57 protein-coding genes, 1 other RNA gene and 1 pseudogene (2 of these 59 only partly in view) are annotated in these 54,970 nt (G+C 64.7%); 37 read left to right on the top strand and 22 right to left on the bottom strand.

Annotated features, from left to right (window positions below; all coding sequences use genetic code 11):
- Both dnaK and grpE read right to left on the bottom strand, forming a co-directional pair.
- Positions 1-265, bottom strand: the beginning of a protein-coding gene (dnaK, locus tag BLR71_RS11770) for a molecular chaperone DnaK (protein WP_092526460.1). It extends 1,661 nt beyond the left edge of the window; only the first 265 of its 1,926 coding nucleotides appear in the window; it begins with the start codon at positions 263-265; its stop codon lies beyond the left edge, outside the window.
- A 200-nt stretch (positions 266-465) separates the two neighbouring features.
- Positions 466-1,056, bottom strand: coding sequence for a nucleotide exchange factor GrpE (gene grpE / locus BLR71_RS11775; RefSeq protein WP_092526464.1), 591 nt, complete (start codon positions 1,054-1,056; stop codon positions 466-468).
- 225 nt (positions 1,057-1,281) lie between these two features.
- Between grpE and recN the strand changes: the two genes are divergently transcribed.
- Entirely contained in the window at positions 1,282-2,955 is a 1,674-nt protein-coding gene (recN, locus tag BLR71_RS11780; RefSeq protein ID WP_092526467.1) for a DNA repair protein RecN, read from the top strand.
- A 192-nt stretch (positions 2,956-3,147) separates the two neighbouring features.
- Here recN and fur read toward each other — a convergent pair whose 3' ends face one another.
- Complete coding sequence (fur, locus tag BLR71_RS11785) at positions 3,148-3,606, bottom strand: ferric iron uptake transcriptional regulator (RefSeq protein ID WP_092526470.1); 459 nt, start codon at positions 3,604-3,606, stop codon at positions 3,148-3,150.
- A gap of 72 nt (positions 3,607-3,678) precedes the next feature.
- On the opposite strand from fur, the gene BLR71_RS11790 reads away from it, so the two are divergent.
- Positions 3,679-4,116: an outer membrane protein assembly factor BamE gene (locus BLR71_RS11790; protein WP_092526649.1), complete on the top strand. Its 438-nt coding sequence runs from the start codon at positions 3,679-3,681 to the stop codon at positions 4,114-4,116.
- Between the two features lie 54 nt (positions 4,117-4,170).
- Here BLR71_RS11790 and BLR71_RS11795 read toward each other — a convergent pair whose 3' ends face one another.
- Together BLR71_RS11795 and BLR71_RS11800 are read right to left on the bottom strand one after the other, a co-directional pair.
- Positions 4,171-4,491, bottom strand: a complete 321-nt coding sequence (locus BLR71_RS11795; protein WP_092526652.1) for an RnfH family protein — start codon at positions 4,489-4,491, stop codon at positions 4,171-4,173.
- Positions 4,478-4,924, bottom strand: coding sequence for a type II toxin-antitoxin system RatA family toxin (locus BLR71_RS11800; protein WP_092526473.1), 447 nt, complete (start codon positions 4,922-4,924; stop codon positions 4,478-4,480). The genes BLR71_RS11795 and BLR71_RS11800 overlap by 14 nt, the downstream gene beginning before the upstream one ends.
- Positions 4,925-5,064: 140 nt before the next feature.
- Here BLR71_RS11800 and smpB point away from each other — a divergent pair, with 140 nt between their 5' ends.
- The 3 genes from smpB to rloA3 all read left to right on the top strand — a co-directional run bounded on the left by smpB (position 5,065) and on the right by rloA3 (position 6,760).
- Entirely contained in the window at positions 5,065-5,550 is a 486-nt protein-coding gene (gene smpB / locus BLR71_RS11805) for an SsrA-binding protein SmpB (protein ID WP_092526476.1), read from the top strand.
- Between the two features lie 76 nt (positions 5,551-5,626).
- Positions 5,627-6,007: a transfer-messenger RNA gene (gene ssrA, locus BLR71_RS11810) on the top strand.
- A gap of 201 nt (positions 6,008-6,208) precedes the next feature.
- Positions 6,209-6,760 carry a retropepsin-like aspartic peptidase RloA3 gene (gene rloA3, locus BLR71_RS11815; RefSeq protein WP_092526479.1) on the top strand — a complete coding sequence of 184 codons (552 nt, stop codon included), beginning with the start codon at positions 6,209-6,211 and terminating at the stop codon, positions 6,758-6,760.
- Positions 6,761-6,950: 190 nt separating this feature from the next.
- Here rloA3 and BLR71_RS17480 read toward each other — a convergent pair whose 3' ends face one another.
- Positions 6,951-7,151 carry a hypothetical protein gene (locus BLR71_RS17480; protein ID WP_139172622.1) on the bottom strand — a complete coding sequence of 67 codons (201 nt, stop codon included), beginning with the start codon at positions 7,149-7,151 and terminating at the stop codon, positions 6,951-6,953.
- Positions 7,152-7,437: 286 nt separating this feature from the next.
- On the opposite strand from BLR71_RS17480, the gene ybiO reads away from it, so the two are divergent.
- Complete coding sequence (gene ybiO / locus BLR71_RS11825) at positions 7,438-9,804, top strand: mechanosensitive channel protein (RefSeq protein ID WP_092526485.1); 2,367 nt, start codon at positions 7,438-7,440, stop codon at positions 9,802-9,804.
- Between the two features lie 340 nt (positions 9,805-10,144).
- On the opposite strand, the gene BLR71_RS11830 is transcribed toward ybiO, so the two are convergent.
- Genes BLR71_RS11830 through hemC form a run of 4 tightly spaced genes read right to left on the bottom strand, consistent with a single transcriptional unit; the run spans position 10,145 to position 14,744 of the window.
- Positions 10,145-11,368: a heme biosynthesis HemY N-terminal domain-containing protein gene (locus BLR71_RS11830; protein WP_092526488.1), complete on the bottom strand. Its 1,224-nt coding sequence runs from the start codon at positions 11,366-11,368 to the stop codon at positions 10,145-10,147.
- Positions 11,365-12,897, bottom strand: coding sequence for a uroporphyrinogen-III C-methyltransferase (locus tag BLR71_RS11835; RefSeq protein WP_092526491.1), 1,533 nt, complete (start codon positions 12,895-12,897; stop codon positions 11,365-11,367). Before BLR71_RS11835 ends, BLR71_RS11830 begins: the two co-directional genes overlap by 4 nt.
- A gap of 6 nt (positions 12,898-12,903) precedes the next feature.
- The gene (locus BLR71_RS11840) at positions 12,904-13,722 is read right to left on the bottom strand and encodes a uroporphyrinogen-III synthase (RefSeq protein ID WP_092526494.1); all 819 of its coding nucleotides are present in this window, start codon (positions 13,720-13,722) and stop codon (positions 12,904-12,906) included.
- Between the two features lie 2 nt (positions 13,723-13,724).
- Positions 13,725-14,744, bottom strand: a complete 1,020-nt coding sequence (gene hemC, locus BLR71_RS11845; RefSeq protein ID WP_092526496.1) for a hydroxymethylbilane synthase — start codon at positions 14,742-14,744, stop codon at positions 13,725-13,727.
- 147 nt (positions 14,745-14,891) lie between these two features.
- Between hemC and argH the strand changes: the two genes are divergently transcribed.
- From argH to BLR71_RS11885, 8 genes and pseudogenes are all read left to right on the top strand, one after another.
- On the top strand, positions 14,892-16,295 hold the full coding sequence (argH, locus tag BLR71_RS11850; protein WP_092526655.1) for an argininosuccinate lyase: 1,404 nt from the start codon (positions 14,892-14,894) through the stop codon (positions 16,293-16,295).
- Positions 16,296-16,308: 13 nt separating this feature from the next.
- Positions 16,309-16,416: pseudogene (gene lptM, locus BLR71_RS18080) on the top strand (LPS translocon maturation chaperone LptM); the annotation flags it as partial.
- 122 nt (positions 16,417-16,538) lie between these two features.
- On the top strand, positions 16,539-17,813 hold the full coding sequence (lysA, locus tag BLR71_RS11860; protein ID WP_092526502.1) for a diaminopimelate decarboxylase: 1,275 nt from the start codon (positions 16,539-16,541) through the stop codon (positions 17,811-17,813).
- Complete coding sequence (dapF, locus tag BLR71_RS11865; protein WP_092526505.1) at positions 17,813-18,646, top strand: diaminopimelate epimerase; 834 nt, start codon at positions 17,813-17,815, stop codon at positions 18,644-18,646. The genes lysA and dapF overlap by 1 nt, the downstream gene beginning before the upstream one ends.
- Before the next feature lie 55 nt (positions 18,647-18,701).
- Positions 18,702-19,439, top strand: a complete 738-nt coding sequence (locus BLR71_RS11870; RefSeq protein ID WP_092526508.1) for a DUF484 family protein — start codon at positions 18,702-18,704, stop codon at positions 19,437-19,439.
- Positions 19,432-20,349 carry a tyrosine recombinase XerC gene (locus tag BLR71_RS11875; protein WP_092526511.1) on the top strand — a complete coding sequence of 306 codons (918 nt, stop codon included), beginning with the start codon at positions 19,432-19,434 and terminating at the stop codon, positions 20,347-20,349. The genes BLR71_RS11870 and BLR71_RS11875 overlap by 8 nt, the downstream gene beginning before the upstream one ends.
- Entirely contained in the window at positions 20,346-21,101 is a 756-nt protein-coding gene (locus tag BLR71_RS11880) for an HAD family hydrolase (protein WP_092526514.1), read from the top strand. The genes BLR71_RS11875 and BLR71_RS11880 overlap by 4 nt, the downstream gene beginning before the upstream one ends.
- A gap of 244 nt (positions 21,102-21,345) precedes the next feature.
- Positions 21,346-21,768 (top strand): hypothetical protein, encoded by a 423-nt coding sequence (locus BLR71_RS11885; RefSeq protein WP_092526517.1) that lies wholly within the window; start codon positions 21,346-21,348, stop codon positions 21,766-21,768.
- A 53-nt stretch (positions 21,769-21,821) separates the two neighbouring features.
- Here BLR71_RS11885 and yihA read toward each other — a convergent pair whose 3' ends face one another.
- Positions 21,822-22,445, bottom strand: a complete 624-nt coding sequence (gene yihA / locus BLR71_RS11890) for a ribosome biogenesis GTP-binding protein YihA/YsxC (protein WP_092526520.1) — start codon at positions 22,443-22,445, stop codon at positions 21,822-21,824.
- 236 nt (positions 22,446-22,681) lie between these two features.
- Between yihA and BLR71_RS11895 the strand changes: the two genes are divergently transcribed.
- From BLR71_RS11895 to BLR71_RS11920, 6 genes are all read left to right on the top strand, one after another.
- Positions 22,682-23,302, top strand: a complete 621-nt coding sequence (locus tag BLR71_RS11895) for a c-type cytochrome (protein WP_092526523.1) — start codon at positions 22,682-22,684, stop codon at positions 23,300-23,302.
- Positions 23,303-23,605: 303 nt separating this feature from the next.
- Entirely contained in the window at positions 23,606-24,244 is a 639-nt protein-coding gene (locus BLR71_RS11900; protein WP_092526526.1) for a thiol:disulfide interchange protein DsbA/DsbL, read from the top strand.
- A gap of 37 nt (positions 24,245-24,281) precedes the next feature.
- Positions 24,282-25,097, top strand: coding sequence for an endonuclease/exonuclease/phosphatase family protein (locus BLR71_RS11905; RefSeq protein WP_092526529.1), 816 nt, complete (start codon positions 24,282-24,284; stop codon positions 25,095-25,097).
- Between the two features lie 159 nt (positions 25,098-25,256).
- On the top strand, positions 25,257-25,811 hold the full coding sequence (locus BLR71_RS11910) for a TRAP transporter small permease subunit (protein ID WP_092526531.1): 555 nt from the start codon (positions 25,257-25,259) through the stop codon (positions 25,809-25,811).
- Positions 25,811-27,214: a TRAP transporter large permease gene (locus BLR71_RS11915; protein ID WP_092526534.1), complete on the top strand. Its 1,404-nt coding sequence runs from the start codon at positions 25,811-25,813 to the stop codon at positions 27,212-27,214. Before BLR71_RS11910 ends, BLR71_RS11915 begins: the two co-directional genes overlap by 1 nt.
- 166 nt (positions 27,215-27,380) lie before the next feature.
- A complete protein-coding gene (locus BLR71_RS11920; protein ID WP_092526537.1) occupies positions 27,381-28,487 on the top strand; it encodes a TRAP transporter substrate-binding protein in 1,107 nt (368 codons plus the stop codon).
- Positions 28,488-28,576: 89 nt separating this feature from the next.
- Here the strand turns inward: BLR71_RS11920 and BLR71_RS11925 are convergent, their stop codons facing one another.
- A complete protein-coding gene (locus BLR71_RS11925) occupies positions 28,577-29,011 on the bottom strand; it encodes a YqaA family protein (RefSeq protein ID WP_092526658.1) in 435 nt (144 codons plus the stop codon).
- 63 nt (positions 29,012-29,074) lie between these two features.
- On the opposite strand from BLR71_RS11925, the gene thiD reads away from it, so the two are divergent.
- The 4 genes from thiD to dtd all read left to right on the top strand — a co-directional run bounded on the left by thiD (position 29,075) and on the right by dtd (position 32,085).
- Positions 29,075-29,905 carry a bifunctional hydroxymethylpyrimidine kinase/phosphomethylpyrimidine kinase gene (gene thiD / locus BLR71_RS11930; protein ID WP_092526661.1) on the top strand — a complete coding sequence of 277 codons (831 nt, stop codon included), beginning with the start codon at positions 29,075-29,077 and terminating at the stop codon, positions 29,903-29,905.
- Positions 29,906-30,085: 180 nt separating this feature from the next.
- Positions 30,086-30,931 carry a universal stress protein gene (locus tag BLR71_RS11935; protein WP_092526540.1) on the top strand — a complete coding sequence of 282 codons (846 nt, stop codon included), beginning with the start codon at positions 30,086-30,088 and terminating at the stop codon, positions 30,929-30,931.
- Positions 30,932-31,021: 90 nt separating this feature from the next.
- A complete protein-coding gene (locus tag BLR71_RS11940; RefSeq protein ID WP_245696425.1) occupies positions 31,022-31,597 on the top strand; it encodes a chalcone isomerase family protein in 576 nt (191 codons plus the stop codon).
- A gap of 50 nt (positions 31,598-31,647) precedes the next feature.
- Positions 31,648-32,085: a D-aminoacyl-tRNA deacylase gene (dtd, locus tag BLR71_RS11945; protein WP_092526543.1), complete on the top strand. Its 438-nt coding sequence runs from the start codon at positions 31,648-31,650 to the stop codon at positions 32,083-32,085.
- Positions 32,086-32,117: 32 nt separating this feature from the next.
- On the opposite strand, the gene BLR71_RS11950 is transcribed toward dtd, so the two are convergent.
- On the bottom strand, positions 32,118-34,076 hold the full coding sequence (locus BLR71_RS11950; RefSeq protein ID WP_092526547.1) for an ABC-F family ATP-binding cassette domain-containing protein: 1,959 nt from the start codon (positions 34,074-34,076) through the stop codon (positions 32,118-32,120).
- A 69-nt stretch (positions 34,077-34,145) separates the two neighbouring features.
- Here BLR71_RS11950 and BLR71_RS11955 point away from each other — a divergent pair, with 69 nt between their 5' ends.
- From BLR71_RS11955 to BLR71_RS11985, 7 genes are all read left to right on the top strand, one after another.
- Positions 34,146-34,718 carry a TIGR02444 family protein gene (locus BLR71_RS11955; protein ID WP_092526550.1) on the top strand — a complete coding sequence of 191 codons (573 nt, stop codon included), beginning with the start codon at positions 34,146-34,148 and terminating at the stop codon, positions 34,716-34,718.
- A 106-nt stretch (positions 34,719-34,824) separates the two neighbouring features.
- Positions 34,825-35,841 carry a TRAP transporter substrate-binding protein gene (locus BLR71_RS11960; protein ID WP_092526553.1) on the top strand — a complete coding sequence of 339 codons (1,017 nt, stop codon included), beginning with the start codon at positions 34,825-34,827 and terminating at the stop codon, positions 35,839-35,841.
- A gap of 171 nt (positions 35,842-36,012) precedes the next feature.
- Positions 36,013-36,588: a TRAP transporter small permease gene (locus tag BLR71_RS11965; protein ID WP_092526556.1), complete on the top strand. Its 576-nt coding sequence runs from the start codon at positions 36,013-36,015 to the stop codon at positions 36,586-36,588.
- 28 nt (positions 36,589-36,616) lie between these two features.
- Positions 36,617-37,903, top strand: coding sequence for a TRAP transporter large permease (locus BLR71_RS11970; RefSeq protein WP_092526559.1), 1,287 nt, complete (start codon positions 36,617-36,619; stop codon positions 37,901-37,903).
- Positions 37,904-37,925: 22 nt separating this feature from the next.
- Entirely contained in the window at positions 37,926-38,366 is a 441-nt protein-coding gene (locus BLR71_RS11975; RefSeq protein ID WP_092526563.1) for a universal stress protein, read from the top strand.
- A 136-nt stretch (positions 38,367-38,502) separates the two neighbouring features.
- Complete coding sequence (locus BLR71_RS11980) at positions 38,503-39,213, top strand: BamJ family beta-barrel-assembly machinery protein (RefSeq protein WP_092526566.1); 711 nt, start codon at positions 38,503-38,505, stop codon at positions 39,211-39,213.
- A gap of 7 nt (positions 39,214-39,220) precedes the next feature.
- Entirely contained in the window at positions 39,221-40,324 is a 1,104-nt protein-coding gene (locus tag BLR71_RS11985) for an extracellular catalytic domain type 2 short-chain-length polyhydroxyalkanoate depolymerase (RefSeq protein WP_245696426.1), read from the top strand.
- Between the two features lie 90 nt (positions 40,325-40,414).
- On the opposite strand, the gene BLR71_RS11990 is transcribed toward BLR71_RS11985, so the two are convergent.
- Positions 40,415-40,924, bottom strand: a complete 510-nt coding sequence (locus BLR71_RS11990; RefSeq protein ID WP_092526572.1) for a hypothetical protein — start codon at positions 40,922-40,924, stop codon at positions 40,415-40,417.
- A gap of 113 nt (positions 40,925-41,037) precedes the next feature.
- Here BLR71_RS11990 and BLR71_RS11995 point away from each other — a divergent pair, with 113 nt between their 5' ends.
- The gene (locus BLR71_RS11995) at positions 41,038-41,955 is read left to right on the top strand and encodes an AEC family transporter (RefSeq protein ID WP_092526575.1); all 918 of its coding nucleotides are present in this window, start codon (positions 41,038-41,040) and stop codon (positions 41,953-41,955) included.
- Positions 41,956-42,173: 218 nt separating this feature from the next.
- Here BLR71_RS11995 and BLR71_RS12000 read toward each other — a convergent pair whose 3' ends face one another.
- Positions 42,174-43,175 (bottom strand): 2-hydroxyacid dehydrogenase, encoded by a 1,002-nt coding sequence (locus tag BLR71_RS12000; RefSeq protein ID WP_245696427.1) that lies wholly within the window; start codon positions 43,173-43,175, stop codon positions 42,174-42,176.
- A 405-nt stretch (positions 43,176-43,580) separates the two neighbouring features.
- Positions 43,581-44,489: a LysR family transcriptional regulator gene (locus tag BLR71_RS12005; RefSeq protein ID WP_092526581.1), complete on the bottom strand. Its 909-nt coding sequence runs from the start codon at positions 44,487-44,489 to the stop codon at positions 43,581-43,583.
- A 121-nt stretch (positions 44,490-44,610) separates the two neighbouring features.
- On the opposite strand from BLR71_RS12005, the gene BLR71_RS12010 reads away from it, so the two are divergent.
- Positions 44,611-45,807 (top strand): DMT family transporter, encoded by a 1,197-nt coding sequence (locus tag BLR71_RS12010; protein ID WP_092526585.1) that lies wholly within the window; start codon positions 44,611-44,613, stop codon positions 45,805-45,807.
- Here BLR71_RS12010 and trmB read toward each other — a convergent pair.
- The 3 genes from trmB to thiS are packed head-to-tail and all read right to left on the bottom strand — an operon-like array spanning position 45,705 to position 47,606.
- Positions 45,705-46,505 carry a tRNA (guanosine(46)-N7)-methyltransferase TrmB gene (gene trmB / locus BLR71_RS12015; RefSeq protein ID WP_092526588.1) on the bottom strand — a complete coding sequence of 267 codons (801 nt, stop codon included), beginning with the start codon at positions 46,503-46,505 and terminating at the stop codon, positions 45,705-45,707. The genes BLR71_RS12010 and trmB overlap by 103 nt on opposite strands.
- Before the next feature lie 60 nt (positions 46,506-46,565).
- Entirely contained in the window at positions 46,566-47,363 is a 798-nt protein-coding gene (locus tag BLR71_RS12020) for a thiazole synthase (RefSeq protein WP_092526591.1), read from the bottom strand.
- A 42-nt stretch (positions 47,364-47,405) separates the two neighbouring features.
- On the bottom strand, positions 47,406-47,606 hold the full coding sequence (gene thiS / locus BLR71_RS12025) for a sulfur carrier protein ThiS (RefSeq protein ID WP_092526594.1): 201 nt from the start codon (positions 47,604-47,606) through the stop codon (positions 47,406-47,408).
- 146 nt (positions 47,607-47,752) lie between these two features.
- Here thiS and BLR71_RS12030 point away from each other — a divergent pair, with 146 nt between their 5' ends.
- A complete protein-coding gene (locus BLR71_RS12030) occupies positions 47,753-48,124 on the top strand; it encodes a DUF423 domain-containing protein (protein WP_092526597.1) in 372 nt (123 codons plus the stop codon).
- 55 nt (positions 48,125-48,179) lie between these two features.
- On the opposite strand, the gene BLR71_RS12035 is transcribed toward BLR71_RS12030, so the two are convergent.
- A complete protein-coding gene (locus BLR71_RS12035) occupies positions 48,180-48,593 on the bottom strand; it encodes a PaaI family thioesterase (RefSeq protein ID WP_092526600.1) in 414 nt (137 codons plus the stop codon).
- 260 nt (positions 48,594-48,853) lie between these two features.
- Entirely contained in the window at positions 48,854-51,037 is a 2,184-nt protein-coding gene (locus BLR71_RS12040) for a malate synthase G (RefSeq protein WP_092526602.1), read from the bottom strand.
- 231 nt (positions 51,038-51,268) lie between these two features.
- On the opposite strand from BLR71_RS12040, the gene BLR71_RS12045 reads away from it, so the two are divergent.
- The 3 genes from BLR71_RS12045 to BLR71_RS12055 all read left to right on the top strand — a co-directional run bounded on the left by BLR71_RS12045 (position 51,269) and on the right by BLR71_RS12055 (position 54,008).
- Positions 51,269-52,255 carry an alpha/beta hydrolase gene (locus BLR71_RS12045; protein ID WP_092526605.1) on the top strand — a complete coding sequence of 329 codons (987 nt, stop codon included), beginning with the start codon at positions 51,269-51,271 and terminating at the stop codon, positions 52,253-52,255.
- Positions 52,252-52,788, top strand: coding sequence for a hypothetical protein (locus BLR71_RS12050; RefSeq protein ID WP_092526608.1), 537 nt, complete (start codon positions 52,252-52,254; stop codon positions 52,786-52,788). The genes BLR71_RS12045 and BLR71_RS12050 overlap by 4 nt, the downstream gene beginning before the upstream one ends.
- 122 nt (positions 52,789-52,910) lie before the next feature.
- Positions 52,911-54,008 carry an aminotransferase class I/II-fold pyridoxal phosphate-dependent enzyme gene (locus tag BLR71_RS12055; RefSeq protein ID WP_092526612.1) on the top strand — a complete coding sequence of 366 codons (1,098 nt, stop codon included), beginning with the start codon at positions 52,911-52,913 and terminating at the stop codon, positions 54,006-54,008.
- 60 nt (positions 54,009-54,068) lie between these two features.
- Here the strand turns inward: BLR71_RS12055 and BLR71_RS12060 are convergent, their stop codons facing one another.
- Positions 54,069-54,970, bottom strand: the 3' portion of a protein-coding gene (locus BLR71_RS12060; RefSeq protein WP_092526616.1) for a YifB family Mg chelatase-like AAA ATPase. 607 nt of this gene lie beyond the right edge of the window; the window shows 902 of its 1,509 coding nt (coding positions 608-1,509); the start codon falls outside the window, past its right edge; its stop codon occupies positions 54,069-54,071.

Below are 54,970 nucleotides of genomic sequence, written 5' to 3' on the forward strand. Positions count from 1 at the left end.
CCATCTTGATGTCCTTCTGGACGACATCGTCCTTGAAGCGACGGCCGATCAGACGCTTGATGGCGTACAGGGTGTTCTGCGGGTTGGTGACGGCTTGGCGCTTGGCCGCCTGTCCCACCAGCGTCTCGCCATCATCGGTGTAGGCGATGATGGACGGCGTGGTGCGACCACCTTCAGCGTTCTCGATGACTTTGGCGCTGTCGCCGTCGAGAACGGCGACACAGGAGTTGGTTGTCCCCAGGTCAATACCGATGATGCGTCCCATAGGAAATCCTCGAAAGTCGTTGCGAAAAGTCGTTGCTTTGGTTCGTTACTCGCGACAAATGCCGCGGGGTTGTCGTCTATGTGGGGGCCGCTGTGATCATTTCAAGCCCTTTTTTTGACGACGTTTCCTGATTTTCTGTCATGCACCACTGTGGCGCAGGCGGCGGGCGCACCGCGAAGGGGGCCGCCCGCCAACCTCGATCAGCTCGCGGCCTGGCTGACCACGACCATCGCCGGGCGGATTAGGCGACCGTTGAGCAGGTAGCCCTTTTGCATCACCTCGATGACCGAATTGGGCTCGACATCCGGCGACGGCACCATGGTCAAGGCCTCGTGAAACTGCGGGTCGAACGGCTCGCCCTGCGGGTCGACGACCTCGACCCCGAACTTGGCCAGCACGTCCTTCTTCATCTTGAGGGTCATCGCCACGCCTTCGCGATGCGTTTCGCTGGCGCCATCTTCCATGGCTTCCTGGGCCTTCTCGAGGCTGTCGATGACCGGCAGCAGTTCCTTGACGAACTTCTCCAGCGCGAACTTGCGCGCCTTCTCGACATCCTGCTCGGCACGGCGACGCACGTTCTGCGCCTCGGCCGCGGCGCGCAGCTGCTGGTCCTTGGCCTCTTTCAGGCTCTCTTCGAGCTCTTCGACCTTCGCGGCCAGCACGTCAGCCTCGGCGTTGTCGACGACTTCGCTCTCAGGCTCGATGGCCTCGACGGTTTCCTGGATTTCTTCCTCGAGCGTGCTGTGCTCGGTCTCTTCTTGCTGTGATGGCGTCTGAGGTTCTTTGGCCATGAAGCATCTCCTGACGTCGAAAGGCGGCCAAAAGCCGCCCTGGCAGCTGAATGGGTCAACTGATTCGGGTGAACTCCCGCCTATATGGGGATGGTCACGGCGAACTCAAGGCATGACGCGACAGCGTTTGCACTGGCAATTGAAGGAGGGTGTAGACTACTGTATAAACGCACAGACCACGACGCGAGACGGCGGGACATTACCCATCACGTGCGGGAGACAGCCATGCTGGTGCAGCTTGCCATTCAGGACTTTGCCATTGTCGAGCGACTCGACCTGGAACTTCAGGGCGGCATGACCGCCATCACCGGCGAAACCGGCGCCGGCAAATCGATTCTGCTTGGCGCCCTGGGGCTTTGCCTCGGCGAGCGCGCCGATGCCGGCAGCGTGCGTCATGGCGCCGAGCGCGCCGACCTGAGCGCCCGCTTCGATATCGCCGACCTGCCGTCTGCCCGCGCCTGGCTGGAGGCCCGCGAGCTGCCCGCCGACGACTGCCTGCTGCGCCGGGTCATCACCAAGGGTGGCCGTTCCAAGGCCTGGATCAACGGCCAGCCGGCGACGATTGCCGATCTCAAGTCGCTCGGCGAGCACCTGATCGAAATTCACGGCCAGCACGCACACCAGGCGCTTCTGAACGAAGATACGCACCTGCGGCTGCTCGACGACTTTGCCGGCCACCGACCCGCCGTGACCCAGCTGGCCGAGACCTTCCGGGCCTGGCAGGCGAGCCGCCGGCAGCTGAAGCGCCTTGCCGAGGACGGCGACGAGATCCAGGCCCGCCGCCAGCTGCTGCGCTATCAGGTCGAAGAGCTCGACCAGCTGGCACTGGCCGATGGCGAGCTCGCCGAGCTCGAGGAAGAGCAGGAGCGCCTCGCCCATGCCGAGGAACACCTGCGCGAGAGCCAGTTCGCCAGTGAGTGCTGCGAGAGTGACGAAGGCGGCGCCCTGACCCTGCTCAACCAGGCCATGAGCCATCTTTCCCCTCTGCCCGGCAGCGAAAAAGGCGCCCTGGCCGAGGCGCTGGGCATGCTCGACAGCGCGCGGATTCAGATCGAGGAAGCGGCCCGGGAGCTGGCCCGCTTTGCCGACGCCACCGAGCTCGACCCAGAGCGCCTGTCAGAGGTCGACCATCGCCTCGGCGAAGTCCATCGCATCGCTCGCAAGCATCACGTCATGCCCGAGGAAGTCACCGCCCTGCATCGGCGGCTGAGCGAAGAGCTCGAAGGCCTGGATGGCGGTGAGCACGATATCGAAGCGCTCAGCGCCGACGTGGAGGCCCTGCGCGAGCAGTGGCGCGCACAGGCCAAGGACGTCAGCGAGGCACGTCACAAGGCCGCCAAGCGATTCGGCAAGGAAGTGCAGGGCCAGCTGGCGTTTCTGGCCATGGGTAAGGCGCGCTTCGAGGTCGCCTTGGAGGAACGTACCGGCCCGACGCCGGATGGCCTCGATCGCGTGCAGTTCTTGATCAGCGCCAACCCGGGGCAGCCGGCACGGGCGCTGACCAAGGTGGCATCCGGTGGCGAGCTGTCGCGCATCAGCCTCGCCATCCAGGTAGTGGCCGCCAGCCACTCGACGATTCCCACCCTGGTGTTCGATGAGGTCGACGTGGGTATTTCCGGCGCCACCGCCGAAATCGTCGGCCAGCTACTCAAGCGACTCGGCGCCAGCGGCCAGGTGATGACCGTGACACACCTGCCCCAGGTCGCCGCCCAGGCGCACCAGCACCTGCATATCGAGAAACAGGCCAAGCGCGACAGCACCCAGACCCGCATGGCGCTACTGGACGAAGGAGGCCGCATCAGCGAACTGGCCCGCATGCTGGGCGGCGTCAACCTGTCCGAACGCACCCTGGCGCACGCCCGGGAAATGCTCGACGCCAGCCAGCGCCCGCACCACTGAGGCCAGGGCCGCCCACCGCCCTTTCTCACAGGTCTTTCTCGACCCTATACACGACGCTATACAAGAAGCCCAGACACAAAGACGCCGACCTTTCGAGGTCGGCGTCTTTGTGAGATAGATCGCTGTCAGGCGCAGGCACGGCGAGTGCGGCTCAACCATGCCTTGTCGATAGCGGCCTGCCAGGCGCTATTCTCAGGATTTAGACGACTTGGGATTCGGAATTTCCTGGCGCGTGGCCTTGGAACCCTTGGGGCGCACATAGAGCACCAGCGCGTGGTCGACGAGCTCGTAGCCATGCTCATCGACGATCTCCTGCTGGCGCCGCTCGATTTGTTCATCGTAGAACTCGACGATCTCGCCGCTCTCGAGGCACACCATATGGTCATGGTGTTCATCATGAGACAGCTCGAAAACGGCATGCCCGCCATCGAAATTATGGCGCACCACCAGGCCTGCAGACTCGAACTGAGTCAGCACGCGGTAGACGGTAGCGAGCCCGACATCTTCGCCTGCGTCCAGTAACGCCTTATAGACGTCTTCTGCGCTCAGGTGATGCTGGTCGGGGGCATTCTCGAGGATCTGCAGTATCTTGACGCGCGGCAGTGTGACCTTGAGGCCCGCCTTGCGCAGTTCATGGTTCTGGTCGGCCATGGTTGCTCTTCGCAGTAACGTGTAGGGTCGGGTATGATCGACCGAATCCACGATAGTGAAGAACAGGCGCAAATGCAAAAGTTGATGAAAATAGTCACCCTTTCGCTGACCCTGACGCTAGTCACCGGGTGCAGTTATCTGGGCGTTTACAAGCGCGATCTGGTTCAGGGCAACCTGGTGACCCAGGACGCTGTCAGCCAGCTGCAGCCCGGCATGAGCCGCAGCCAGGTCAAGGCGATCATGGGCAGTCCGCTGCTCGAGGCGCCCTTCAGTGACGACGAATGGGATTACCTGTTCCGCCTCGACAAGGCCTACGGTGGGGTCGATAAGCGACGCGTGACCCTGAGCTTCGAGAACAACCGCCTGGTCGACATGAGCATGAGCGGCGACTTCGATGAGGCGCTGGACTTCACCGCTCAGCCGGGCATGGGCCCCGACAACATGCCCGAGGACGATTCGGTGCCGCTGCGCCCGGGCAATGCGCCCACCGTGGGTACGCCGATCGAATAACGCTGGGGAGAGTGCGCGAAGGCTCGGCGTAGCGGCCGCTACGCCGAGCCAGCACTAGCGGGATGTCGCCGCCTTGGCCGCGCGAGCAGCACGCGCGGCCTTGGGGTCGATCTTGAGCGGCCGATAGACCTCGACCCGGTCTCCCTCGCGCAGGGCATGGCGCTCGGGGTCACGCAGGGCCTTACCGAAGATTCCCAGGTCCGCCTTCAGGAACGCCTCTGCCGGCACATCGGGAAAGTACCGCCCCAGCTCCGCCATCGATACCGCCTGGCGAGCCGTGGTGCCGGGCGGTACCTGCATGTCGACGATCTTCTGGCGTGTCGGCAGCGCGTAGGCCACCTCGACCCGGATCGGGCCTGCCTCAGTAGCGTCCATCGCCGCCATAGAGGTCATTGGCACGGCGCGAGAAGGAGTCGACCAGTTGACCGGCCACCTGCTGAAAGAGCTTGCCAAAGGCCATGCCCAGCAAGCGGTTGGCAAACTCGAATTCCATCTCCAGGCTCACCTTGCAGGCCTGCTCGCCCATCGGCGTGAATAGCCAGCGTCCGCGCAGGCGCCGAAACGGCCCCTGCACCAGCGACAGCTCGATGCGCTCGGGGCTGTAGAGGTCGTTGCGCGTTGTGAAGCTTTGCTCGACGCCAGCCTTGGCAAGCGTCAGCTCACCAATCAGGTGCTCCTCATCTGACTCGATCAGACGGGCCCGTCGACAGCCCGGCAGAAACTCCGGGTAGCGTTCGAAATCATTGACCAGGTCGAACATCGCCTGGGGGGAGTGCCGCACCAGGGCGGACCGATTGACCGTTGGCATCTACCTCTCCGCTGACTTTACAGGGGCTTGGGCGTATCATGAGCGGTTAATTCGTCAGGCCTTGAATGGTATCACGCTTCCCCCCACCTACCATCCAACGCAGTGAAGCGAACACCGAGGCATATCGAGACAGAGGTTCCATGGCCAATAAAAAAGGCAAGGGCAAGGGCCCGAGCAGCAACGTCATCGCCCAGAACAAGAAGGCGCGCTTCGAGTATCACATCGACGAGACCTTCGAGGCCGGCCTGGCTCTGTCCGGCTGGGAGGTGAAGAGTCTGCGCGCGGGCAAGGCCCAGCTCACCGACACTTACATCCTGATCAAGAACAGCGAAGCCTGGCTGCTGGGCAGTCATATCACGCCGCTCAACACCATCAGCACGCATGAGCTTGCCGATCCGACCCGGACCCGCAAGCTGCTGCTGCATCGCAAGGAGATCGCCAAGATCTTCTCGCGCACCCAGGACAAAGGGCACACCTGCGTGCCCCTCAAGCTCTACTGGAAGCAGAACCTGATCAAGTGCGAGCTGGCACTGGTGACGGGCAAGAAGCAGCACGACAAGCGAGCCACCGAGAAGGAGCGCGATTGGAATCGCCAGAAGGCACGCATCATGCGCGACGCCAAGTAAGGCGGTCATATTTTACGTCCGTACACCTTGAACTGGCGTAAAGATGGCCCCACCTGTTAAACTGAAGACGTTCCACGGGGGCGACATGGCTTCGACGCCGATGACAACCTCCTAGGTGCATGCCGAGAGCGTGATGTATCTCGTAAATCCAACATCACGACTAAATAGTCGCAAACGACGACAACTACGCTCAGGGCGCACTGGCAGCTTAAATAGCTGTTAGTTGTTAGCCTGGCCCAGAAGTTACGTGCCCATTCGTGACGGACGGGATAAGAGCCAAAGATAATGGGATCGCGGTTGGTAGCGTCTTCCTGCCAAACGTTAAACTTTAGAAGAATCGCGGTACTGGATCCTGCCCGTCGGAGCCAGTCCTGCTAAATCAAAAGACGGACCTAAGCATGTAGAGCCGAAGAGCGCGTGTCGGCGGACGCGGGTTCAATTCCCGCCGCCTCCACCAACACCAGAGAAAAGCCACCCAACCGGGTGGCTTTTTTCGTTTCCGCCTCCTCCATCAACAGCAGAAAACGCCCAAACCAACTTCCACTTTCACCCCAGCCACTGCCGCACTGGGCCCTCGGGGCTTGCTCTAAGTCACAGGCAGTGGAACCATCACGCTTGGATTGACTCTCACTGCGCTAAACTATGCCGAGGAGGTTCGATGTTTGCCTTGATGCGCCACCTGTCCCTGGCCACCCTGCTGGCCACTACCACCCTGACGCCGGCACTTGCGCAGGAAACCACCGAACAGCCGGTCTTCGGCTGGGTTGAAAAAGCCCTCGTCGAACCCTGGGGCGTTGAGGTAAAGGCCAAGCTCGACAGCGGCGCCCTGACCTCGTCGCTGGATGCCCGCGACATCGAGCGCTTCGAGAAAGATGACGAAGACTGGGTGCGCTTCCGGCTCGAGCTCGAAGATGAAGCAACAGGCGAGATGTTTGAAAAGACCCTCGAACGGCCGGTAAATCGCGACCTGGTACTGCGTGGCGCCGGCGGCACCTCGCATCGTCCAACCGTCATCATGACCATCTGCCTGGGCGATACCCGCTACGAGGAAGACTTCAGCCTGCGTAATCGCAGCAAGATGAACTATCCGCTGCTACTGGGTCGTCGCACCATTAGCCACCTGGGCGTGCTGGATGTCGACAAGACCTTCCTCAGCGACCCTGGCTGCGACGAGGACTCCAAGACGGTGCCCTACGCCGACGAGAAATAGCGCCCCTGGCAGGCATAAAAAAGACCACCCGCGAGCGGGTGGTCGAAGGTACTGCTCAAGGTACTGCTTGCTTGCCAAAAACGACGTCTCGAAAACCATTGTCTAAGGCCTCTTGTGGTCGGCATTGACCGAGAGGCCTAGCACCAAGACTTGGCATCGGGCGCCAAGCAGACGCCCGATGCGCGAATATTCAGCTGGCCAGCAGGGTCTCTTTGGATCTACGGCGCATTTCGCTGGCCTGCGCCATACGCCACTCCAGATCCTCTGCCCGACATTTGACGCTATGACAGCGGGCACAGGTCACCACTTGCCGGTCTTCATCGCAGGTGGGAATTCGGAAATGCTGGGCTCCGCACAGCGCACATTCCAGCTCCAAACGAACTTCCAACATACCGCTTCCCTCGTGGTGATGTGATGCGTCACGCGCTTCCTGCGCCGACGACTTCTGGTATTGTATAGTGCACGACAAATTGCTCAATGTACAATCTCTGTATAACTAGAGACTAATCATGAGACAATAGCTGGCACTGGCGCCAATCCGGCGACGTTTATAGCGTAACGACATGACCACGGCATGACAGGCAACGTCTTGTGACTGGCCTCCGCGCATGCTGTGATACCGAGCAACGCGCCGCAGAGCGCCCCACACCATTCACCCCCATTACATGGAGACATGTGTGCTGAAATCGCGACTGCTACCCTTGACGGTCTGGCTGCTGACGGCGCTGATGCTGTTCGGCTTGCCGGCACAGGCTCAAGAGAGCCCTCCCTCCGATGCCCCCGCCTACTCCACGCTGGCTGACCTGCTGGAAAATGAGGCAACCCGATCCCAGCTGATCGACCAACTGCGAGGCATGGCCGATAGCGCCCAGGAAGGCGCCAAGGAGAGCGCTCAGGCCGCAACCGACTCGAGCACCGCGGCCGCCGCCGATCAGGCCCCTAGCGGCCAGGAAGCCAATGCGGCCTCCCTGCCGCGCCAGCTGGCCGAAATGACCAGCACGATCGCCAGCGAGATCGGCAGCCAGCTCGAGGGGCTCGTGGCAGCGCTCAGCGGCATTTTCCAGGGGTCCGGCACGGGGCAGGCGTTCGACATGGACGCCTTCAGCTCGGCGGCACTGAACCTGGGGCTGGTGATCATCGCCACCTTTGTGGTGTTCGTCGCGCTCAGGCGCATTGCACGCCCGGCCTTCTCATCGGTCGGCCGTTGGTCCCAGCAGGGGGCCGGCATGACGCCAGTGCTTCGCCTGGTGCTGGCCGTGGCGATCGCCGCCTTCGTCGACGTGCTGGTGATTGCGCTGGCCTACGTGGGCGGCAACCTGCTGGCCACTTTCGCTATCGGCGAAAGCGGCGAGCTGTCGACCCGCGCCTCGCTGTTCCTCAATGCCTTCCTGGTCATCGAACTGCTCAAGGCGGGGGTACGCATGCTGTTCGCCTCTCGCTACGAGGGGCTGCGCCTGCTGCCCATCACAGCCAAAGAAGCGAGCTACTGGAACCGCTGGCTGGCTCGCCTGATCGGCCTGGTCGGCTACGGCCTGATGGTGGTGGTACCGCTGCTCAACTACTACCTGTCGCCGGCCCTTGGCGAAGGCGTAGGCGCCCTGATCATGATCGCCGCCTTCATTTATGCCGTAGGCGTGGTACTCAAGAACCGTCAGCGCCTGCGCGACGGCATCAATGCCCATGCCGCCAAGGCCACCATGAGTGCCACCCGGGTCTCGCTGAAGCTGTTTGCCCGCGTATGGCATCTGCTGGCGATCGCCTACTTCCTGATGGTGCTGGTGCTGACCTTCACCCGCCCGGAAGATGCGCTGCCCTTCGTGATGATCGCGACCTTACAGACCCTCGTCGTGGTTGGCGCCGGCATGCTGATCTCCAGCTTCCTGACCCAAACCATCGGCAAGCGCATTCGGCTGCCGGATGACCTCAAGCGCAAACTGCCGCTGCTCGAAACGCGCTTGAATGCCTACGTGCCCAACCTGCTGCGCGTGGTTCGGGTGCTGATCCTGATCACCGTGATCATGATCGCTGCCAGCGCCTGGGGCATCTTCGACCTGGCCGCCTGGTATGCCACCGACCTGGGCCACGGCCTGGTCGCCAAGGTCGTCAGCGTGCTGCTGATCGTGACCGTGGCCATGGCCATCTGGATCGGGCTTGCCAGCTTGATCGAGCACCGCCTCAACCCCGAAACCGGCAGCGGCGAGCCCACGGCGCGCGCCCAAACGCTGCTGAGCCTGTTCCGCAACGCCCTGGCCATCACCATCATCGCCATGACGCTGATGATTGCGCTGTCCGAGATCGGCATCAATATCGGCCCGCTGATCGCAGGTGCCGGGGTGCTGGGCCTGGCCATCGGTTTCGGTGCCCAGAAGCTAGTACAGGACATCATCACCGGGGTGTTCATCCAGGTGGAAAACGCCATGAACACCGGCGATGTGGTTACCGTGGGTGGCGTCACCGGCACCGCTGAGCGCTTGAGCATCCGCTCCGTGGGCATCCGCGACCTGTCCGGCACCTACCACATCGTGCCCTTCTCAAGCGTCGATACCGTATCCAACTACATGCGTGAGTTCGCCTATCACGTCGGGGAATACGGCATCGCCTATCGCGAGAGCATCGACGAGGCGATCGAGTGCCTGAAGGATGCCTTCGAGGAGCTATCCGCCAGCGACGACCACAAGCAGAATCTGCTTGCGCCGCTGGAAGTCGCCGGCGTCATCGCTCTGGCCGACAGCTCGGTGAACATCCGCGTGCGCCTGAAGACCACGCCGGGCACCCAGTGGGCCACCGGTCGTGCCTACAATCGCTTGGTCAAGATGCACTTCGACGCGGCAGGCATCGAGATTCCCTTCCCGCATACCACGCTCTATTTCGGCGAGGACAAGGATGGCTCGGCGCCAGCCGGCAACATTCGCGTCCTGGAAGGGCGTGCTAAGCGCCGCTCCAGTGCCGACAAGGACGACGAATCTCACGATGAGCAGCCGGTCGAGCAAGGCAAGGGATCGATTCCCGCGGTCGACTACGACGGTGAGAGCGACGAGACCTGATCCTGAATCAAATAGACAAGGATCGATCATGGGCCACCCTTGGGTGGCCCTTTTTTATGCCCGGCTTCTGAACCGCGAGCATATCGCCAAGCGTTGACGGCCATCCCTGGCAAGCCATCACCTGGGCCGGTCACTGTCCTTCTGCTCGCCCCGGCCTGGGTCCCCCCTGGCCCGAGCCTGAGACTGGTGGGCAAGCGGCATCGACCCGGCTTGTTCATGCTGACCTCTGAGCGCCCAGGCTCAAGGCAGGGCTAGCGCTACCCCAGCCGGGTGATAGATACCCAGCGGCATAAAAAAAGGGCGCCACGAGGGCGCCCGGAAGAGCAAAGCGGGAAATGGCTCAGCGATTGACATCGCTTGGCTGAGGCAGGGCGGGCAGCGAGCGGTCGAGTAGCTCGACGCTCTGGCGATAGTAGAGTTGGCTCTTGTTGTGCTCGCCAAGATTGGCAAACAGCCTGGCCAACTCGGCACAGACCACGCCACTGGGGCGCTGACGCTGGCTCGACTCGAAGTATTCCTGGGCCTTGCCCCAATAGGCGTTGCGCAGCGACAGACGCCCCAGGGTCAGCAGCAGGTCCGGGTCGTTGGGACGCTCCTGCAGCCACTTCTCGGCATAGGCCAGCTGGCGCGACGCATCGACGTTGAGAAGCCCGTAGCGAAGCACCAACCGTGCATCCCAGTGATCCTTCAGCGAATGGCGCAGCAGGCGCTCGGCGATGCCTTCCTCGCCGCCGCGCACCAGCGCTTCGGCGTAAAGCCCCACCAGCTCGATATTACTGCGCAGGTGGTCGGGCATGTCGGCCCACAGGTTACGCACTCGCTCGATATCGTCGGGATTGCGCGAGGCCTGCACGATCAGCTCCCGATAGGCACGCTGCTCGAGCTCCTGGCGTTCGTCCTCGGCGATCAGTTGATGTCTCGCGAGGCGCGGCATCAGCCGGCGCAGACCATCCCAGTCGCTGACACTCAGGTACGCCTGCTTGAGCAGCTTGAGGATCTGCGGGTGGTCGGGCAGCTGCTTGTCGAGGCGCGTCAGGGTCGCCAGCGCTTCCTCGTAGTGCTGGCGGTCGAGCATCAACTGGGCCTGCACCATGCCCACTGCCGTGTCGGCGCCCTCGGTAGAGAGATGAGCGCGCTTGAGCAGGGTATCGGCCTGCTCGTAGCGCCCCTGATAGTGGGCCGCCAGCGCCGCGGAAAGATAGTTGACCAGCGGCGTACTGGAATCATCGGCCGCCTTGACCAGCGACTTCTCGGCGCGCTTCCAGCGCCCTTCGGCCAACGCCACCAGGCCACGTACCGTGCGACGCATGGCGTTGCGGTTACGGTTGCGGCTGCTCCACAGCTTGAGGCGGCTGACCGGCCGGCGCATGCGCATCAGCAGGCGCAGCGCGAAATGCAGCACCAGGAAAGCCCCTAGCAGTAGCACCAGGCCGAACCAGAATGAGGTCTGCACTGAGGTATCGCCGACGCGCACCAGCCAGTAGCCGGGTAATGTCTGCATCAGCTGCCCAAACAGGGCGCCAACGGCCAGCCCCAGAACGATCAGCAGGATCAGCTTTCTCATGCATCACCTCCCTGGGCACCGGCATCGAAACGCGTCTGCATGAAGTGCGCCATGGCCTGCTGAGAACCGCTGATGTCCGGAAGCTCGGGGCGAATCGTCTTGTCACGCATCTCGCTGAGACGGGCGATGGAGGTTTTGACGCTATCGCGATCGGTATCGTAGTAGCCCTTGATCAGGGTCACGGCCTTGTCGAGGCTGGCCCGGTACAGCTCTGGCTCTTCTTTAAGCAGCGCCAGCTGGGCCTGCTCGATCACCAGACGCACGTTCTGACGCAGGTAGGATTCCTGCTCGGGGGTGATCAGGGCTTCCAGGGCCTGGTCGTGGCGGCGCACCGTGACCAGATCCTTGAGCTCGCTGCCAAAGCGCTTGAGCTGCTGCTGCCAGTCTCCGCTGGGAGGCGTCTCGATCTTGCCTTCGGCGGCGATCTCGGCCACATCCTGCTTGAGGGGCAGGCTGGCCAGCTGCTCCTGCTGGGCATTCAGCGACAGGTAGAGACCGGTGCGATCGACCTTCGGCACCGCATCCAGCTTGGCGAGTTCATCGGCAACGGCCCGGCGCACCGGCAACAGCGCCGGGTTGTCGGCCTCTTTCAGACGCTTGTCGGCGGTCTCAAGCAGCGCCATGGCGCCGCCCACATCACGCTCGAGCTGCAGCCGCTGGTTGGCCAGGCGCAGCAGGTAAGCGACTTCGGCATGCAGCCACTCGCGCTCATCGGTCTGCTGCTGGCTATTGAGCTCATCGAGCACGCCATCCAGGGTGTCATTGACCTGGCTTTGGTAGTCGGAAAACTCACTTTGGACGCTGGTCACGGCGTCATCCACCGAGGCGCGGGCCTGCTCGGCCTCGCTGAGGCGACTCTCCAGGGTGCTGACGGCCTCGCTGTTGGAATCGACCTGCGCCAGGCGCTGTTGCTGCTGCTCCAGGCGCTGCCAGCCGAACCAGCCAGCGGCCGCCACGCCCACGGCCAACAGGATCACCAGCACCAGCGCAAGGATACCGGCGGTCTGACGCCCGCCGCCGTTCCCGCCTGAGGCCGCCGTGGCGGAACCGCCCTGGCCGGTGCCTCCGGCGCCAGCCGCTGTCGGACCAGTTGAAGAAGCCTTTGACGTTGCAGCCGAGGACTTTGTGGCCTGAGTGCTCGACGCCGATGCGCCGGCCGAGGCCTTGTCACTCGTGCCGCTGGCCGCCTTGCTCTCTGCGCCTTTGCTTTCAGCGCTCTTGTTCTCAGCGCTTTGGCTCTCCGCCCCCTTGCTGCTCGCCTGCGACGAGGCGTCTTCGCTCTGGGCGCCGGCGCTATCGCGGGCATTGGAGGTGCGGCCCTTGCCGCCGCGACGCCCCCTGGGGCGGCCGCGGGAACTGGTCTTGTTCGCCTCGCCCGTGCCAGATGCATCCGCTGAACGGGTATCCGGCGCATCGGCGGTCGACGACTCGGCGCCCGACGATGAGGTGTCATTCTGAGCAGCGGCGGCCGAGGCGGAAGTGCCCGGCGCCTGCTGCGGTTCGTCCTGATCGTGTGATTGCTTGCTCATCTGTCGCTAGCCCTTTTCAAGATCGTCATGATCGACATCGGCACCGTCCAGGTGGCAGGCCCTGGCGACTTCAGCCGCCAGAGCGACTGGCGTGGCGCCTGTGGCTACGCGACAACGCGCGAAACCCAGGCTGCCTGCCAGTGTAGCCAAGCGCTGGCTGGAAACGATTAGCGGTTGGTTCAACGCTACCGGTTGGCACCATCCTGCCAGATGTTCGAGGATTTCGCCGCTACTCACCACGAGTGCGGCGTAGTCGCCAGTCGCCAGCCGCTGCTGCATGCTCGCTTCTGGCGTGAGAAGCACCCGCCGGTAGACCGCTAGCCGGGTCAGGCGAGCGCCACGCGCCGCCAGGGTATCGGCCAGCAAAGGGCGCCCCCCCTCGCCGGCCACCACCAACACTTTCTGCTCATTAAGCACCTGCAGCGAAGGCAGCGCCAGCAACGCCTCGCTGGTATCCCCTTGCGCCTGGCCTGTTTCGCCAGCGCCATGGCCGGCGCCTGGCAGATGGACACGAACGCCGAGCCGTTCATGCAGGATAGCGGCGGTGGCGGCACCTACCGCATAAAAATCCACACCGACCGGCAGCTGCGGCCAATAGCGATCGACTGCTTCGGCCAAACACTCGGCCGCAAAGGGGCTGACCACCACCACTCGCCGGAACTCATCGATGTTCAGCCAGAGGCTGCGCTGCTCCGGAGTTTCCGGCAGCGCTTCCAGGCGCATCACCTCGAGGGGCTCGGGGGTAGCACCGGTCGCCGCGATAGCGGCGGCCAGATGTCGTGCCCGCTCACCGGGCCGGGTGATCAGTACCCGCGGCGGCGCCATGCTCAAACGTCGCCGTAGACTCGGGCAAGAATCTCGCCGGCGCCCTGATCGAGCAGATCCTCGGCGACCCGAATGCCCAGCGCCTCGGGCTCTTCAGCCGAGCCACGCCCCTCGGCGCGCAGCACCTGGGTGCCTTCGGGGTTGCCCACCAGGGCACGCAGCCAGAGGGTGCGACCGCCGTCCTCGAAGACCGCATGGCCGCCGATCGGCACCTGGCAGCCGCCCTCGAGGCGGGTGTTCATGGCCCGCTCGGCGCGCACCCGGGCTGCGGTATCCGGGTCATCGAGGGCCGCTAGAAGACGCACCAGGTCGGCGTCATCGTTGCGGCACTCGATGCCCAGGGCGCCCTGGCCGCAGGCCGGCAGGCTGACCTCGGGGGGCATGTCCTGGGCGATGCGGTCCTCGAGCCCCAGGCGCTTGAGCCCGGACGTAGCAAGGATGATGGCGTCGAATTCGCCGTCATCGAGCTTTCGCAGGCGAGTCTGGACATTGCCACGCAGGCTCAGCACCTCAATGTCCGGGCGCGCCTCGCGCACCTGCAGGCCACGCCGCAGGCTCGAGGTGCCGACTCGGGCGCCTTCGGGGAGTTCATCTAGCGAAGAATACTGGTTGGAGACGAAGGCATCGGTGGGCTCGGCCCCCTCGAGGATCACCGATAGCCCCAGCCCTTCCGGGAAGTGCATCGGCACGTCTTTCATCGAGTGCACGGCGATGTCGGCGCGGCCATCGAGCATGGCGTCCTCGAGCTCCTTGACGAACAATCCCTTGCCGCCGACCTTGGCCAGCGGCGTGTCGAGAATCTTGTCACCGCGAGTGGACATGGCCACCAGTTCGACCTCGAGATCGGGGTACAGGGCCATCAGGCGGTCGCGCACATGCTCGGCTTGCCATAGGGCGAGAAGGCTCTTGCGGGTGGCGATGCGTAAGGTTGGCTTGGCAGGCACAGTGATCTCCAATCGGGGCAAGACGCGTCTCGGGCGGCGCTCGAGACGGTAGCGGGGCGAGATGCCCGCGTCGGTCATGACATCATCATAAAGCACCCGCCAGAGCAGGAAAAATTCTCTCGTCCCGGCTGTTGCGCCCCGGCGGGCAGCGTGGCCAGTCCCGCCGACTCTGGTACACTCCGGAGTCATACTCTCATGCTACTTCACAGCGGGATTGCCAGTCCGATGACGACGTCTACCAATCAGTCCTGGGGCGGTCGCTTCAGCGAGCCCACCGATGCCTTCGTCGAGCGTTTCACTGCCTCGGTGGACTTCGACCAGCGCCTCTATCACCACGATATCCGCGGTTCCATTGCCCACGCCACCATGCTCGAACGGGTCGGCGTGCTGACCACCGACGAGCGCGATGCCATCATCCAGGGCCTCGGTGAAATCGAGCAGGAAATTGCCGAAGGCCGCTTCGCCTGGTCGGTGAAGCTCGAAGACGTGCATATGAATCTCGAGGCGCGGCTGACCGACAAGATCGGCATCACCGGCAAGAAGCTGCACACCGGGCGCTCGCGCAACGACCAGATCGCCACCGACATTCGTCTTTACCTGCGCGACGAGATCGATGCGGTCAGCGCCGAGCTTGGCCGCCTGCGTGGGGGGCTGATCGAACTGGCCGCCGGCGAAGCCGACACCATCATGCCCGGCTTCACGCACCTGCAGACTGCACAGCCGGTGACCTTCGGCCACCATCTGCTGGCCTGGCAGGAAATGCTGACCCGCGACCACGAGCGTCTGCTCGACTGCCGCCGCCGCGTCAACGTGATGCCGCTGGGCGCCGCGGCGCTGGCCGGCACCACCTTCCCCATCGACCGTCACATCACCGCCGAGCTGCTTGGCTTCGAGCGGCCCAGCGAGAACAGCCTGGACTCGGTGAGCGATCGCGACTTCGCCATCGAATTCACGTCCTTTGCCAGCCTGTTGCTGATGCACATGTCGCGCATGAGCGAAGAACTGGTGCTATGGACCAGCGCCCAGTTCGACTTTATCGACCTGCCCGACCGCTTCTGCACCGGCTCCTCGATCATGCCGCAGAAGAAGAACCCGGACGTGCCGGAACTGGTGCGCGGCAAGAGCGGCCGCGTCTTCGGTCACCTGATGAGCCTGCTGACGCTGATGAAGTCGCAGCCCTTGGCCTACAACAAGGACAATCAGGAAGACAAGGAACCGCTGTTCGACACCCTCGATACCGTCAAGGGTTGCCTCAAGGCCTTCGCCGACATGGTGCCGGCCATCGAGGCCAAGGCCGACAGCATGTATGAAGCAGCGCGCAAGGGGTTCTCGACCGCCACCGACCTCGCCGACTACCTGGTGCGCAAGGGCGTGGCCTTCCGCGACGCCCACGAGATCGTCGGCCAATCGGTCGCCTTCGGTTTGAAGGAAGGCAAGGACCTGTCGGAGATGACCCTCGACGAGCTTCAGCAGTTCTCCGACATCATCGGCGAGGATGTCTTCGAAGTGCTGACCCTGGAAGGCTCGGTAGCGGCCCGCGACCACATCGGTGGCACCGCCCCGGATCAGGTCCGTGCCGCCGCCCAGCGCGCCCGCGACGCCCTGGCGGCCCTGCGTAGCGAGGGCTGAGATGAAGACTGAGATGCGCGCCCTGACGATCATCGCCCTGGCGACCGCCCTGCTGCTCGCTGGCTGCGGCCAGAAAGGACCGCTGTATATGCCCGCTGACCGCCAAGGCGACAACGCCGCCATGGTCAGTGAGCAAGCGAGTGAGAAACCGAGCAAGACGGCAAACGGCGATAGCAACGACCAGGCCGGGGACAACATGCCGGCCGATACGGCCCCCGACGCACCCGAAGACGAGAGCTGAGCATGGATCATTTCGACTACCGCAACGGCGTGCTGCATGCAGAAGACGTGCCCTTGGCGTCGGTCGCCGAGCGCTTCGGCACGCCCTGCTACGTCTATTCCCGGGCTACCCTGGAGCGGCATTTCCGCGCCTACGATGAGGCGCTGGGCAGCCACCCGCACCTGATCTGCTACGCGGTCAAGGCCAACTCCAACCTCGCCGTGCTCAACGTGCTGGCCCGCCTCGGCGCCGGCTTCGACATCGTGTCCCGGGGCGAGCTGGAGCGGGTGATGGCCGCCGGCGGCGACCCCGCCAAAGTGGTGTTCTCCGGCGTTGCCAAGCAGGAAGACGAGATGGCCCGCGCCCTGGAGCTTGGCATCAAGTGCTTCAACGTCGAATCGCTGCCCGAACTCGAGCGCCTCAACGCCGTCGCCGAACGGCTCGGCAAGGTGGCGCCGGTGTCGCTGCGGGTCAATCCCGACGTCGACGCCCGCACTCACCCCTATATTTCCACCGGCCTCAAGGACAACAAGTTCGGCATCCCGGTGGACGACGCCCTGGCGGCCTACGAGCGGGCCGCCGCCCTGCCTCATCTCGAGGTGGTCGGCGTCGACTGCCATATCGGCTCGCAGCTCACCGAGCTTGCGCCCTTCCTCGATGCTCTCGACCGCCTGCTGGCGCTGCTCGAGCGCTTAGAGGAACGCGGCATCCAGGTCGAGCATCTGGATCTCGGCGGCGGTCTCGGCGTGCCCTATCAGGGCGAGCGGCCTCCCGAGCCCTTCGCCTATGCCACCGCCCTGCTCGAGCGCCTGGCGAGTCGCGGCGGCCGTTCGCTGACCCTGCTGTTCGAGCCGGGCCGCTCGATCGCCGCCAACGCCGGGGTGATGCTGACCCGGGTCGAGTTCCTGAAGCCCGGCGAGACCAAGAACTTTGCCATCGTCGACGCGGCCATGAACGACCTGATTCGCCCGGCGCTATACCAGGCCTGGCAGGCGATCCTGCCGGTCGACACCCGCGAGCCCCGCGAAAGCGCCACCTTCGATGTGGCCGGCCCGGTCTGCGAGACCGGCGACTTCCTGGGCAAGGACCGGGAACTGGCGATCGCCCCGGGCGATCTGCTGGCGGTCCGCTCGGCCGGCGCCTATGGCTTCGTGATGGCCTCGAATTACAACAGCCGCCCGCGGCCTGCCGAGGTGATGGTCGATGGCGAGACGCTGCACCTGGTGCGTCGCCGCGAGCGGGTCGAGGAGCTGTGGAACGGCGAGGCGCTGCTCCCCGATGGTCCGGAGGCGAGCTGATGCTTTTGCATTTCACCAAGATGCACGGGCTCGGCAACGACTTCATGGTCGTCGACCTGATCACCCAGCGGGCCAGGCTGCTCGACGAGCAGGTGCGCGAACTGGCCGACCGGCACTTCGGCATCGGCTTCGATCAGCTGCTAATCGTCGAACCGCCGCTGGACCCGGACATGGACTTTCGCTACCGGATCTTCAACGCCGACGGCAGCGAAGTGGAGAACTGCGGCAACGGCGCGCGCTGCTTCGCCCGCTTCGTGCGCGACCAGCGGCTGACCCACAAGCATGAGATCCACGTCGAGACCCGCGGCGGCCCGCTGACCCTCAAGGTCGAGAACGACGGCCGGGTCAGCGTCGACATGGGCGTGCCCCGCTTTGCCCCCCAAAGCCTGCCCTTCGAGGCCGATGAGGATCGCCTGCGCCACCGCCTGGAAGTGGACGGCGAAACGCACGAGATCGGCGTGGCGTCCATGGGCAACCCTCATGCGGTGCTCAGGGTCGAGGACATCGACACCGCCCCAGTGGCTCGCTTGGGACCCGCAATCGAAGCGCACCCGCGCTTCCCGCGCCGCGTCAACGTCGGCTTCATGCAGGTGGTGTCGCCCCACGAGATTCGCCTGCGGGTCTTCGAGCGCGGCAGCGGAGAGACCATGGCCTGCGGCACCGGCGCCTGCGCGGCAGTCGCCTGCGGCATCCGTCAGGGCCTGCTCGAAAGCCCGGTCACCGTGCACCTGCGCGGCGGCGATCTGACCATCGCCTGGCCGGACCAGGATGCCCCTTTGGTAATGACCGGACCGGTTGTGCGTGTCTTCGACGGGCGGGTCGCGCTAAGCTGACCCCGCGCCGCTATTCCGATGGCATGGCGAAACGAGACGACAGAAGGAGTGCCCCATGGCCGGTGCCAAGATCCCCGAGCCGCGCCAGACCCTGGACCCGGAGATGGTCGCTCACTGGCTGGCGCGCCACCCTGACTTCTTCGAAGGGCGAGAGGGCCTGTTACAGCAGCTAAAGGTCCCGCATCCCGAGGGCCGCGGCGCCACCTCGCTGCTCGAGCGTCTGGTCCATGACCTGCGCGGCCGCGCCGAGACCGCCGAATGGCGTCTCGAGACACTGCTGGAGTCGGCACGCCACAACGAGGCGCAGTACCGCCGCATCCGGGAGCTGGTACTGGCCCTGCTCGAGACCGAGAGCAACGACGACCTGGGCCAGGCCCTGGCGCGGGAACTCAGCGAGCGCTTTCAGACTCCCCAGGTGGCGCTCTGGTGCCCGTCCAGCCTCAGCGATGGCGAGGCCACTCCGCCCCAGGCGCCGCGACAGGTCCTCGACTCGGCCGCCGAGACGCGCTTATCGGCGCTGCTCGATGGCCGTGCCAGCCGCTGCGCGCGACTCTCGGTCACCGACTGGAAGCGCCTGCTGCCCCACGCCAAGGTGCCCGACAAGCCAGGCTCCTGCGCCTTGACCCGCCTGGCGCTAGGCGAGCCGCTGGGCTACCTGGTACTGGCGAGCCCCGACCCAGACCACTTCCGGGCGAGCCTCGACACTCTATTCACCGAATACGTGGGCGAGGTGGTGGCACGGCTGCTGACCCGCCATGCCCCGCCGCCCCATGACACCCCACGGCATGCCTGAGCCGAGCCTCGAGGCGCCGCTGACGGCCTTCCTCGAAGCCTTGGCACGCCACGCAAGCCCGGCTACCGTCGATGCCTATCGGCGCGATTTGGCCCGCTTCCGCGCCTTCGCCGAGGAGGCCTCGCTTGAGTCCTGGTCGCAGCTGGACGCCGCCCTGGTGCGGCGCTTCCTGGGCCAGGAGCGCAGCCGCGGGCTGGCACCGCGAAGCCTGGCCCGGCGCCGCGCGGCCCTGTCACGCTTCGCCGACGCCCTGGTGCACGATGGCGTCCTCACCCATAACCCGGTGGCACTAACGCCCTCACCGCGCCAGCCACAGCACTTGCCGCGCCCCGTGGACGTCGACCAACTGGCGCACTTCCTGAACACCCCGCATGACGACAGCCCGTTGGCGCGCCGCGACCAGGCCATGCTGGAGCTCTTCTATTCCAGCGGCCTGCGCCTGGCCGAACTGGCGGCGCTCGACCTGGTCGATCTCGAATCGATGCGAGTGCGCGTGATCGGCAAGGGTGGCAAGCCTCGCCAGGTACCGGTCGGGCGCCGCGCCACTGCGGCGCTGGAGGCCTGGATCAAGGCCCGCGGCCAGTGGGCAGCGGCCGACGAGCCGGCGCTGTTCGTCGGCAAGCGCGGCACCCGACTCGGCCATCGCGCCATTCAGCTTCGCCTGGCGTCCCTTGCCCGGGAGCGCGGCCTTGCCGAGCACCTGCACCCGCACCGGCTGCGCCACTCCTTCGCCAGCCATCTGCTGGAATCGAGCCAGGACCTGCGCGCTGTCCAGGAGCTGCTTGGCCATGCCCATCTTTCGACCACCCAGGTATACACCCGGCTCGACTGGCAGCACCTGGCCGCCAGCTACGATGCCGCCCATCCAAGGGCGCGACGCCGCCCGACGTCCGACGAGGGAACATCATGACACCGGCCCGCCCCCTGACGGCCCTGACCTTCGACCTCGACGACACCCTCTGGGATAACGGCCAGGTCATGGTCCATACGGAAAACGGCCACTACGCCTGGCTCGACGAGGCCCTGACCACCTGGCACGCCCCGCGCCTCGACACCCTGGGCCGCTTCAGCGAGCGTTTCCCGATCACCGCCTACCAGCAGCGCCGCGGCGAACTGGCCGCGCGCCACCCGCTGCGTCGTGGCGACTTCACCTGGATTCGTGAGCAGAGCCTCTATGAGCTGCTGACCGAGTATGGACTGTCTAACGAGGAGTCTCGGCGCTGGGCCACCGCCGCCATGGACGAGTTCATGACCCTGCGCCATCGCCTCACGCCCTATCCCGAGGTCGAGTCGCTGCTCGAAAGCCTCGGCGCGGACTTCCGTCTGGCCGCCGTCACCAACGGTAACGTCGATCTGACGAGATTGCCGCTGGCGCGTCATTTCCCGGTGCGCATTGCCGCCGGCGAGATGCACGCGCCCAAACCCGACGCGCGCCCTTTCCTGGCGGCTCTGTCACGTCTGATGGCGACGCCCTCACAGGCCATGCATGTGGGAGACTCCTGGGCCGAAGACGTGCTGCCGGCCCAGCGCCTGGGAATGCGCGTAGCGTGGATCGACAAGCGTGACGAGGGGCTACCCTCGCCGTTGCCGGGCGTACATCGGTTGGGCCACGTGCGGGAGCTGCCCGCGCTGCTGGCGAGCCTAGAGGAAGACGGCCGCTGATATTGGCGTCGCCCACCGACCTCTCTGCGGGGCCGAGTGATAGAGCCCCAAGCGCATTGCTGAAAGCTGATTGACGGGGACGGGGCAAGCGAGGCTGGAAAAAGCAAGGCGGGAAAGAAGCATGGCCAGAGCCCGCTGGTGAGCAAAGGTCGTGCTTGAGCCGCGACGAGCCCACGGAAACTCTTGTACAAATAGCGGCGCAGAACCATACTCTTGTACAGGATATGTATAGGAGGCACCGCCCATGCACCCTCTCGACTGCACCGCCTCGGCCAAGGCAGGCTTTTTCCCCAGCCCCAGAGGCTTACAAAGCCCATCCCCTCTCCTGGCACTGGTGTTGGCCATATTGCTTGGCTGGGGGCTCAGCGCCGCATCCCTCAACCCGATGCTCAATCACAGCCAGGCTTCGCTGCCGACACAAGCCATTCAAGAGACAATAGCCAAGCCCGCTGTCGCCGCTGTCACAGTGAGCGGCACGGCCAACACCGCGCCGTCGATAAAGGCCTGGGCGGGGCTAGGTGAAGCGCCCCGGCGCACCTGGCCACCGCGCTCGGAGCGCGATGTGGCCGACCTGGAAGGTGCCGGCTGCACGGCGGAGTGTCTAAAGACTCTGCGCCAGCGACTCCTCGATCATCACCGTCAGGCGGCGCCGGTCTGGGTGTTCTAACCGTCTGACCTGCTCGATCACGGCCTTAGAAAGACCGAGCTCCGCTTGCTTTATCAGCTTGAGCTTGTCTCGTCGCCCAGCAGCCAATCATCGAGCTGGCGATGCACTTCATCGACCCCCTGGCGCTTGAGCGCTGAAAACAGCTGCACCGATACCAGGTCTTCCCACTCCCGCAGCCGCCCGCGCACATTGTGCAACGCGTTCTTGGCCGCCCCAGGCTTCAGCTTGTCGGCCTTGGTCAGCAGGATGCGAACCGGCATGTCCTTGTCGTCGGCCCAGCCAAGCATCATCTCGTCGAACTCGGTCAGCGGATGGCGCACGTCCATCAGCAATACCAGGCCCCGCAGCGAATCACGCTCCTGCAGATATTCCGCCAGGTGACGCTGCCACTCGAGCTTGACCTGCTCCGGCACTTTGGCGTAGCCATAGCCCGGCAGGTCCACCAGGCGACACTCTTCGCCATTGGCGAGGCCGAAGAAGTTGATCAGTTGGGTGCGGCCGGGCGTCTTGGAGGTCCGCGCTAACGCTTTCTGCTGCGTCAGGGCATTGATGGCGCTGGATTTTCCTGCATTCGAGCGGCCGGCAAAGGCCACTTCGACGCCCAGGTCGGGCGGGCACTTGGCCAGCGTCGGCGCACTGGTGAGGAAACGGGCAGTCTGATAATTGAGACGCGGCATGATCGGTGGGAATCCTGAGGCTTGACGGCGACGAACGGGCAATTCAAGTTGCTAGATGTACTGGCTATACTGAAGTTTCTAATATCTGCGCCATAGAGTTCGCTAGTGTACCACCGCGCTCTCACCGACCGCGAACAGCGCTCTGACGGTTAGGCCGCACTCACGGCGAGGCGCTTCCGCCAGGGCATACCGGTCAATCACGGCCAGGCATCACGTTTAGGCAGAGTGGACTTGCGATGAGAAAGTTACTGGCACTGGCAGGCTTGGCCATCACCCTGAGCGCCAGCGGCGTGACCCAGGCCGAACTCAAGGGCGACCCGGCCGCGGGTCGCGAAATGGCGCAGACCTGCGCTGCCTGTCACGGCGCCGAAGGGATCAGTGCCGTGGGCATCTTCCCCAATCTCGCAGGGCAGCAGGCGTCTTACCTGACCAAGCAGATCCTGGACATCCGCGACGGCAAGCGGGTAGTGCCCCAGATGGCCGGGCAGGTCGATAACTTCTCCGACCAAGATGCCGCCGACGTGGCCGCCTACTTTGCCAGCAAGGCGCCGAACCTGGGCCAGGTCGATGCAGCGGCGGAAGTCATCGCCCGCGGTCAGGAACTCTATCGTGCTGGCGATATGGCCAAGGGCATCCCGGCCTGCAGCGCCTGCCATAGCCCAACGGGGCAAGGCATCGGCACCGCGGCCTACCCGGCGCTGTCCGGCCAGAAAACCGACTATATCGTGTCCACGCTCCAAGCCTTCGCCGCCGGCGAACGAGACAACGACCCTAATGCCATCATGCGCACCATTGCCGGCAAGATGAGCGATGACGACATGCAGGCGGTCTCCCAATACGTCTTGGGCCTTTATTGAGTCCCGCATAAGAAAGGCGCCTAGCAGCCCACCGGTGCCCGAGCGTTGCATGAACGGGGCTGCCTAAGGCGGCAGGTTGAGGGCTAGAGCGCAGATCCGATGAGGGCGGCCAGGGGCCGCTCTTTGCGTTGATGGCCACCGCGCCGAGATATGCTGTCAGCGTGCACGGCTAATGGAACCCTATCGCCCGGCTGGGCTCAAAGCCGGTGGCTGGGGCTCACCCCGCCGGCATTTCCTGTTACCTTTGTGGATATCTTCACGGTTCCGCGATCCGTACAAGCCCTTTCAAGGAGAGTCTGTCGCATGCTCAAGACACTAAGCGTTGCCCTCATCGGCCTCGGCATGTCCACCCTGGCCATGGCGGCCCCAACGGTTGCCGGCGAGCACTACCGAGTGCTGGACGAGCCGGTGCCGACCCGCGTTGAGGACGGCCAGATCGCGGTCACAGAAGCATTCTGGTACGGCTGCCCGCACTGCTACAAGCTCGAGAAACCGCTTAACGCCTGGGTGTCGGAATTACCCGATGACGTGACCTTCCAGCGCATGCCGGCCACCATGGGCGGTGCCTGGAATCGCCACGCCATGGCGTTCTATGCCGCCAAGCAGTTGGGCATCCAGGAAGAGATTCACGAGGATTTCTTCGACGCGATCCACCAGCAAGGCGAGCAGTTGACCGACCCCGAAGACATCGCCACCTTCTTCAGCGACTACGGTGTCAGCAGGCAAGACGCACTCGACGCGCTGAACTCCTTCGGCGTCAAGAGCGAGGTCAACCAGGCCCATGCCCGCATGCGCGCCATGCAGCTAATGGGCGTGCCGGCCCTGATCGTCGACGGCCGCTATGTGATCACTCCCTCGAGCGCCGGCAGCCTCGAGAACATGCCTCAGATCGCCGGCGAGCTCATCGACCAGGTCCGCGAGGAACGCGACGACGCCTCATGAGCGAGACACACGCTTCCAGATACGGGGCAGGTGTGTCATGAGTCACGCCATGCCCCGCGCCGAAGGCCATTGGCTGCCTCACGACAGCCACCTCCTGCGTTTGCTGACCTTCAACCTGCAGGTCGGCATTCAGACCTCGGCGTACCATCATTATCTGACCCGCAGCTGGCAGCACCTGCTGCCGCACCCTCGTCGCCTCGACCGTCTCGCGATGATGAGCGACGTGCTTAAGGACTTTGACCTCGTCGGCCTGCAGGAGGTCGACGGGGGCAGCTTTCGGTCCAACCACGTCAACCAGGTCGAGTACCTGGCCAGCAAGGCCAAATTTCCTCATCACTATCAGCAGCTTAATCGCAACCTGGGGCGGGTCGCCCAGCACAGCAATGGTCTACTGTCGCGGCTCAAGCCCACGCAGCTCATGGAGCATCGCCTCCCCGGCACCCTACCCGGACGCGGCGCCATCCATGCCCAATTCGGCACCGGCCCAGACGCCCTGCACCTCTTCGTCGCCCATCTGGCGCTGGGCTATCGCACCCGCTCCCGGCAGCTGGATTACCTGAGCGAGATCATCAGCCCTCTTCACCACGTGGTGGTGATGGGCGATCTGAACTGCACCCCTGAACAACTGCACTCCCACGACCGGTTCTGCGCCGCCTTGCCGCTAGACCCGGTGCTTCCCCCCTTGAGCTACCCATCCTGGCAGCCGCGTCGGGCGCTGGATCACATTTTGCTCTCCAGGTCCCTCGCCGCCACCGAAGTGCGCGTGCTCGACCAGCTGTTCTCCGACCATTTGCCGATCGCCGTCGATATCACCCTGCCAGCGGCATGCATTGCCGCCCTGGGCAATAGGTAAGACCAATTAATTCGACCAATGGATAAGTGCTTGCCGTAACAGCGCTTAGGCAAATAACGTACACTCATCGACCATGGTGGTAGTTACCGCCCGCTCGGCTTGCCATGGCTGGCGAGCCTGCAGCGTCGACCTACGTTGGATACCCAAAGCGAGACTCTCATGCCCCCTTCTTCCACTCTGCCGGGCATCTTTGCCAGGCTTGACCAGACCTCCGAATGGCTGGGCAAAAGCCTGGCCTGGTTGATCCTGATCATGATGCTGATCCAGTTCCTGATCGTGGTGCTGCGCTACGCCTTCAACTTCAACAGCATCCCGATGCAGGAGTCGGTGATGTATATGCACGCCAGCGTCTTCATGCTGGCTGCCGGCTACACCCTCAAGCACGATGGCCATGTGCGGGTCGATATCTTCTATCGCGCCATGACGGCGCGCAAGAAGGCGCTGGTCGACCTGCTCGGCACCCTCTTCCTGCTGATGCCGGTGATGATCTTCGTGATCCTGTCGAGTCTTGGCTATGTGGAAAAATCCTGGGCGATACATGAAGGCTCGCCGGAGTCCGGCGGTATCCCCGGCGTCTTTCTGCTCAAGACACTGATCCCTGCATTCGCGGGCCTGATGATGCTGCAGGGAATCGTCGAGATCGCACGTAACGCCATGATCCTGACCGGGCGCCTGTCGCCGACCCACGATGACGACGCTGAGGAACTGCTGTAATGCTGGAATTCATGCCCCTGATCCTGTTCGCCGTCATCTGCGTGGTGCTGATGTTCGGTTTCCCGGTCGCCCTGTCGCTGGCCGGCACCGCGCTTGCCTTTGCCGGCCTCGGCATGGGCCTCGAAGCGCTCGGCATCAATGCCCACTTCGACCCCAGCTTCCTGTCGGCCTTCCCGAATCGCCTCTACGGCATCATGACCAACCAGACTCTGCTGGCGGTGCCACTGTTCGTGCTGATGGGCGTATTGCTCGAGAAGTCTAAGGTCGCCGAGACACTGCTCGATGCCATGGCGCTGCTGTTTGGCTCGCTGCGCGGCGGCCTGGGCATCTCGGTGACCCTGGTGGGCATGATGCTGGCGGCCTCTACCGGCATCGTCGGCGCCACCGTGGTGACCATGGGCCTGCTGTCGCTGCCGACCATGCTCAAGCGCGGCTACAGCATGCCGCTGGCCACCGGCACCATCTGTGCCACCGGCACCCTGGGTCAGATCATTCCGCCGTCTATCGCCCTGGTACTGCTGGGTGACGTTCTGTCATCCGCCTATCAGCAGGCCCAGCTGTCGATGGGCATCTTCAGTCCCAAGACCGTCTCGGTCGGTGACTTGTTCATGGGCGCGCTGGTGCCTGGCCTGATCCTGGTGGCGCTCTACATCGCCTATGTCGCCTTCATTGCCTGGCTCAAGCCCGAGGCGGCGCCGCCTGCCGACCGTGAAGAGCTGATGGAGGAGCTGGGTCATCAGGGCAGTCTGTTCACCCTGCTGCTCAAGGGCCTGGTGCCGCCGATCGTGCTGATCATTGCGGTGCTGGGCTCGATCCTCGGCGGCTTCGCCACGCCCACCGAGGCGTCGGCGGTGGGTGCCTTCGGCGCCCTGGTGCTGGCCCTGGCCTACCGCCAGCTGGACTTCAACACCCTCAAGGAAGCGCTGCGCTCTACCGCTCACGTCACCACCATGGTGTTCCTGATCCTGATCGGCGCGGCGCTGTTCTCACTGGTGTTCCGCGCCTTCGGCGGCGAAGAGCTGATCCACGAGGTCTTCAACAACATGCCGGGCGGCGTGGTGGGGGCAACCCTGGTGGTGATGGTGGTGATCTTCCTGCTCGGCTTCATCCTCGACTTCATCGAGATCACCTTCGTGGTGGTGCCGATCGTCGGGCCGATTCTGCTGGCTATGGGGCTCGATCCGGTCTGGCTGGGCATCATGATCGCCATCAACCTGCAGACCTCGTTCCTGACGCCGCCCTTTGGCTTCGCGCTGTTCTACCTGCGTGGCGTGGCGCCAGAGTCGGTGCCGACTTCGGCCATCTACCGGGGGGTCATCCCGTTCATCGGCCTGCAGATCGCCATGCTGATCGCCCTGGCCTTCTTCCCCGAACTCGCCACCTGGCTACCAGCGCAATTCTGACCGATGCTGTCTACATAAGAAGAACATGAAGTTTCCCGGCACCCTCGCGGTGCCGCCCCTGGGCCACTGGCCCACATTGCATGCCGGCCCGCTCAGGCGGGCCTCTCGCACCACAACCCGCACAACAATCTCCACAACAATGCGCAAAATAACGAGAGGGTATCGCATGAAACTCAAATCACTCGTCGCTGCCGTTGCTATCAGCACCGCCGCCTCCGGCCTGTTCCTGGTGTCCGGTGTGGATAACACCGCCCAGGCTCAGGAAACCTTCGAATGGAAGATGGTCACCTCCTGGCCGAAAAACTTCCCCGGCGTCGGCCAAGGACCGGAGCGCCTGGCCAAGCTGGTCGATGAAATGTCCAACGGCCGCCTGACCATCGACGTTTACGGCGCCGGTCAGCTGGTCCCCGGCTTCGAAGTCTTCGACGCCGTTGCCGAAGGCACCGCCGAGCTCGGCCACTCCGCCTCCTACTACTGGAAGGGCAAGGCCCCGGCGGCCCAGTTCTTCGCCGCCGTGCCCTTCGGCATGAACGCCCAGGAAATGAACGCCTGGCTGCACTACGGCGGTGGCATGGAGCTGTGGAACGAGCTCTACGAGCCGTTCGGGGTCGACGTCATGGTCGCCGGCGCGTCCGGCGTGCAGATGGGGGGGTGGTTCAACAAGGAGATCAACTCTACCGCCGACCTGGACGGCCTCAAGATGCGCATGCCGGGCCTCGGCGGCGAGGTCATGAGCCGCATGGGCGTGGCCATCGTCAACATGCCGGGCGGCGAGATCTTCACCTCGCTGCAGTCAGGCGCCATCGATGCCACCGAGTGGATCGGTCCGTATAACGACCTGGCCTTTGGCCTCTATCAGGCGGCCGACTATTACTACTATCCGGGCTGGCACGAGCCGACCGTGATGTTCGAGGCAATCGTCAACGACGAGGCCATGTCCACCCTGCCGCCGGATCTTCAGGCGATCCTCAGGACCGCGGTCCGCGACGTCAACGCCGACATGCTCGACGAGTACACCGCACGCAACAACGATGCACTCGAAACGCTGATCAACGAGCATGACGTCGAGCTGCGTCGCCTGCCGGACGACGTGCTGGCCCGCGCCAAGGAGCTGTCCGCCGATGTCGTCGCCGAGCTGGGGGAATCCAGCGAGATGGCCAAGAAGATCTATGACTCCTACACCAGCTTCCAGGAGAAGGTCGAGAACTATCACGCCATCTCCGAGCAGGCCTACTACAACGCCCGTAACCCCGAGGGCGACACCACCGAGTAAGGCGCACGCCACTCAGACAAGGGCCACCTTCGGGTGGCCCTTTTTTGTCCTCTGCTTATGAGCCTTGGCTTTACTCCCGACATCGGCATTCAACCGGCGCACAGCGGCGCCAGCAAGCGCTCGGCGAGCCACAGCACCAGCGCATAGCGCCCGCCCTTGGCGATCAGTATCCACAGTGTGGCCCGCCACCAGGGCAGGCGGAAAAGACCCGCCAGCACCGTTAGCGGATCGCCAATCACCGGCGCCCAGGCCAAAAGCAGGCTTGCCTCCCCAAAGCGTCGGTAGCCCCGTTCGGCCCGCGCCAGCCCCCGCGGAGACACCGGAAACCAGCGCCGATCCTGGTAGTGGCGGGCATAGCGGCCCAGGGCCACGTTGATCAAGCTACCCAGGGTATTGCCGGCGGTGGCCAGGCCCCACAGCACAAGCGCCGGCTCGCCCTGGCACCACAGCCGCGCCAGCCACAGCTCGGAGCCACCCGGCAGCAGGGTGGCACTGGCCAAGGCCACCAGAAACAGACTCAGCATGGCCGCCACCGCCACGACTGGCGTATGCTGAGCGGCGTTTTCCGGCTACAAGACGATGCCTCGATGTCTACCTCTCCTCGCATTCCCCATACCCTGACCATCGCCGGCTCCGACCCCTCGGGCGGCGCCGGCCTGCAGGGCGATATCAAGACGCTATCGGCTCTCGGCACCTATGCGACCAACGTCATCACCGCGGTGATCGCTCAGAATACCCGCGGCGTGGCGATGGTTCACCCGGTGCCTGCCGAGGTCATCCGTGAGCAGCTCGACAACCTGCTCGATGACGTTGCCATCGACGCGGTCAAGATCGGCATGGTGGCCAGTCGCGAGGTCGCCGAAACGCTATACGATGTGCTGAGCAAGCGACGCCCCCGCTGGATCGTGCTCGACCCGGTCATGGTGGCCAAGAGCGGCGATATTCTGGTCGACGCCGAGGGCATCCGAGCGGTGCGCGAGATACTAGTCCCCCTGGCCGACGTGATCACCCCCAACCTGCCCGAAGCCGCCGTGCTGCTGGATGGCGGGGTCCCCGAGACCCCCGACGCCATGGAGGCCATGCTGCCCGGCCTGCAGGCGCTCAAGGCCCCCTATGTGGTGCTGAAGGGCGGACATCTGGCCGGTAGCGCCTGCCCGGACCTGCTGGCCACGCCCACCGACAGCGCCTGGCTGCCGGCCCCACGGGTGGCCACCGACAACCTGCACGGCACCGGCTGTGCGCTATCCTCGGCGATAGCCGCCGAGCTGTCGCGCCTGCCGGCCGATGCCTCTCAGGCCGATATCGTAGGCGCCATCGGCGACGCCAAGCGCTGGCTGCATGCCGCCCTGGAAGCCAGTCACCGCCTGCAGATCGGCCAGGGCCGCGGCCCCGTGCATCATTTCCACGCCTGGTGGTGATAAAGAGAGCGGTGACAGAGATAGCGGTGACAAAGAGCGCGGTGATAAAGCGACGAGGCGACGGATACGCCGAAGGGACACCATCGCCATGATCCGCCTTGCAGGCATCGGCAACTGACACCATGCTGAAAGCTGCCTGCCCCGCGCCGACTGATGCGCGAGACGAGAGGGAGGGAGACCATGACCCGCACCCTGCTGTTCGCCTGTGACCTGTCCGCCGAGAATCGTGCCGCCTTCGGCCGGGCCATCCGCCTGGCGCTGGAAAGCAGTGCGCGACTCGATGTACTGCACGTCCTCGACCCCTACCTGCCCCATGCGGCCCTGCATGATCTCGAGCAGGCGGTGATCGCCGAGATGGAGCGCATGCTCACCGACATCCGCGAGGACTATGCGATCCCCGCGCCGGAATGCCTGATCCAAACGGTGGCCGGCGCCCCCTATGCCGAGATCATCCGCGAAGCCCACGAGCGCGAGGTCGAGTTGATCGTGATGGGTGCCCATCGCAAGCGCGGCCAGCCCGACCTGGTCGCCGGCACCACCCTGGCGCGGGTGCTGCGAGGCGCCCCTTGCCCGGTGGTGTCGGTCAGCCATCCACCGACGCAGACTTGGCGCGATATCCTGGTGCCCGTGGACTTCTCGCTGACCTGTCGCAACGCGCTGCGCGAGACCCTAAAGCGCTTCCCCGCCGCGCAACTGACCCTGCTGCATGCCTGGGAGTTGCCCGGCGAGCGAGAGCTTGGCTCGACGCCGAACTATGCCCAGTGGCGCGATACCCGCGTGCGCCAGTTGCGCCGCCAGCTGCAGGCCGAGGTCGAGACCCTGATGGCCACCCTCGACGACGTGCCGGAATTGGAGCTGGAACTCGAACAGGGCAACCCCGAAACGGTGCTGATGAACCGCCTGCGCCGCCGCGCCCCTGATCTGTTGGCGCTGGGCAGCCGCGGCGACTGGCAAGCCCGGGGCCATCTCAGCGAGCGACTGCTGGCAGAAACCCACTGCGATGTCATGGTCTGTCGCGCCTGGTAACGCTTGGCGAACCTTTCTCCGGCCAACGTGTCCTTAATGAGGCCCGATGAGTTTTCCTCTTTGTATCCCTACGCTGCCGGAGAAAGATGCATGCACCTGCCCCTGACGCGACTCATTCCGCTGATCGCCTGGCTCCTGACCATGTTTATCGCCCCGACCGCACTCGCTCAGGAACAGGTCGAAATCGAGGGAGCCACCTTTCCTACCCGGATCGAGCAGCAGGGGCAGTCCTACCGGCTGATCGGCAGCGGCATGTTTCGCTACCTGATGTGGGATGCCTACGCCGGCGCCTACTACCAGGCCAGCGACGAGCCCGAACCGGCACCTCAGTCAGACGTGCCGAGGCGCCTGGAGCTCGAGTACTTCCACGCCATCACGGCCGAGGACTTCGCCAAGGCCACCGAGGACACCCTGCGCGACGGCATGAGCGACGATGCCTACCAGCAGATTCGCCAGCGAGTCGAGGCCTTCAGTCGCCAGTATCGCGACGTCGACCCGGGAGACCGCTATATGCTGAGCTGGGACGGCAAGACCCTGAGCCTGGCGCTCAACGGCGAAAGAGTCTTCGCGGCTAACGATCTGACCCTGGCCAACGCCCTGTTCGGCATCTGGCTCGGCGACAAACCGCTGGGAGATGACTTCCGCGATGCCCTGCTGGGGCGCTGAGACGCCTCCATGCTAGGCTGGCCCCTTTCATTCAGCCAGGGGAAGCCGCCATGAGAGCCTTGATTCAGCGCGTCAGCCACGCCCGTGTCAGCGTGGCGGGACGAGAGACCGGTAGCATCGGCCAGGGCCTTGCGGTGCTGGTCGGCGTCGAGCGCGACGACGACGAAGTGCGGGCCGACAAGCTGCTGCACAAGCTGCTGCACTACCGGGTCTTCGGTGACGCCGATGACAAGATGAACCTCAACCTTCAGCAGGTCGAGGGCGGCCTGCTGCTGGTGTCCCAGTTCACCCTGGCCGCCGATACCCGCAAGGGCCTGCGGCCCAGCTTCTCCAGCGCCGCACCTCCCGCCGAGGGCGAGCGCCTTTATCAGTACCTGGTCGATGCGGCCCGTGCCCGCTGGTCGAATGTCGCCTGCGGAGAGTTCGGCGCCGACATGCAGGTCGAGCTCACCAACGACGGCCCGGTGACCTTCCTGCTGGAAAGCTGAGGCCGACGACAGCAGGCGAGGCCTCGATTCTTTCAGTCCTCGGCCAGCAGCGCCTGCTCTTCGGCTTCCATGATCTCGGCGGCTTCCATCCAGCGCTCTTCCAGGCGCTCCTGACGGCTGGTCAGCTCGGCCTGGCGGGCCAGCTTCTTGGCCAGCTCATCCTTGCGTGCCGGGTCGGTATAGAGCTCGGCATCGGCAAGCTCTGCCTCCAGTGCGGTGAGCGCCTCGACGACCTGATTGAGCTCCTTTTCGGCCTTGTCGCACTCGCGCTTGAGCGGGCGCAGCTTCTCGCGCAGCTCCGCCGCGGCGCGACGCTGAGCCTTGCGGTCATCCTTCTGCACGCCGCCTGAGGCGGCGCGGGCCGCGCTGTCCTCGACCTTGTCGGCGCGGGCCTCGCGGCGCGACGCTTCCAGACGCTGCTTGAGCCAGGCGCGATAGTCCTCGAGATCGCCATCGAAGGGCGTCACCCGATGATCGGCGACGCGCCAGAACTCATCGACGGTGGCCCGCAGCAGGTGGCGGTCGTGCGACACGATGATCACCGTGCCCTCGAAGCCTGCCAATGCCTCGGTCAGCGCTTCGCGCATCTCGAGATCCAGGTGGTTGGTGGGCTCATCGAGCAGCAGCAGGTTGGGCTTTTGCCAGGCCACCAGCGACAGCGCAAGGCGCGCTTTTTCGCCCCCGGAGAAGCTGCCGACCTGGGCGAAGATATCATCGCCGCGAAACCCGAAACCGCCGAGAAAGTTGCGAATCGCCTGATCGCTGGCGGTCGGCGAAAGCCGCTGCACGTGCAGGAAGGGCGTGGCCCCCAGATCAAGCCCTTCGAGCTGATGCTGGGCGAAATAGCCGATGGCCAGGTGCTCGCCGGCGACTCGCTTGCCCGCCAGGGGCGAAAGCTCGCCGGTCAGCGACTTGATCAGGGTCGACTTGCCGGCGCCGTTGGGCCCCAGCAGGCCGATGCGCTGACCGGGCAGCAGGGTCAGCTTGACGTCATCGAGCTGAACCCGTTCGCCGTCCTCGGTCATGTAGCCAAGCCGGGCCTCATCGAGCACCAGCAGCGGATGCGAGGTCTTGTCGGCCGAGGGCAGCGTGAAATGAAAGGGCGAATCCACATGCGCCTGGGCGACGGTGCCCATGCGCTCGAGCATCTTCAGGCGGCTCTGCGCCTGACGCGCCTTGGTGGCCTGGGCGCGAAAACGCGCCACGAAGCGCTCGATCTCCGCCCGACGAGCCTGCAGCTTGGCGGCCTCGGCCTGCTGCTGGGCGAGTTTTTCGGCGCGGGTGCGCTCGAAGGTCGAGTAATTGCCGCGATACAGGGTCAGTCGCTGCTGGTAGAAGTGCACGATGTGATCGCAGACCGCATCCAGGAAGTCCCGGTCGTGAGAAATCAGCAGCAGCGTGCCGGGGTAGCGGGCGAGCCACTGTTCGAGCCACAGCAGCGCATCGAGGTCCAGGTGGTTGGTCGGCTCATCGAGCAGCAGCAGGTCAGAGGGCATGAACAAGGTGCGCGCCAGGTTCACGCGCATCCGCCAGCCCCCCGAAAAGTCCGACAGCGGGCGCTCCAGGTCGCCCTGATCGAACCCCAGGCCGACCAGTAGCTGCGAGGCGCGCGCCCGGGCGCTGTAGCCATCCAGTGCCTCGATGGCGCCGTGCAGCTCGGCCTCGCGATGGCTATCGCCACTTGCCTGAGCGGCGGCCAGGGCCTGCTCGGTAGCGCGCAGCTCCTGATCGCCATCCAGCACGTAATCGACGATGGCCCCGTCCAATGCCTCGATTTCCTGATCCATATGGGCGATGCGCTGACCGCCGGACATCTCGAGCTGCCCCTTGTCGGGGGCCAGCTCGCCGAGCAGCAGCTTGAACAGGCTCGACTTGCCAGCACCATTGGCGCCCACGATGCCGGCCTTGTGGCCGTCGTGCAGGGTCAGGTCGGCATCCTCGACCAGCGTCTGGGTCCCGCGTTGCAGACTGAGTTGACGCAGTGCAATCATGCCTGACTCCGGAGTATCAAAAAGTTCGCGCCCCACCCTCCGGTCAACCCCTCGGGCAGTGACGACATCATGAGCATGGATTCTACCGAATTGCGCCGACACTTGCGGGGCCCAATTGACGACGAGGCCACGCCCGCCTGGCGACGCTCGCTATGGGACTTCGCCCTGGCCTTCTACGCCCGCCCCGGCATCGAGGCGGCCTGCCTGCAGCTACAGGACGGCGCGGGCCTGGACGTCAACGCCCTGCTGTGGGCCTGCTGGCTCGATACCCATGGCCTGACGCCTGAAGAGGCGCTCGCCGACGCCGACCACCCGCTATGGGGCGAGGTGCGCGCCTGGCAAGAGCAGGTCACCTCACCCTTGAGGCGCCAGCGTCGGGCACTCAAGGTGCAAGCGCTCGCCAACCCGGCCATCGCCGAGCTACGGGAAACGATCAAGCAGGCCGAACTGCTCGCCGAGCGTGAGGCACTGACGCAACTGGAAGCATTGGCCAGCACGGGGCAGGGCATTCGCCCCCTCACTCAGGCAGACCCTCATCTGGCCAGGCGCCTGAGCACTTGGCTTGCAGCACCGACATTTTCCAATCTTCGTGCCCTGCATATCCTGAAGGCGCGTCTTGACCCCCCAAGTCCGTCGGACTAGTGTTTGAGTAGAAAGACCTTATTAAATTCGCCGTTTTACGGGTAAAAGTTTGCGGTCGAGTCTTGCGGCCAATCCAATGCCCAATGTGGCTAAGGGGATGACAATAATGAAGGTGCAAAAACTGCTGACCACTGCCAGTGTGGGTGCTCTGATGCTGGGGCTATCCACGGCGTCCTTCGCCGACAACTGGCGTTATGCGCACGAGGAATATGAAGGCGACGTTCAGGACGTCTTCGCCGTAGCCTTCAAGGATTACATCGAGTCCAATTCCGACAACACCCTGCAAATCTATCGCTTCGGTGAACTCGGTGAATCCGACGACATCATGGAGCAGACACAGAACGGCATCCTGCAATTCGTCAACCAGTCCCCCGGCTTCACCGGTGCACTGATTCCCGAAGCGCAGATCTTCTTCATCCCGTACCTGATGCCGACCGACATGCAGGACGTGCTCGAGTTCTTCGACGAGAGCAAGGCCATCAACGAGATGTTCCCCAAGCTCTATGCTGAGCAGGGCCTCAAGCTTCTGCAGATGTACCCGGAAGGCGAGATGGTCGTCACCGCCAACGAGCCGATCCACAGCCCGGCGGACTTCGACAACAAGAAGATCCGCGTGATGACCAACCCGCTGCTCTCGGAAACCTACAACGCCTTTGGCGCGACGCCGACCCCGCTGCCCTGGGGTGAAGTCTATGGCGCGCTGCAGACTGGCATCATCGACGGCCAGGAAAACCCGATCTTCTGGATCGAGTCCGGCGGTCTGTATGAGGTGTCTCCGAATCTGACCTTTACTCGTCACGGCTGGTTCACGACCGCCATGATGGCCAACCAAGACTTCTACGACGGCCTCTCCGACGAAGACAAGCAGCTGGTGCAGGACGCGACCGATGCGGCCTACGCCAAGACCATGGAGCACATCCAGGGCCTCGCCGAGGAATCTCTCGAGAAGATTCAGGCAGCCTCCGATGATGTGACCGTGACGCGCCTGACCGAAGAAGAAATGCAGGCCTTCAAGGAGCGCGCCCCGCAGGTCGAGGAAGCCTTCATCGAAATGACCGGTGAAAGCGGTAAGGAACTGCTGGACCAGTTCAATGCCGATCTGAAGGCCGTGACCGGAGAGTAACGGCTCTCACTAGCACGCCAAGGGGGCGGCCACGGCTGCCCCCTTTTTTTCGTTTCCGATTCCCCAACGTACACCCAGCGTTGAGATCGGGCCACCATCGATTGCCGGGTTTCTTGTAGCCTGACAATGAGGGGGCCTAGATTCGGGGAACCCGTTCAAGGGAGTGTCTATATGTCCGACGAGGAAGAAAGAGCCTATACCTCCGGGCTTCCCGGGGTACTGGGGCTGATCGATACCGCCATCAGCCGTCTGGAGGCCGTGATTCTGGCCCTCGGCGTGCTGTTGATGGCGATCAACACCGTAGCCAACGTCGTTGGCCGCTTCGTGTTCGGTGAAAGTATTTTCTTCTCCGGCGAGATCAATCGCATTCTGATCATCATGATCACCTTCGCAGGTATCGGCTATGCAGCGCGCCATGGCCGGCATATCCGCATGTCGGCGATCTATGACGCCCTGCCCGTGGGAGGCCGCAAGGCGCTAATGATCGGTATCTCGTTCTTCACCTCGCTGGTGATGTTTTTCCTGCTCTACTATTCAGTACTCTACATTCTTGATCTGTACAGCAAGGGGCGCATCCTGCCCGCCCTTGGCTTTCCTATCTTCATTATCTACATCTGGGTCCCGATCGGTTTCCTGATCACCGGCATCCAGTATCTCCTGACCGGCATCAAGAACTTCCGCACACGAGACGTCTACCTCTCGACCTCGGTGGTGGACGGTTATAAAGATACGGAAACGGAAGTCTGACGACAGGGCTAACTCGCAGGAGCGCGCGATGACGACAATAATGGTATCGACCATGATAGCCCTGCTGTTGCTGGGCTTCCCGATGATGATTCCGCTGATTACGGCGGCCGTCATCGGTTTCTTCATGATGTTCAACGGTTTCGGGCAGATGGAAACCTTCATCCAGCAGATGCTGGCGGGTATCCGTCCGGCGTCGCTGATTGCCGTACCGATGTTCATCCTGGCCGCCGACATCATGACCCGGGGACAGTCGGCCAACCGTCTGATCGCCATGGTCATGTCCTTTATCGGCCATATCAAAGGCGGGCTTGCAGTCAGCACCGCTGCCTCTTGCACCCTGTTCGGCGCCGTTTCGGGCTCGACCCAGGCCACGGTGGTGGCGGTCGGTTCGCCACTGCGCCCCAAGATGCTCAAGGCCGGCTACTCGGACTCCTTCACTTTGGCGCTGATCATCAACGCCAGTGACATCGCCTTCCTGATCCCGCCGAGCATCGGCATGATCATTTACGGCGTCATCTCGGGTACCTCGATCGGTGAGCTGTTCATCGCCGGCATCGGCCCGGGGCTCTTGATTCTGCTGATGTTCTCGATCTACTGCGTGCTCTATGCGGTCATCAAGGGCGTGCCCACCGAGCCGCGCGCCACCTGGCGTGAACGCATGACGGCCGTGCAGCAGGCGCTTTGGCCGCTCGGCTTTCCGGTGATCATCGTCGGCGGCATCTATGGCGGCATTTTCAGCCCCACAGAAGCGGCGGCGGCCTGCGTGCTCTACGCCATCCTGCTGGAGTTCGTGATTTTCCGCTCGCTGAAGATGTATGATATCTACACCATCGCCAAGTCCACCGGCCTGATCACCGCCGTGGTGTTCATTCTGGTCGGGGTCGGTAACGGCTTCTCCTGGATCATCTCCTTCGCGCAAATTCCGCAGGCGATCCTCGAGTCGGTGGGCATCAACGAGGCCGGTCCTACCGGAGTGCTGATCGCCATCTGTGTGGCCTTCTTCGTGGCCTGCATGTTCGTCGATCCCATCGTGGTGATTCTGGTGCTGACGCCGATCTTCGCTCCGGCGATCGAAAGCACAGGGCTCGACCCGGTGCTGGTCGGCATCCTGATCACGCTGCAGGTGGCTATCGGGTCGGCGACGCCGCCCTTCGGTTGCGATATTTTCACGGCCATCGCCATCTTCAAGCGGCCTTACCTGGATGTCATCAAGGGCACGCCCCCGTTCATCCTGATTCTGATCCTGGCGGCGGCTCTGCTGATCATGTTCCCGCAAATCGCCCTGTTCCTGCGCGATATTGCCTTCGCCGATTGACCCTGACGGAGGGAATGACGCCATGTTCAAGAAGATTCTAGTACCCGTAGACGGCTCGAGAGGCGCCCTCGAGGCGCTGTTCAGAGCGGTAGAGCTGGCCAAGCTGACCGGCGCCGAACTCTATGTACTGAGCGTATTCAAGCACCACAGCCTGATCGAGGCGTCGCTATCGATGGTGCGCCCGGCCAAGCTTGATCTGCCTGACGACGCGCTCAAGGAATATGCCTCCGAGATCGCGGTGGACGCCAAGAATCGGGCGCTCAAGATGGGGGCCACGGAGGTGCGCGCCTTCGTCAAGGGCGGCCGCCCATCCAGCACCATCGTGCGCTTCGCCAAGAAGCGCCAAGTGGATCTGATCGTGATAGGTTCCCAGGGCGCCGGCGGCGAAAAGAGCGCCTCATTTCTCGGCAGTGTTTCCCAACGCGTGGCCAGTCAGTCCCACTGCCCGACCCTCGTGGTGTAGCGGGTGGGATGAGCGGGTGACCCGATCAGGTGATACGATCACCTGCGCATGACAATTCGACCGGATGCGGAACCCAATCAGGCTTGGTAGAGTCCGAAGGGTTGCGTATCCATCCCAAAGATTGCAAGGACCCTTCATGAAGACATTGGTTAAAGCCGCCACGATTGGCGCTCTGCTGACCGCAGCAGCGCCCTATGCGCTGGCAGCCCCCGAGACCGACGATGCCAAGCTTGGCTATAGCCTGGGCGTTACCCTGGGTCAGAGCCTGGTCCAAGACGTTGAGGATCTCGACCTCGATTCCTTCACTCAGGCCCTCGAAGATGTCTATGCCGGCAACGAGCTGGCCATGAGCGAAGAGGCGATGGCGAAGTCTCTGCAGCAATTCCAGCAGCAGGCCATGGCCAAGCGTCAGGAAGCCGCCATGGAAGAGGCTAACGCCAACCTCGAAGCCGGTGAGGAATTCCTCGCCGAGAACGCAGAGAAAGAAGGCGTCACCACCACCGCTTCCGGCCTGCAGTACAAGGTGCTGGAAGCCGGTGACGGCGAGACCCCGAGCGCCGGTGACACCGTCCAGGTTCACTACGAAGGTAAACTGCTCGACGGCACCGTCTTCGACAGCTCTTACGAGCGCGGTGAGCCGGTCAGCTTCCAGGTCGGCCAGGTCATCCCGGGCTGGCAGGAAGCCCTGAAGATGATGAGCGTCGGCGACACCTGGATGGTCTACATCCCGGCCGATCTCGCCTATGGCAGCAGCGGTCAGGGCCCCATCGGCCCCAACGAAACGCTGACCTTCAAGGTCGAGCTGCTCGACGTCAATCCGGATGCCGATCAAGCCGACGGCTCTTGATCTCAGGATGAGAGCGGCACGCTTCACTGCCGCTCTGGCGCTGGGCCTTGCGGGCCCAGCGCTTGCCTCTGACGACGCCCCTCCTCCCCTTCCCGACTTGACCCTCGACCCCAGCGCAACCAGCGTGATGGGTGTCTCCTCCGGTGGCTACATGGCCACTCAGCTTGCCGTCGCCTACCCCGTGCTCTTCCAGCGCCTCGCCGTGTTTGCCGCTGGCCCCTGGGGCTGTGCCCAGGGCGAGTTGAGTCGCGCCCTGGGCCAGTGCATGTCGACCCTTCGCGGGCTACCTGAGCGCGATGCGCTGCAGGCACGCCTGTCGGACTACCGCTCTCAGGGGTTGGTCGGCGAGGCCGAGGCACTGGCCGATCAGCGGGTTTACCTCTGGCATGGCAGTGCCGATACCACCGTTGAGCCCGATCTGGGCGAGATGCTCGCCGAGCAGTACCGAGACTGGCTCAGCGCCCCCGAAACGCAGCTCAAGGTGGTGCACCAGGACGACGCCGGACACGGCTGGCCGGTGGACGGCCGCGTCCTGCCCGATTCGGCAGAGCTCGCCGACTGTCGGGAAGGTGGCGCGCCCTACTTGCTGGATTGCGGCCTCGACGGGGCCGGCGAGGCGCTTGGCTGGCTGTATGCCGAGACAGGCATGGAAGGTGTAGAGAGTGAGGCAGGTGAAGAAGGAAAGGAAGTAGCCTCCCCGGCCGCACCATCAGCCGGGCAGCTGTTGGCCTTCGACCAGACAGCCTTCGACGACGACCTGGCCGAACAGGGCTATCTCTATGTGCCGCAAGCCTGCGAAACCGAGAAGGCCTGCCGGCTGGTCGTCGCTCTGCACGGCTGCCGCATGAATGCCGCCGAAGTTGGCGAGGCCTTCGTGCGCGACACGGGCCTCAACCACTGGGCCCGTCATCATGACCTGGTGGTGCTCTACCCGCAGGCGACCGCTAGCCTGGCCAACCCGCTGGGCTGTTGGGACTGGTGGGGCTATGCGGAAAGCCTCTGGCAGCCGCAACCCCAGCACGACAGCCGTGCCGGCAAGCAATTGACGGGATTGGTAAAGATGGTGCGACAACTGCTCGGCAATCCCGATAGCGCTGCACACAACGACTAGGCCTTGCCCTGCGCCTGCTACTGCCAGTCGGTCAGCGACAGCGGCGCCATATCAGATCAACCAAGCGCCCACCCCTTGCCGGTGATTCCTTCAGCGTAGGCTGACCGCCTCGAAATCGAACCAGCTGCCGCGGCGTGCCTTATCGCTTTCGACCACCACCTGGGCACGCCAGGGCATCACCTTCTCGGTACAAAAACCGATTTGCCCCTCTCCCACGAAGGTGCCCGGCCCCACCTTTTTCAGTGGGAAGCGATGCAGCCCCATGGGCATGTTGCGCCCCACGAATTCCACGGTGACCGCCTTGGCGTCGAGGCCTTCTAGGGCCACCGTAAGGGGCAGGGTCTTCATCGGCACCAGGTCGTTGCCGACACCGAACACCAGCCGCCCGCCAAAGCCAAGATTGGCTTCGCAGGGCCCTTCGTGCAGGTCGCAGGCACCAGTGGGGGGATACCAGGTCACGTCGCTCTGGCTGTCGCGCAGGTAATAATCCAGCAGATACCAACAGGCCACCACCACGGTGGCCAGGGTGACCATGATCAGCAGGTTGAGCAGGGGTGAGCGCGGGGCATCATCGTCCTGAGCATGAGGGGAAGAGTTCATGGCGGCGAAAGCAGCACTCCCAAAGCGTCTCTAAAAGGTTAAGCTTATCAGCATTTGCCGTTGACGCCCTGGGCGGGAATGTCGCAGGGCGACCACAAGGATGAGGAGGCGCCATGACTAGCGTCGAACAGGCACTCGGGCCGCTATTCCTGCTGATTCTGACGGGCGCGCTGCTGGGCGTTGTGCGATGGCCCGGCGGCGACTTCTGGACGCGCCTCGAGGGCGTGATCTATCACCTGCTGTTCCCTGCCATGCTGGTGTCGACCCTGGCCACTGCCGAGGTCGGCTCGGTGCCCGTGGTGCGCCTGGCGCTGGTGTTGCTGGGAGCGATGATCGCCTTCGCGCTGCTGCTATGGATTGGTCGCGGCTGGCTATCGCTGAGCCAGCCGGCCTTTACTTCGGCCTTCCAGGGGGCGCTGCGCTTCAATACCTATGTCGGCGTGGCCGGGGCCGCCGCCCTGCATGGCAGCGCCGGTGCCACGGTGGCCGCCGTGGCGGTGGCGCTGATGGTGCCGGTGGTCAACGTGCTGTGCGTTGCCGCCTTCGTTGCCGCCGGCACGCTCGGGCCCTCCAGCCTCGGCAAAAGCTTTACCGCCCTGGCGCGCAACCCGCTGATACTGGCCTGCCTGGCGGGTATCGCGCTCAACCTTAGCGGCATCGGGCTGCCGGGCTGGAGCGACGCGACGGTCAGCCTGCTGGGTCGAGCCGCCCTGCCGCTGGGCCTGGTGGCGGTGGGGGTCGCGCTGCGCCCTCAGGTGTTGATGCGGCTCTCGGCCGGCGTCTGGGCCGCCACGGTCATCAAGCTCGTGCTGATGCCGGCGCTGGTGCTGGGCCTTGCCCTGCTGCTGGGCCTGCCCCCCATCAGTCGCGACGTGGCGCTGCTGTTTGCCGCCCTGCCGACGGCCACCTCGGCCTATATCCTCGCCCGCCAGCTGGGCGGCGATGCCGAATTGATGGCGGCGCTGATCACCGCCCAGACGCTGCTTGCCATGCTGACCCTGCCGCTGTGGCTGGGCCTGGTGATTGGCTAGCCGCTTGCCTGCATGAGTGCTGGCTGACGGCGCGCTTGGCGGGGCCCGCCCGCCATGCTCTCTCCCCCGAGTCGCCCTAGGCTTTATCTGAAAAGTCGACGAGCGAAGGCCAGACAAGGCAAAAATTGGAGAAAGAGCGGAGTTTACGGGGTGTAAATGAGCATCTTGAGCCAATTTTTAACGCCGTATGGGCGAGCGCAGTACTTTTCAGACATGGCCTAGCCTTCCTGGGTGACCCGGTTTGCGCAGGGCAAACCGCGACTCATCGCATCGATGTTGGCAAGCGTCACCTCGGCGATCTCGGTGAGTGCCTCCACGGTGAAGAAGCCCTGATGGCCGGTGATCAGCACGTTGGGGAAGGTGGTCAGGCGCTGGAAAACATCATCATCGATGATGTCGCCGGAATGGTCACGAAAGAACAGCGACGTCTCCTGCTCGTAAACATCGATGGCCAGGCCTCCTAATCGCCGCGTCTTGAGTGCGGCGATCGCGGCCCGGGTATCGATCAGCCCACCCCGAGAGGTATTGATCAGCATCGCCCCGGGCTTGAGGAGGGAAAGCGCCTGCTCATCGATTAGATAGCGAGTGTCATCGTTTAGCGGGCAGTGCAGGCTGATCACATCGCTTTCGGCCAGCAACCGCTCCCGAGACACGTACTCCCCGTCCAGCGCCTGGAAGGCGTCGTTCGGGTAGCGGTCCTCGCCGAGCAGCCGACAGCCGAAGCCGCGGAAGATACGCGCGGTGGCAATGCCAATGCGCCCGGTACCAATCAGGCCCACCGTCTTACCGGCAAGCGTCATGCCGAGAAGCCCCTCGAGCATGAAGTTGCCCTCGCGCACCCGGTTGAAGGCGCGGTGGGTGCGGCGATTGAGCGTCAGCAGCAGTGCCAGGGCATGCTCGGCCACCGCTTCCGGTGAATAGGCCGGTACCCTTGCCACCGCGAGCCCCAGGCGCTCGGCGGCCGCTAGATCCACGTTGTTGAAACCGGCGCAGCGCATGGCAATGAAGCGGACGCCAAACCCCGCCAGCGCTGTTAGCACCTCGGCATCCAGGTGGTCGTTGACGAAGGCGCAGACGCCATCGGCGCCCTGAGCCAGCACTGCACTGTCCGGCGTCAGGGTCACCTCATGGAACTGGAGGTCGATATCACGACCGGCACACGCCTCGGTGAAGAAACGACGGTCGTAGGGCTGAGCACTGAACACGGCAACGCGGGGCACGGGCACCTCCAGGTGAAGAAACTGATAAGAACCTGCCGCTAGACCTGGCGCCAAGGTTCTTTTTGAAAAATATTCTCGTTTCGCTTGACCGCTCAAATGAGAATGCTTATATTTCAGGTGTGGCGCTCGCCAAGTGCCACTTACCATGCAGAGAATGTCAGGTTCCCTGCCATGGTTTCTCCTCATCAAGCTAGTCACGGTCTTAATGCCGCCCTCTCGGGCGGCTTTTTTTTGCCTGCCTTTCAAGACAATGGAGCCATTGTGCCGGGCATCGATGGGGCTCGCCTTGTCCTCCGTCAAGCTTGGCCGATTCGCTCGCCTCTCATCACCACTCTCATCACCACTCTCACCGCCTACATGGTCTGCCTCTTCTCAGCGCTCTCTTAAGCCCCCCTCAACGCCCCCTCAACGAGCGCCCCGCTCCCGCCACAGGCCGCGCTGATAGAGACGTTCGTGGAGCAATGCGGCCAGGGCATCCACCGCCGGCTTCGAGGCCGCCGACATGCGCTTGCTGATATGAAGCTGCGTCTCGCCGCCGGTGAGCGCCGGCAGTCCGTCCGCCGGCCCCAGCTCGCGCATCGCCGGCGTCAGCCGCTCCCGGTCGAGCACGCTGATGGCAAGACCCGCCTCAACCGCCGTCTCCAGCGCATGAACGCTGGTGCTGGTGAAAACTGCGTACCAGGCACGCTCCTCGGCCTCCAGAGCCTCGACCCCGATTGCCCGGTACGGGCAATCCACCGGGTGCAGGCCCAAGGGCAGGGGTTGAGTCGGATCGAGAACATATTCCCGCGCGGCGGCCCAAACCGGCGACGTTCGCCACAGCGGCTGGCCACCTTCGAGTCGATGCGCGCGATCGAGCAGCAGTGCCAAGGTCAGCTCGCCACGCTCGAGCCGCCGGGCCAGCTCTCCGCTGGTCGCCGTCACCGCCTCGAGCAGCACGTCCGGATGCTGGGCCATGAACTCGGGCAGGATCTGGCCCACCAGCTCGCGGGCAAAGTCTTCCGGCATGCCGAAGCGCACCCTGCCGGACAGCCCTTGACCGGTGAAGCGGGCCAGCAGCCGATCATGCTGAGACAGCAGGGCGCGGGCCTCGCGCATCAGCGACTCACCGGCGGGCGTCAGGGTCATGCCGCGAGCGCTGCGAATCAACAGCCGCGTGCCAAGACGCTCTTCCAAGCGCTTGATTTGCATACTGATTGCACTGACCGTGCGATGCCGCTGCTCGGCGGCTGCCGCCAGGGTGCCAAGCTGCGCGACGGCCATAAAACTACGCAGCGACTCGAGATCCAGAGCGCTGGCCACGACTTCAGACATATTGAAGGCTCACTACAAATTTAATCGATTCACTTAACACCTTAGTCGCCCGAGAATGGCCGCGCCATCATCGCCGACGACCGCTGAACACCTGGGATGTGATGATGCGTAAGGAGACATCATGCAACTGCACTCATCGACACCTGGATTCCCTCACCGTCTACCACTCGGGACCCTGTCCATCGCGGCGGGCTTCGTACTCTGCTGGAGCAGTGGCTTCGTCGGCAGCCGCCTCGCGGTCGCCGTCGATACCCCGGTACTGTCCCTTTACGCCTGGCGTTTCGCCCTGGCAACCCTGATCGCCGCCCTGATCTGGGCCGCACAGGCGGGGCCGAGGGGCCTGCGCGAGCAGCTTGCTTGGCGTTCACTGGGGCGTGAGGCGGCCATCGGCAGCCTGACCGTGGGCCTTTATCTGCTGGCCATGCTGGTGGCCGTCGAACAGGGTGTCAGTGCCGGCGTGGCTTCGCTGGTGGGGGCACTTCAGCCGCTGGCCGCCGCTGGCCTGGCCGGCCTGTGGCTGGGGGAAGTGAACGGTCGCGGCCGCTGGATCGGCATGGGCGTGGCCACCCTCGGCGCCGGGCTGTGCGTGATGGATGACGTGCAAGGGGTCGGTGGGGCTCCGGCCTGGGCCTATGCCCTGCCGGTGCTGGCCGTCGCGGCGGTCACGCTTGGCAGCGTCATGACCTCGACGCCACGAGTGAAGCTGCCGCTGATGGCGCGCCTGACCGCCCAGCTCATGGCCGCTACGCTGGTATTCTTCGCCGCGGCGCTGGCCGCTGGCAGCCCTATGACGCCGCCGACGATGGATGCCGAGACGCTCACCGTCATGGCCTGGCTGGTGGGGCTTGCCACCTTCGGCGGCTACGGTTTCTTCGTGGTCGGGCTGGGGCGCCTGGGGGTGGCGCGGCTATCGACGCTGATCTATCTGACGCCGGCCGTGACGATTGGCTTCACCGCCGTGCTGTTCGATGAATTACCAGGGCAGCTTGGCTGGCTGGGCATGGCGGTGGCCACCATCGGCGTACTGATGGCGCTGGGCTCTCGCCCAGGGACCTCGACACGGACATCTGACCAGGTAGCGGGCCAGACGCCCTATCAAGCCGACATGGAGACCTCCCATTGGAGAGCCCAGGGCGGTGGCGACCTCGATGGCGAGCGGGCGCACCAAGAGGTTCCTCAGCTCCACCAAACCCAGGCCCAGCCGGTGGGCGAGGCTCAGGCCTCGCGAGCGAAGATCAGATCCCAGACGCCATGGCCGAGCCGCTCGCCGCGGGCCTCGAACTTGGTCAAAGGCCGGAAGTCGGGGCGCGGCACATAGGGCGCACTCTCGGCGGGGGCGGTATTGCGATAGCCAGGCGCTTGCGCCATCACCTCCGCCATCCACTCGGCATAGGCCTCCCAGTCGGTGGCCATGTGCAGGGTCCCGCCGGGCTTCAGGCAACCGCGCACCAGCTCGACGAAGGCCGGCTGAACGATGCGGCGCTTGTGATGCTTCTTCTTCGGCCAGGGGTCGGGGAAGAACAGCTGCAGGCGATCTAGGCTCGCCTCGGGCAGGCACTCGTCGAGTACCCGCAAAGCATCCTCACGGTAGACCCGCAGGTTGGTGAGCCCCCGCTTGTCGGCCTCATCCAGCAGCTTGCCCACGCCCGGGGCGTGAACCTCGATGCCGATGAAATCCGTTTCGGGATGGCGCTCGGCCTGCTCGATCAGGGAGCCGCCCATGCCAAAGCCGATCTCCACCACCAGCGGCGCCTGGCGCCCAAACAGGGTCGCCGGGTCCTGGGGGCCATCATCCAGCGTCAGGCCGAGGCGCGGCCAGACCTCTTCGAGACCGCGCGTCTGGGCCTGCGTCATGCGCCCGGCTCGCAGCACGTAGCTCTTGATGCCGCGGCGATGCAGGGGCGCGGCCTCGTCTTGCGTTGCCGGCTCTGGCGCGGAGGCATCTTGGGTCGCCGGGTCGGCGTCATCCGCCTGAGCGGCGGCGGTGTCGGGCGTCGGGGTGCGGTCGTCGTTCATACGGCGGCGGTCGGGTATCCGTTAGTCATAAGTAAAGCGGTCGTCAGTCGACGCCGCTGATCAGCCGTTGATGCGCCCGGCGAAGGGCGAGGACGGCTCGGCGCTCTGGCGGCGCGGCATGCGACCGGCCAGGAAGGCCTCGCGACCGGCCTCGACGGCCTGGCGCATGGCATTGGCCATCCGCTCGGGGTCGCGGGCATGGGCGATCGCCGAATTCATCAGCACGGCGTCGCAGCCAAGCTCCATGGCCAGGGCCGCATCCGAGGCGGTGCCGATGCCGGCATCCACCAGCACCGGCACCTGGCTCTGCTCAACGATCAGGCGCAGATTGTGCGGGTTCTGGATGCCGTGGCCCGAACCGATCAGCGAGCCCAGCGGCATGATCGCCGCGCAGCCCATGCGCTCGAGTTCACGGGCAACGATGGGGTCGTCGCTGGTATAGACCATGACGTCGAAACCATCGGCCAGCAGTTCCTCGGCGGCCTTGAGGGTCTCGACCACGTTGGGGTAGAGGGTGCCGTCATCGCCGAGCACTTCGAGCTTGACGAGATTGTGGCCATCGAGCAGCTCGCGGGCGAGCTTGCAGGTGCGCACCGCATCGCGCGCCGTGTAGCAGCCAGCGGTGTTGGGCAGCAGGGTGTAGCGGCTCGGCGGGATCACATCGAGCAGATTGGTCGCGTCGGCGTCCTGCCCCAAGTTGGTGCGACGCACCGCGAAGGTGACGATCTCGGCGGCGCTGGCCGCAATCGCGCGGGACGCCTCGTCGAAGTCGCGATACTTGCCGGTGCCGACCAGCAGGCGTGAGCCGAACTCGCGGCCGGCAATCGTCAGCGGTTGATCTTCGATACGTTCAGACATCTGGTCTCCTCGAATGTGACTGGCAGGCGGTGCAAGCGCCGGCTAGCCGCCGCCGATGGCATGCACGATTTCAACGCGATCACCTTCGCCGAGCCGGGTCGCCGCATGCTGGCTGCGGGGCACGATCTCTTCGTTGACCTCGACGGCGATCCGGCGACCGGCCAAGTCCAGGGCCAGGATCAACTCGCCGACGGTGGTCTCGCTCGCCAACTGCTTGGCTTCACCATTGAGCTGGATCTGCATGGCACCCTCTCAACAGGCTGGTTAAAGGGCCCATATTGTAGCCTGTTCACGGCGCTCCGGGTACGGTAATCCCGGCATCGGCGCCAACTGCAACCGCACGGCCCCATGGCCCCAAACGAAACAGGCAAGTTAAACAGGAGAGCAGCATGCAAGACAGGCGATGGTGGATGACGGCCGCCGGTAGCGGCGCACTGACGGTGATGGCCGGGGCCTTCGGCGCCCATGCCCTGGGCGATACCCTGGCACCCAAGCTGCTGGCGGCCTTCGAAACCGGGGTTCGCTACCAGGCCTGGCACACCCTGGCGATTCTCGGTGTGCTGGCCTGGCGAGCCAGTCTGCCACGCGCCGGCCAGCTGGCGGTGATTCGGCTGTGGATGCTCGGCATCCTGCTGTTCTCGGGCTCGCTGTATGCGCTGGCACTCAGCGGCGTGACGCTGCTTGGCCTGATCACCCCGTTTGGCGGCCTGTGCCTGATCCTCGGCTGGCTGGCACTGGGCGTCAGCGCCTGGCGGGCTTAGGTTTTAGGTCGTGGGCTTAGGCTGATGTTTAGGCGTGGGAACAGAGCCCCAGCATTCAGTCGCCGTCGGGCAGGGCATAGGTCGAGGTGACGATCGCCACCGGCTGCTCGTCGCCGGCGGAGTAGAGTTCCACCTCGCCGACCGCCAGGCGCCGGCCCAGCTTGACGATCCGCGCGTTGGCGATCAGGTCGCGATCGCCCCGGGCCCGGCGCAGGAAGTGGCAGTTGAAGTCGGTGGTCACGGCCATCGCCTCTGGGCCGATCTGCGCCAGAATCGCCACGTACAGGCAGACATCGGCGAGCCCCATGATACTCGGCCCGGACACGCTGGCACCGGGGCGCAGGTGTTCGTCTTCGATGGCGAGGCTCATGGTCGCACGCATCTCATCGACCCCCTCGATGGTGCCCTGGCGATGGGGAAAGGCCTCGTCGAGGAATTCTTCGATGGCGGCGGCGGACATCACGGTCATGGCGGGCTCCCTGCGGCGAGACGTTGCGATGAGATGTTCCCATGCGGTGTGCCGATGATAAACGGCTATCGGGCCCAAGATAGCCTATTGGCAGACCGCACGCCCAGCCCCAAGGCCCCTTCATGGGTGGCAAACCGAGCCGCCATCTGGCCACGCAAAAAGGCCCCGGAACTCAGGTTCCGAGGCCTTGCTGTCGTCAGTTGCTCTCTCGGCCTGGCCTCAGGGCGCAGCTCTGACGGTGCCAGGCGAGGCTATCGATGTCAGTGAGCGGCCTTCGCCTTGTGCACCGCCCGCCAGTGGTGCAGCAGCGGCTCGGTGTAGCCCGCAGGCTGTACCCGGCCCTTGAACACCAGGTCACAGGCGGCTTGGAAAGCGCTGGAGGCAGCGAAGTCGGCGCTCATCGCCGTGTAGTCCGGGTCATCGGCATTCTGCTCGTCGACGACCCGCGCCATGCGCTCGAGGGTCTCCTGCACGCGATCCGAGCTCACCACGCCATGGTGCAGCCAGTTGGCGATATGCTGGCTGGAAATCCGCAGGGTGGCGCGGTCCTCCATCAGGCCGACGTTGTGGATGTCCGGCACCTTGGAGCAGCCGGTGCCGTGCTCGACCCAGCGCACCACGTACCCGAGGATGCCCTGACAGTTATTGTCGAGCTCCTGCTGGATGTCCTCGTCGGACCAGTCGGGCGTCTCGGCCACCGGCACGGTCAGCAGGTCATCGAGAAGATCGGCTTCGCCCTTGTCTTCGAGCTCACGCTGAACGGCGTGCACGTCGATCTGGTGATAGTGCAGGGCGTGCAGGACAGCGGCGGTGGGCGACGGCACCCAGGCAGTGTTGGCGCCGGCCTTGGGGTGACCGACCTTCTGCTCGAGCATGGCGGCCATGCGATCCGGCATCGCCCACATGCCCTTGCCAATCTGAGCGCGGCCGCGCAGCCCGCAGGCCAGACCGACCTGCACGTTATTGTGCTCGTAGGCGCCAATCCACTTGCTGCCCTTCATGTCGCCCTTGCGGATCATCGGCCCGGCTTCCATGGCCGTGTGCATCTCGTCGCCGGTGCGATCCAGGAAGCCGGTGTTGATGAAGGCCACGCGGGAGGCGGCCTCGTGGATACAGGCCTTGAGATTGGCCGAGGTGCGACGCTCCTCATCCATGATGCCCATCTTCAGGGTGTCCCGCTGCATGCCCAGCAGGTCCTCGACGCGGGAGAACAGCTCGCTCGAGAAAGCGACCTCGTCCGGGCCGTGCATCTTCGGCTTGACGATGTAGACCGAACCGCTGCGCGAGTTGCGGGCCACGCCGTCGGCCTTCTTCAGGTCGTGCAGCGCCAGCAGTCCGGTGACCACGGCGTCGAGGATGCCTTCCGGCACTTCGTTGCCTTCCGCATCGAGAATCGCCGGTGTGGTCATCAGGTGACCGACGTTGCGCACCAGCATCAGCGAGCGGCCGTGCAGGCTCAGCGAGGAGCCATCAGGGGTCAGATAGTCGCGATCGGCATTGAGGCGACGAATGGAGGTCTTGCCGCCCTTCTCGATCTGCTCTTCGAGGTCGCCGCGCATCAGCCCAAGCCAATTGCGATAGACGCCGACCTTGTCCTCGGCATCCACCGCGGCCACGGAATCCTCGCAGTCCATGATGGTGCTCAGGGCGGCCTCGACCACCAGGTCCTTGACGCCGGCCGGATCGGTCTTACCGATCGGGTGGCTGCTATCGAACTGCAGTTCCAGATGCAGACCATGGTTGGCCATCAGGATGGCGGTAGGTGCACTCGCCTCGCCCTGATAGCCGATCAGCTTGCCCGGGTCCTTGAGGCCGGTCTCGCGGCCGCCCTCGAGACGCACCAGCAGGTGTCCGTCACGCAGCGAATAACCGACGGCATCGCGGTGCGAACCGGTCGCCAGCGGTACGGCCCGGTCGAGCACGCCACGCGCGTAAGCCACCACCTTGGCGCCACGCTTGGGGTTATAGCTGGTGCCCTTCTCGGCACCGTCTTCCTCGCTGATCACATCGGTGCCGTAAAGGGCGTCGTAGAGGCTGCCCCAACGCGCATTGGCCGCATTCAGGGCATAGCGGGCGTTGCTGACCGGCACCACCAGCTGCGGACCGGCCTGAACGGCGATCTCGCGATCCGTATTGGCGGTCGTGGCGCTGACGGTCTTCGGTGCATCGACCAGATAGCCGATCTCCTCGAGGAAGGCCCGATAGGCCGGCATATCGCTCACCGGACCGGGATGCTCACGGTGCCAGGCATCCAGCTTCTGCTGCAGGCGCTCGCGCTCGGCGAGCAATTCCCGGTTCCGCGGTGTCAAATCAGCAAAGAGGGCATCGACGCCGGCCCAGAAGGCCTCGGCGTCGACGCCGCTGCCCGGCAGGGCTTGATCGGTGATGAAGCTATCCAGCTCGCGGGCCACTTGAAGACGGTGGCGGGTAACGCGTTCAACCATGGGGATCTCCTGATATACGCTGACCAACCGGCCAGGCTCGCCGTGGCGAGCACCCTCTCGTCGGCACGGAAGTCCATTTGTGGAAATTAATTCCAAAATATTCTCGAGCTGATGCTAACCCATATTTCGTCGGTTGTCCTCAACGTCCCGACCAAATGATGAGAAACGTCGTTTACAAATATGGCTTGTGCCCCCCGCTAGCGCTAGCATGTGAGCACTAGGGAGAGATTGATGACCGACTTCGCATCACTGCAGGCGCTTGGGCCGATGGAACGCGCAGGCGCCCCCGGTGGCCCACCTCATACCGGGACCCTCGGCCGATATCTCGAGCATTACCAGCTATCGCATCTGCTCGCCGACCATGTCGGCCTGCACGTGGGCTTCATCGAGGCCGGAAACTTCCGTCTCTGGGCGCAGGTATGGAGCCCCGCCGAACCCAAGGGCACGGCCTTCGTGGTGCATGGCTACTTCGACCACCTGGGGCTCTACCGTCACCTGCTGTCCTTGCTGCTCAATCGCGGCTGGCGCGTGGTGATGTGGGACCTGCCCGGCCATGGCCTGTCCAGCGGCCCTCGGGCCACCATCGAGGACTTCGACGACTACGGGCTGTGCCTGCGCGCACTGCAGGATCATCTTTCGCTGCGCGGCCTGGCACCGCGCCCCTGGGTCGGCATCGGCCAGAGTACCGGCGCGGCGATTCTCGCCACCGATGCTCTGCGCCAGGGGGCTGACAGCCACTGGGCGGGGCTCGCCCTGCTGGCGCCGCTGGTCCGGCCCTTCGGCTGGTCGCAGTCGAGCTGGCTGCATCTACTCGCCGGGCCCTTTCTGCGCAGCCTGCCCAGGCGCTTTACCGCCAACTCCACCGACAGCGATTTCACGTCCTTCCTCAAGGACAGTGATCCCCTGCAGCCCGACCGCCTGCCGGTGAGCTGGATCAACGCCATGCGCCGCTGGATGCCGCGCCTGCTGGCGCTACCGCCCAGCGAGCTGCCCGTGCTGATCCTACAGGGCGAGCAGGACCTGACCGTCGACTGGCAGTGGAACCTGGAAGTGCTGAGCGTCAAGTTTCCTCGCGCTATCGTCCATCGCCACCCCGAAGCGCGCCATCACCTGGTCAATGAAGCCGAGGCGATACGTCAGAGCATGTTTGCCGAGCTAGAGGCCTTCCTGGCTCAGTTAGAGACGAGCCCCACCATGACTCAGGAACCCTCGGTATGAGATACCGCATCAGCCCCACGTTGAAAGCCTGCCTGACGGTGCTGACCCTTGTCTGGCTGATAAGCGGCTGCGCCAGCACGCCCGAGGGGCCACAAACCCTGCGCCAGGCGCTACTGGGGCTCAGCGACCGCGCCGCCGCACTGGTTCTGGCGCAGCCGGCCTGGTCGCCGGCCGACTCCAGCGCGGATCAGGATATCGTGTTGCTGCTGGACGAGCCCGTGGTCGACGCCAGCCTCGGCATAACCGCTGAGCGCTTTGGCGAGAGCCTGTCGCGAGCATTGTTGGCCGCGCCCCAAGGGCCGCAGGTACTCGACTGGATGCCGAGCATGACCGCGCCCGAAAGCACGCGTAAAAGCGATAACGCCAACCTCTGGCTGCTGGAAAGCCGGCTCGAACCCGACGGCCCCAAGCTGAGCCTCTCGGACCGCGACCTGCTGCCCTACCGGCTGACGCTGGCGCTGCGCCACCCGGGCGATGACGAGACCCGCTGGCAACGGGTGGTAAGCGGCGCCTTCGACACCACCGCGCTCTAAGCGCTCGAACTTTCACTCGCTCAAACGGACCAGCGAAGCCTGCCTCATTGCCTGGGCCTGCACAGTTGAGTCGCTCCTCCTCTGGCGCCACAATCGTCACACCGCCTGAAAGGAGAGCCCGCATGCCCCGCTTCGCCGACCACCTCTACCGCGACGGCCCCGCCAACCCCTTCCCGGGGATCAAGGCGCTGGAGCGCCGCCTGGGCCGCGAGATCCCCCACCGCCTGGGCTCCAACGAGGGCCTGGACATGCCGCATCGGGCGCTCGAGGCCCGCTTCGGTACGGCGCTTTGTGAGCTGGCCCGCGGCTACGGCGACGCGGGCGCCATGGGCGTGCGCACGCGACTCGCCACGGCGCTCGAGGTCGAGCTGGACAACCTGCTGGTCGATGCCGGCGCCGACAGCCTGCTGGCCCTTTCGCTGCGCGCCGTGGCGCCCGCCGGCACCACGGTGGTGACCAGCGCCGGTAGCTACCCCACCTTCGGCTACTTCGCCGCCGGCCAGGGTTGCCGCATCATCGAGACCCGCTACCGGGAAGCGCCCGGCCTGCTCGCCCCTGACCTGGACGCCCTGGCCGAGGCCGCCACCCGCGAAGACGCACGGCTGGTCTATCTGGCCAATCCCGACAATCCCGGCGGACACCTGCACGACGATGACGCCATCGCCGCGCTGCGCGATGCGCTGCCTGAGGGCTGCACCCTGCTGCTCGACGAGGCCTATCACGACTTCCGCGCCGATGCGGCACGCCACGCCGTGCTGCCTGGAGTCATCCGCGTGCGCACCTTCTCCAAGGCCCATGGCCTGGCCGGACTACGCATCGGCTACGCCCTGGCCGAGGCCGAAACGCTTGAGATGCTGATGAAGGTCCGCATTCACTATGCGGTGTCGTCGCTTGCCGAGGCCGCCGCCGAGACCCTGCTCGACCACCCGGACGAGACCCGCGAGCATATCGACGCCGTAATCGCGCGCCGCGAGCGCCTGGCCGAGCACCTGCGCGGGCTCGGTGCCGAAGTGCTGCCCAGCGCCACCAACTTCATCGCCGTGCGGCTGCCCGACGCCGAGCTAGCCGCCCGGGTGCATGGCGACTTGCTGGCCGCCGGCAGCCTGATTCACCGCCCACCCCATCCGGCGCTTGGCCATGTGCTGCGCATCAGCGCCGTCGAAGACGCCCTGGTACCCGGCCGCCTGACCGCACTGGAAGAGGCCCTAACCAACGGCTGAGACGTCTGCCAGCGGCCGAGTCGATCCCGCCACCTGAAGTGGCGCTGACTGCCGCTCTTTTTAGCCCCGCTTCAACAGCCGGTCGAGCTGGCGAAAGCCGATGGCCTCCATCAACTCGGCTCGTCCGGGGCGAGGTTCGCCGGCAAGATCGGCAAGCGTCAGCGCCACGCGCAGCACCCGGTGATAGGCCCGCGCCGAGAGCGATAGCCGCTCGAGCACGCTGGCAAGCCAGGCTCTGTCGGCGGCTTCCAGGGCGCAAGCGGCTTCCAATTCGCGCCCCGGCAGATGGGTATTGAGGGCACCGCGCTCGGCCTGTCGGGCCCGGGCGGCGATCACCCGCGCCCGCACCGTGGCCGAGTCCTCGCCGGGCTCACTCGAGGTCAGCTGTTCGGGCGCCAGCGCCGGGACTTCGACCTGTAGATCGATACGGTCGAGCAGCGGCCCGGACAGCCGCCCCTGATAGCGCTGAATCTGTGCGGCGGTGCAGTGGCAGGCCCGCCGCGGGTCACCGAGATAGCCGCAAGGACAAGGATTCATGGCCGCGACCAGTTGGAAGCCGGCCGGGTAACTGCGCTGCTGGCTGGCCCTGGCGATATGGATCTGCCCGGACTCCATGGGCTCGCGCATCACTTCGAGCACATGGCGGGAAAACTCCGGCAGTTCATCCAGAAACAGCACCCCGTGATGGGCAAGCGAGATTTCACCGGGGCGCGGCTTCGAACCTCCGCCCACCAGCGCCACGGCACTTGCCGTGTGATGAGGCGCGCGAAAGGGCCGCTGCCCCCAGTTGTCGCGCAATCCAAGCCCGCACACCGACCGAATCGCCGCCACCTCGAGCGCCTCATTCTCGGAAAGCGCCGGCAGAATGCCCGGCAGACGGCTGGCCAGCATCGTCTTGCCGGTGCCGGGCGGCCCCGCAAACATCAAGTTATGCCCGCCGGCGGCCGCCACCTCGAGGGCCC

Source organism: Onishia taeanensis, from assembly GCF_900100755.1.
GTDB lineage: Bacteria > Pseudomonadota > Gammaproteobacteria > Pseudomonadales > Halomonadaceae > Onishia > Onishia taeanensis.

Coding starts and splice junctions, on each gene's coding strand:
- BLR71_RS11965 (WP_092526556.1), top strand. CDS start 36,013: ATGTCCGACGAGGAAGAAAGAGCCTATACCTCCGGGCTTCCCGGGGTA.
- BLR71_RS11885 (WP_092526517.1), top strand. CDS start 21,346: ATGCACCCTCTCGACTGCACCGCCTCGGCCAAGGCAGGCTTTTTCCCC.
- BLR71_RS12005 (WP_092526581.1), bottom strand. CDS start 44,489: ATGTCTGAAGTCGTGGCCAGCGCTCTGGATCTCGAGTCGCTGCGTAGT.
- BLR71_RS11980 (WP_092526566.1), top strand. CDS start 38,503: ATGAAGACATTGGTTAAAGCCGCCACGATTGGCGCTCTGCTGACCGCA.
- dapF (WP_092526505.1), top strand. CDS start 17,813: ATGCTTTTGCATTTCACCAAGATGCACGGGCTCGGCAACGACTTCATG.
- BLR71_RS11970 (WP_092526559.1), top strand. CDS start 36,617: ATGACGACAATAATGGTATCGACCATGATAGCCCTGCTGTTGCTGGGC.
- BLR71_RS17480 (WP_139172622.1), bottom strand. CDS start 7,151: ATGTTGGAAGTTCGTTTGGAGCTGGAATGTGCGCTGTGCGGAGCCCAG.
- BLR71_RS11800 (WP_092526473.1), bottom strand. CDS start 4,924: ATGCCAACGGTCAATCGGTCCGCCCTGGTGCGGCACTCCCCCCAGGCG.
- BLR71_RS11875 (WP_092526511.1), top strand. CDS start 19,432: ATGCCTGAGCCGAGCCTCGAGGCGCCGCTGACGGCCTTCCTCGAAGCC.
- BLR71_RS12045 (WP_092526605.1), top strand. CDS start 51,269: ATGACCGACTTCGCATCACTGCAGGCGCTTGGGCCGATGGAACGCGCA.
- thiS (WP_092526594.1), bottom strand. CDS start 47,606: ATGCAGATCCAGCTCAATGGTGAAGCCAAGCAGTTGGCGAGCGAGACC.
- BLR71_RS12055 (WP_092526612.1), top strand. CDS start 52,911: ATGCCCCGCTTCGCCGACCACCTCTACCGCGACGGCCCCGCCAACCCC.
- BLR71_RS11925 (WP_092526658.1), bottom strand. CDS start 29,011: ATGCTGAGTCTGTTTCTGGTGGCCTTGGCCAGTGCCACCCTGCTGCCG.
- BLR71_RS11920 (WP_092526537.1), top strand. CDS start 27,381: ATGAAACTCAAATCACTCGTCGCTGCCGTTGCTATCAGCACCGCCGCC.
- BLR71_RS11910 (WP_092526531.1), top strand. CDS start 25,257: ATGCCCCCTTCTTCCACTCTGCCGGGCATCTTTGCCAGGCTTGACCAG.
- BLR71_RS11870 (WP_092526508.1), top strand. CDS start 18,702: ATGGCCGGTGCCAAGATCCCCGAGCCGCGCCAGACCCTGGACCCGGAG.
- BLR71_RS11955 (WP_092526550.1), top strand. CDS start 34,146: ATGAGCATGGATTCTACCGAATTGCGCCGACACTTGCGGGGCCCAATT.
- BLR71_RS11935 (WP_092526540.1), top strand. CDS start 30,086: ATGACCCGCACCCTGCTGTTCGCCTGTGACCTGTCCGCCGAGAATCGT.
- BLR71_RS12040 (WP_092526602.1), bottom strand. CDS start 51,037: ATGGTTGAACGCGTTACCCGCCACCGTCTTCAAGTGGCCCGCGAGCTG.
- BLR71_RS11835 (WP_092526491.1), bottom strand. CDS start 12,897: ATGAGCAAGCAATCACACGATCAGGACGAACCGCAGCAGGCGCCGGGC.
- BLR71_RS12010 (WP_092526585.1), top strand. CDS start 44,611: ATGCAACTGCACTCATCGACACCTGGATTCCCTCACCGTCTACCACTC.
- BLR71_RS11960 (WP_092526553.1), top strand. CDS start 34,825: ATGAAGGTGCAAAAACTGCTGACCACTGCCAGTGTGGGTGCTCTGATG.
- BLR71_RS11975 (WP_092526563.1), top strand. CDS start 37,926: ATGTTCAAGAAGATTCTAGTACCCGTAGACGGCTCGAGAGGCGCCCTC.
- BLR71_RS11795 (WP_092526652.1), bottom strand. CDS start 4,491: ATGGACGCTACTGAGGCAGGCCCGATCCGGGTCGAGGTGGCCTACGCG.
- BLR71_RS11915 (WP_092526534.1), top strand. CDS start 25,811: ATGCTGGAATTCATGCCCCTGATCCTGTTCGCCGTCATCTGCGTGGTG.
- BLR71_RS11900 (WP_092526526.1), top strand. CDS start 23,606: ATGCTCAAGACACTAAGCGTTGCCCTCATCGGCCTCGGCATGTCCACC.
- BLR71_RS11895 (WP_092526523.1), top strand. CDS start 22,682: ATGAGAAAGTTACTGGCACTGGCAGGCTTGGCCATCACCCTGAGCGCC.
- BLR71_RS11905 (WP_092526529.1), top strand. CDS start 24,282: ATGAGTCACGCCATGCCCCGCGCCGAAGGCCATTGGCTGCCTCACGAC.
- smpB (WP_092526476.1), top strand. CDS start 5,065: ATGGCCAATAAAAAAGGCAAGGGCAAGGGCCCGAGCAGCAACGTCATC.
- BLR71_RS11840 (WP_092526494.1), bottom strand. CDS start 13,722: ATGGCGCCGCCGCGGGTACTGATCACCCGGCCCGGTGAGCGGGCACGA.
- BLR71_RS11830 (WP_092526488.1), bottom strand. CDS start 11,368: ATGAGAAAGCTGATCCTGCTGATCGTTCTGGGGCTGGCCGTTGGCGCC.
- argH (WP_092526655.1), top strand. CDS start 14,892: ATGACGACGTCTACCAATCAGTCCTGGGGCGGTCGCTTCAGCGAGCCC.
- BLR71_RS11880 (WP_092526514.1), top strand. CDS start 20,346: ATGACACCGGCCCGCCCCCTGACGGCCCTGACCTTCGACCTCGACGAC.
- thiD (WP_092526661.1), top strand. CDS start 29,075: ATGTCTACCTCTCCTCGCATTCCCCATACCCTGACCATCGCCGGCTCC.
- BLR71_RS11990 (WP_092526572.1), bottom strand. CDS start 40,924: ATGAACTCTTCCCCTCATGCTCAGGACGATGATGCCCCGCGCTCACCC.
- BLR71_RS11995 (WP_092526575.1), top strand. CDS start 41,038: ATGACTAGCGTCGAACAGGCACTCGGGCCGCTATTCCTGCTGATTCTG.
- dtd (WP_092526543.1), top strand. CDS start 31,648: ATGAGAGCCTTGATTCAGCGCGTCAGCCACGCCCGTGTCAGCGTGGCG.
- BLR71_RS12030 (WP_092526597.1), top strand. CDS start 47,753: ATGCAAGACAGGCGATGGTGGATGACGGCCGCCGGTAGCGGCGCACTG.
- BLR71_RS11940 (WP_245696425.1), top strand. CDS start 31,022: ATGCACCTGCCCCTGACGCGACTCATTCCGCTGATCGCCTGGCTCCTG.
- hemC (WP_092526496.1), bottom strand. CDS start 14,744: ATGACCGACGCGGGCATCTCGCCCCGCTACCGTCTCGAGCGCCGCCCG.
- BLR71_RS12050 (WP_092526608.1), top strand. CDS start 52,252: ATGAGATACCGCATCAGCCCCACGTTGAAAGCCTGCCTGACGGTGCTG.
- rloA3 (WP_092526479.1), top strand. CDS start 6,209: ATGTTTGCCTTGATGCGCCACCTGTCCCTGGCCACCCTGCTGGCCACT.
- trmB (WP_092526588.1), bottom strand. CDS start 46,505: ATGAACGACGACCGCACCCCGACGCCCGACACCGCCGCCGCTCAGGCG.
- yihA (WP_092526520.1), bottom strand. CDS start 22,445: ATGCCGCGTCTCAATTATCAGACTGCCCGTTTCCTCACCAGTGCGCCG.
- recN (WP_092526467.1), top strand. CDS start 1,282: ATGCTGGTGCAGCTTGCCATTCAGGACTTTGCCATTGTCGAGCGACTC.
- fur (WP_092526470.1), bottom strand. CDS start 3,606: ATGGCCGACCAGAACCATGAACTGCGCAAGGCGGGCCTCAAGGTCACA.
- BLR71_RS12035 (WP_092526600.1), bottom strand. CDS start 48,593: ATGACCGTGATGTCCGCCGCCGCCATCGAAGAATTCCTCGACGAGGCC.
- BLR71_RS11790 (WP_092526649.1), top strand. CDS start 3,679: ATGCAAAAGTTGATGAAAATAGTCACCCTTTCGCTGACCCTGACGCTA.
- lysA (WP_092526502.1), top strand. CDS start 16,539: ATGGATCATTTCGACTACCGCAACGGCGTGCTGCATGCAGAAGACGTG.
- BLR71_RS11985 (WP_245696426.1), top strand. CDS start 39,221: ATGAGAGCGGCACGCTTCACTGCCGCTCTGGCGCTGGGCCTTGCGGGC.
- grpE (WP_092526464.1), bottom strand. CDS start 1,056: ATGGCCAAAGAACCTCAGACGCCATCACAGCAAGAAGAGACCGAGCAC.
- BLR71_RS12020 (WP_092526591.1), bottom strand. CDS start 47,363: ATGTCTGAACGTATCGAAGATCAACCGCTGACGATTGCCGGCCGCGAG.
- BLR71_RS11950 (WP_092526547.1), bottom strand. CDS start 34,076: ATGATTGCACTGCGTCAACTCAGTCTGCAACGCGGGACCCAGACGCTG.